Raw genomic sequence first — 54134 nt, 5'->3', positions numbered from 1 at the left:
TGGTCTGGTGCGACGCGGGATTGGAAATTGAAGGACGAGGTCTGGCTGAATCCGAAACGAAATCAGGCAGAGGAACTAATGCTAGCAGCATGACTTGACGCGACATCTTTGTTGACAACTACCGATTTTTGATTTTTGATTTTTGATGAAATTCATGAATGATGTCATGAACATGAGAACCGCAATGCCTGAATTCCGTAGAGTCAACAGTACTAATCCCATTTGATCATCCGATACTCACGTTGAAGGCAACGGCGTGTTACTGGCGTCTGAACAATAGTGCTGGTTTGTTGAAAATCAAAGAACCTTCTTCTTGTCATCAACTTGCCACAAACAGCACCTAAGCTCACTGAACTCTCGCGCTTTGATAAACATTTGATAAACGTTAGACATGCGTCTGATAAAGCACAGTTCCTTCCAACGAGACGTGTTTAGATGGCTAGTGGTTGGTCATTGCGAGCAATAAGTTGGCGATCATCGTTACAACTGGGTTAAAAAAACAACCGCATCGCTACATGATCGGAATTTGATCGGCACTTGATTTTGCTGGCCAATCTTTCGATTTTTCATCGACATTCCAATAGGAGTCGTATGCATCAAGGCCTCGCAATGGTGGTCAGAAATGACGGCAATCAAGTTGCACCTGGATGGCGTGACGTCTTTGCCGTGGTCTTGGTACTGACGGTTATTACTTTACTCGGTTCGGGTGCACACCAGATGCTCATGCCGTTTACGCAAGCACATCAGCCTGAGATATCTTTGTCTGTATCGGCTTTGCCGAACTATGCATTGCGTACGATCATGCGCATGCTAGCGGCGATGTTGGCTTCTTTGGTGTTCACATTTGTCTATGCGACCTTGGCCGCCAAGAGTCGACGTGCGGCATTGGTGTTGATTCCCTTATTGGACGTGTTGCAGTCAGTGCCGGTGCTCGGCTACTTGTCTTTCACGACGGTGTTTTTCATCGCGCTTTTTCCAGGCAATGTCCTTGGGCCAGAACTGGCGGCTATCTTTGCCATTTTCACAAGTCAGGCATGGAACATGGCGTTTAGCTTCTACGAGTCGTTACGCATGATTCCAAATGACTTAGATGAGGCGTGTCGCAGTTTTCGTTTTTCTGGATGGCAACGATTTTGGCGCTTAGAAGTACCGTTTGCCATGCCAGGGTTGATCTGGAACATGATGATGTCGATGTCGGGCGGCTGGTTCTTTGTCGTTGCGTCAGAAGCAATTACGGTGGGCACATTAAAAATCACCTTACCTGGCATTGGTTCATATGTCGCCACGGCGATTGAACGCCGCGATCTGAGTGCGATTGCCTGGGCGATTCTCGCCATGACGATCACCATTCTTTTATACGATCAACTGCTGTTTCGCCCCTTAGTTGCATGGGCTGAAAAATTCCGTTTTGAACAAACGACGGCACAAGTCAGTGCGAAAAGCTGGCTCGTTTCATTGATCAGCGGCACACGCTATTTGCAGCCGGCAAGTAGCCGCATCACCCGTCATTTACAAAATGTTGGTCGAGCGCGTTTATCTTGGCTGGATAAAATTCCACGGGTAACGCAAGCCGCTGCACAACGTCAATTACTTGATCGCCTGTGGTTGACCTTGGTACTACTAGCGTTGGCTTATGGAATAGGGTTACTGGCACATTTTTTTAAAAATGAGGTGACATTCAACGATCTGCTTACCGTCTTCCAAGCCGGCTTACTGACGCTATTGAGAGTCGTCGTACTGATCACGATTGCTACGTTCATCTGGGTTCCGATCGGCGTGGCAGTCGGTCTGAGGCCGCGATGGGCACAAATTGTGCAGCCTTTTGCGCAATTTTTAGCGGCATTCCCTGCGAATCTGATGTTCCCGGTGGCGGTGTTTCTGATTGTACGGTATGACGCCAATCCACGCATCTGGCTAACGCCCTTAATGATTTTGGGTACACAGTGGTACATCCTCTTTAATGTGATTGCCGGCGTCACGGCTTTTCCCAGCGACTTATTGGAATCGGCGCGTAGTTTCAGGATCAAAAGCTGGCGTTGGTGGCGCGACGTCATGCTTCCGGGGATTTTGCCTTATTACGTTACTGGCGCCATCACTGCGTCTGGGGGCGCATGGAATGCCAGCATCGTGTCAGAAGTAGTGAATTGGGGATCGACCAAATTAAATGGCGCAGGCTTGGGTGCCTATATCTCAAGCATGACAGAAGCTGGCAATTATCCACAAATTGCATTGGGCATCAGCGTCATGTCTTTGTTCGTGATTGCGATGAATCGCTTGCTGTGGCGCCCACTCTATACGTTTGCTGAACGTAGGACACGGCTTGATTAGCGGATATAAATGCTGACATGAACGAGGAATAAATCGACTATGAGCGAAACAATTAATGAGGCGATTATTGCCTTACAACATGTTGGCAAAACCTTTTCAAAACCGGAGGGTGGCAATTTACCAGTGCTCGAAAATATCGACGTGATTGCTCGTTCAGGCGAAATTCTTGGTTTGTTGGGACGCTCTGGTTCTGGCAAATCAACCTTGCTTCGAATTGCGGCAGGGCTTATACCTCCAACAACGGGCGAGGTACGCTACAACGGCAAAGCACTAACGGAACCAGCAGAGGGGATTGCTGTCGTTTTTCAAACCTTTGCCTTATTCCCTTGGCTGACGGTGTTGGAAAATGTTGAAGCAGGTTTGGATGCTTTAGACTTGCCTTCAGACGTCAAGCGCAAACGTGCTCTGGCGGCGATTGATGTCATCGGATTGGATGGCTTTGAGTCTGCCTATCCGAGAGAATTATCAGGTGGCATGCGCCAGCGGGTTGGGTTTGCCCGCGCTCTGGTGGTACAACCAACGATCCTATTGATGGACGAACCCTTCTCAGCACTGGACGTCCTGACATCAGAAATTTTGCGCAGTGATTTACTTGATCTTTGGCAGGGTCATCAACTGCCGATGAAATCCATTTTAATGGTCACTCACAATATTGAAGAAGCCGTACTTATGTGTGATCGCATTTTGATTCTGGCGTCTAATCCAGGCCGCATCGCCGCAGAAATTCAAGTGCCGTTAGAGCAACCTCGGAATCGCCTTGCGCCTGACTTTCATGCCATCGTCGACCAGGTGTATTCGATACTCACTTCACGCGCTATCGAATCAATTGATGCACAGCACCAGTTGCACGGTGGGCTCTCACAAATGCTGCCCAGTGCATCGAGTAATCGCCTTTGTGGATTGATTGAAACATTGCAATCGCCCGCCTTTAATGGCGAAGCTGAATTAGCCAAGCTTGCCAGACCATTTGTGCTTGGAGTGGATGTTTTAATGCCGGTGGCGGAAGCGCTGCATCTGCTTGGATTTGCAGAACTGAAAGCAGGAACGATACGTTTAAGTGCATCGGGTAAAATTTTTGCCCAAGCTGGCATGGACGCCCGGAAACAATTATTTCGCGAACATTTATTGCAATTCCTGCCGCTGGCAGCCCATATACGCCGCGTATTGGATGATAGAGAAGAACATCAGGCACCGAGGCTCCGCTTTATGTCTGAGCTGGAAGATCACCTCAACACAGCGGAAGCCAATCGTACCTTACGTACAGTCACGGACTGGGGACGCTACGCAGAATTATTTGAATACGATGCAAAAACACTGCGATTTTCTATCAATGCAATTCGATCTTAGACAAAAAAATTGCCCCGCGTTTTAATCAAAAACGCGGGGCAGGCCAATTTACTTCATAATTAGAACTTGGCTGAGAGGCTCACGCCAATGTTTCTCGGTGAAATACGATAAACTTCATTCGCCGTTCCCTGAACCTGTGGACGCTGAATCACGCTCTGATTGTTGGCGAGATTTTTAACATACAAAGTCACTTCCCACACATCACGTGTCAAGCCAACACTCGCATCATAAGTCGCATAAGACGGACGTTGGTAATCTGGATTGGTTGAATCAAGCGCACCATAGCTGGCACCTGTCCAATGTCCAGCTGCTCTCGCAAAACCATAAATGTCATCATTAACAAAGAAGTTGTACTGGGCAGTCAGTGCCATATTGTACTTAGGTACGCCTGGCACTCTGGCACCCTTAACCGCACCAATCACACCTGCATTTGCACCTGCACTATCGGACAAGGTTGCATCGGTATAACCGACAGCTAAATCCAATACCAGGCTCTTCGTAGGTTTGAATTTAATTTCAAATTCGGCTCCGGAGCTGGTCGCGTTACCAACGTTGGTGTTATATGCATAACCGCAAGCTGGAATGTTGATGGCTTGCTGCAGATTTTTCCAATTAATGTAGAACAAGTCTGCATTTACCGACAAAGTGTTATTCAAGAAGCGCGATTTATTACCGACTTCGTAACTCCACAAACTATCAGGGCCATAAGAAGTTGGATTGGCTGAACTCAAATTACAGTAGCCGAGTGGCAGCAGGAAATTCGAACCACCAACCCGGAAACCTTCGGTGGCCGACGCATACAAGGTATTGTTCTTATCAACTTCCCAGGTCAACGACAGTTTTGGCGTCAACTTATTCCCGCTCGACGACTGCGTAGAGTGCGCGACGCCATCATTGGTCGTATCATTCGCGAAATAATACAAACCATTACGCGTGAAGGTTTGACTTGCTTTCAAATAACGCGCGCCAACGGTGGCGTGGAATGCAGGACTAAAATAGTAATTGCCTTCACCAAAGACCGCTTGCTGGGTGTCATGATAGTAACGACCAGCATAGTAAGAATTGTCGTTTGGAAAACCAGCACTCACTGGATTAGCAAGCACATTTGGATCAGTGATACTGACGCCAGCCGTTTTAAATGCCGCATTAATCCCGAAAATTGGTTCGTTGTCGATCACACTCGTATGTTGATTCGATGCGTACGCCCCGACCAACCAAGTGTAAGGTGAGACATTTGGATCATACGGTTTAGATAGCAAACGCACCTCTTGAGAGAATTGCGTCACACCATTGTTCAAATAAACCGCGGATGGCAGATTTCCAACAACATTTGCCAATGAATTAGTAGCGCTGAAGGGTGTACCCGCAATTGCCGGAATTGTCGACGCAACCTGCGAACCCAAGTACGAGCTATTCACCGTTGTGCCATCTTGAGTACGATCGAAGTTACGCTTAAAGTAACTTGTCACTGACGTCAAATCACCAAAGCCGGTGTCGTAGTTCAAAGTTAATGACGGCACCGTCAACACATCTTTGCCTGGCTCACCGACAGTCTTACTCGTCGTATTTTTAGGCAGCGCTGCACCAGCGAGCGTCTGCGTATAAGCGACATCAATGTCACCAGTTTTCACCCGTTGATAGAACAATGATGGCGTTACTGTCAGGTCTTTAGTGACATTCCATTTGAGCGCCAATCTGACGACCGCATCATCTTCATTATTGATACCATTGGCGATCACTGCTGTCGTATTAGGATCTGCAAGCTTTATAAAGCCACTATTGTGTGCCGTTTGAATACCAATACGTAATGCCAACTCATCCTGCTTTAACACTTTGTTAAACACGACATTACCGAGGTAATTGGTACCACCGCCTGCGGTCGAGGAGACCTCAGTGTAAATATCGGTCGAGTTGACTTTCGTATTGGGTTGATTCGAAATAAATTTGATCGTACCACCCATGGAGCTCGCACCGTACAAAGTACCTTGTGGTCCGCGCAATACTTCGATGTGATCCAGATCGAAGAATTTTGGTTCTGCACTACCCATACTGTACAAATTACCTGCTGTCATCGATACATCATCGAGATAAACGCCGACGGTAGCTGAACCCGCCGCCGAACTGATACCGCGCATTTCTACGTTGGATAAGCCTGGACCGTTACCGGCGTTACCGCCACCGCCGCCACCTGAGAACGAAATATTCGGGATAGAACGGGTCGCATCTGCAAAATCAGTGATGTGCTGTGCCACCAGATCATCGCCACCAATGACGGAAACGCTCAATGGCACTTTGCTGGCATCTTCTTTACGCTTAGTCGCCGTAATATTAATTGACTGAATTTGATCAGTGAGCGCGCCTGCCTTTGCAACTGGCGTTGCTGGTGCACTTGTATCGCCAGCTTGCTGTGCCCACGCCGGATTAGCCAAGATCAGCGAACTAGCTGCAATCGCGCACACCACCGTACCAGTATTTTGCTTTGCGCCCTGGTAATTTGAATACAGTGACGCAAGCGATAGATTTAATTTTGTTTTTCTGAGATTCATGTTCATCCTTTGTGTATGTCTCACTTCTTATTTGCACCTGATACAGATCCGTCTCGTATCAGCTCTCCTCACTGAAGGTCAGGCAAATTCAGATTCCCAACAATAAACAGTGTAAGCGCGCCTATACCAAATTAAATTTTGAATAGTTTGGAATTTCTAGCAATATACCCGCGCTTTTCAACTTTATTTTAAGCAAGTTTAATGCCCGTATCGTTTGCACCAATAAAGCGCATCATGCTGACTCACCCTCGTGGAAGCATCCCAAAAGGTGATGAACATATAATCGCTGGAAGCAAAAACAAAGTAAATCGTTAATAGTGATCCGATATATTGAGCAACGAGGGTGTACGGTCAGTAAAAACCAACAATTCATCAGTGTCATTGCGACGCCACCGACAGAGCTTGGGTTTAAAGCAGTATTTTTATGACAAACAAATGACAATTGTTAATAATTAAAAATTGCCCTCCTATGCCGTTGTACAAAGTCAACATGACAAAGTAACATCTTCTTAAAAGAGGTAATCATTGCAAATTAACCATTAAATTTCTTGTGACGCTTTTTTACGGCTTATTCTTTGGGCAGATGTCGTTTCACAGAAATCTCTCGATCTTTTTCACGTGCAAAAGATAATATGAAAATTTCATGAAATTTGAGCGAGATGTGGTGACAAACGGCACAGAATAAGCGATGCTTGCGCTTTTTCCCGAAAGAGCTGCATGGAATTCTTTTATATCCTCATTCTTGCTATGGTTCAGGGCATTGCTGAACTCTTGCCTGTTTCCAGTTCAGCACACGTAATCGTGGCTGAGAAATTAATGGGACTGGATCCAACCTCGCCACAAATGACCATGATTCTGGTCATGCTGCACACAGGCACCATGTTTGCGGTCATCGCTTACTTCTGGAAATCCTGGCGTGAAACCTACTTCGCTTCAGCGCAACAATTTCGTGCCAATGGTGCGAACCTGATCATCGCGACGATCGCGACAGGTGTTGTTGGCTTTGGTTTGCAATTGATCATCAAACATTTTTTTGCTGAAAACGCCGACAAATTTGAAATCGAGCACTTGTTTGGTAACGCGAAATTGATGGCAGCCGCACTGGCGTCTGCCGGTGTACTAATCATTCTTTCTTCACGCATGAAAGAAAAAGGTAACGAAGACGTCAATACCCGCAGTGCCCTGTGGATCGGTGCGGTACAAGGTTTGTGCCTGCCATTCCGTGGTTTCTCGCGTTCTGGCGCAACAATTTCTACCGGTTTGGCATTGGGTGTCAATCGTCGTCGCGCGGAACAGTTCAGCTTCGCGCTGGCGGTTGTGTTGACACCGGCGGTAATCGTTAAAGAAGCGTATCGTCTGTTTAAAGTAGAGAGCGCATCTGCGGTGAGTGATAGTGCTGTGTTATTACACGCCTTGTTTCCAGGCTTGCTGGGCATGGTCTTGAGTTTCCTGACCGGTCTGATCGCATTGCGCTGGTTGTCACGCTGGTTAGAGCAAGGTCGCTGGCACTTCTTTGGTGCCTATTGCCTGTTTGCCTCTCTGGTCGTTTTGTGGGTAGGCTAAACCAAACAATCGTCATTCTATAAGTATCAAAGCACGCACCTGGGAAACACAGAGACAAAGGGGAAAAATCCTGAGATATAGGTCAATGACAGCGGCAGCGTCAGGTCATGATTACTGATTCAGGGCTCAGGGTTCAGGATTCAGGATTCCGGATTTCTGATTTCTGATTTCCACCCTCAGCTTCGTTCGCCCAATCCTTGTCTCTATGACTCTGGACTGAGAGGTGTGTGCTTTAAGTTGGACTCTTTCCCACAAACAACCGGGAAAAGCTGGCAATGCTGGCTACCGCAGCAAATACGGCTCCCATCCCCAACGCATAATGCGTCGCTTTATCAGCAAAAAAGCTAAAGCAAAATGCCACTAAAGCCGCGCCCGAGGTTTGTCCCATCAGCCTTGAAGTTGCTACTACCCCACTGGCGCTACCAGCACGCGTCAACGGTGCTGCCCCCATAATTGCCTTTAAATTCGGCGCCTGAAAAAATCCAAATCCCATGCCGCACAGCGCCATGCGCCAGCAAATATCGAAGGCGGAAGGATGCAAGGAAATACCGAGCAACGACGTCATACCCACCGACAAAATCGCCAAACCAATACCGCCTAAAACACCCGGTGAATAATGATCACTCAAACGCCCCGCAACCGGCGCCATGATGGCAACTAACACGGCCCATGGCGTGATCAGAAACCCAGTTTCAACAGGCGAACGCCCCAGAACAGTTTCAAAATAAAATGGTAAAGAAACAAAGGCCAAACTTTGCGTAGCAAATGTACAAATCGAGGTAATCACCGAGAGGAAGAAGATGGGACGACGGAACAAATCTACCGGCAACATCGGCGCTTGATGCCCTGCCTGCCGACGTAACAATAAAGCAAAAAAGAAAATCGTCACTGCTAGTTCGACGAACAAGATTTTTTTGTCTGCCAGATGAGCTGCATCGCCTAGCAATAAAATCAGCATACTGAAGGCACCAACATTGTAAAGCGCGGTAAGTCCATCGATTTTATGCGTCGCCCGATAGGTCATCGGTAATACTCTTTGACCTAAAAAGAAAGCAAAAACGCCGAATGGAACGTTAATCGCAAACAACCACGGCCAGGTCCAAGCCGATAAAATTAAGGAAGCTGTGGTCGGCCCGACAGCAAACGCGACCGCCACAACCAACGAATTTAATCCAAATCCACGCCCTTGCAATCTGGCGGGAAATATCGCTCTTAACATTGCAGTATTGACGCCCATAATGGCACTTGCACCGACGCCTTGAAATAAGCGCGCTATCACAAGTGACGACAACGACCATGAACAGGCGCAGCCTAACGAGGCCAACGTAAACAGGACCAATCCAGCGATAGAAATGCGTCGATATCCAATGACTTCGCCAAGCGCCGCGAATGGCAATAAAGTCGCCACCATTGCCAATTGATACACGTTAATAATCCAAACCGAGTCAGCTGGGGACGTATGTAATTGCTCCGCAATAGCGGGCAACGCCGTATTCGCAATCGCCGTATCCAGAGAAGCCATGCCAACGCCGATAGACAACGAAAGCATCGCCAGATTACGCTCTCTGGTCGGCAAGCCATCGTGGCCAACCACACTTAATTGATTCTCGTTACCAGCTTGTTGGGTCATGGCTGTATCAGAATCGATATTCGGCAACGATATTTTTCGTCAAGCCATGTTTACTGCCGCCTGGCAGGATATCGCCGAGACGACGCATATTTGCTGCGGGAATAAACATCTCTGCCATTTGATCGGTGCATCGGAATTTCATGGCAGGGCTCAGAATTTCACGTGCTCTGATTTTTAAATGCAAAAAGACTTTGCTGCTCTCGCGATTCAATATGATGTGAATATCGCTCTTAAAACTGGCTAATGGTATTTTTAACCACCAACCTTCATCGCCACCATAACGACCACAAGCGGACCAAAAGGTATTATTGTCGTGCAAGATGATCGAGCCCAAGCGGCCATTGACTCTTTGCATTGCTTCAATTTTGGTCATTGTTTTTCTTTGCTATCTATTTCTTTATCAAGTCCGAATTATAGTCGTGATTCGTAAAACACCGAATTTACGTTCAAAACAATGAAATAATAAATAGCACTTTTAATAACAAACACTTTTGGTTTTACGTATCTACCCTTGTACTATTTCGTCCATCAGTTATGATTCGAACGTCATTTTTTTGCGTATTTTTAAAGGAAAAATCTTGAAACCACGTTTATTTAGCAAAACCTTGCTGGGTGTGATTGCAGTGCTTGCAGTCAGCACAGCCTCTACGTCCGCCTTTTCACAAAGTGCTGAGTACCGTCTGGGATACGATCAGGGATATCGTGACGCTATGGCAGCCCAGCAACAGGAAGGTCACCGTGATGCCGGGCGTATGACGATTATGGCGGCACGTTATGGTACGCATGAAGAGGCTTGTGATGCCAGTGAAGCCATTCGTCGCATTGCAGGATGGCGTCGACATGTAGAATTTCAGGCTAATAATAATCTTTGTGGCGACCCGGCGATGGGCAGACAAAAACATCTATTCGTTGAATACCGTTGCTCAAACGGTCCAGTACAGCGTGTTGAAGCACGTGAAAATGATGTCCTTTCGCTTTATTGTCAATAAACATACAAAGCACAGCGCCGGTTACCCCGCGCTACAAAAACATCGCGACGCACCTATAGCCAGGTGGGCGGGCGCAACCCGCCCGAGTTGTCATTTTTGACATGCAAACGACACCGTAGATCGTTTAATGCGCCAGATGCTGTAAAAATGCATTAGTAAAACCCAATACCCCGGCTTTGCCATAAGTGTTACAAGTTGGCGATGCAGCACCTGGCGCACAATCAGTATCGCGGTCAATCGACCAATAGTGTATCCCTGCCAATTTGTACTGCCGCGCAAATGCACTAATTGTCGCCACATCTTTCAGATCAAAGGTTTCATCCTCGGTATCGTTACCACCAATCATCGGCGTCAATTCAATTTGAGCAAAGGGAACGTTCCAAAAGCTATGCAGATTAAGCGCTGCTTGTATGGCGGAGCGCCCCATATCACATTTACCATCAGCGCCAACGACACAAGCTTCTGATGATGTAACACCGTAGTCCATCACCATGAGATTGATATAGTAATGAGTCAATCCAGCACGATGGATGGCGTTCATGACGGTCACACCAATAGTACCTAAAGCTGATTTATCGACGATAGCGAGCGTCGGTAATGTAAATGAAAACCGCAAATTCGGATAAGCAATTTGCGCAGCATGAATACGCAGCATCAATTGATCAATTTGTTCGACTGATTGATCAGCTTCGATATCAAAATCAAAGCCAAGTAAATGCGTAGTCTGATAGCGTTCGATAAATTGTCTAAAACCGACATCACTGGCACACGTAAAGTTACCTGCCTGGCCACCAGTAGAAATAATGTACTTTTTTCCAGCACTCACTAATGGCCCGATATTGGCATCCGCAAAATCCTGACCCGACAGGCCTTCCCACGTCTCCTTACCACATTCTCCTGTCGCAAACGCGAGTGTGACGGTGTTCAACCTAGGTGGAATCACTGCGAGAAATGAAGTTGGTTTTCCCGTTACTGACGTCGTTAGCTGCTGGTGATTCCAAGCCATCTCATTTTTAACGTATTTATAAGGGCTCAGCACAAAGGCTGCCGACTCTGATGTTGGGTTGGTCGTTTGCTGTGCTGTCGCGCCGACTGAAAAACAGCCCGCGAACATACCAGTTACTAAAATACAAGCCAGGCTCTTCACTTTCCGTAATGTCATAGTGCGCATCTCCGTTTTATCTCAAACACTGATCTCATGATCAATTTTTATCAAACTCTATGAGAGGGGAAGTGCGCAAGAACGTCAATTGAAATAATTGGAGAGCCTGCATTTTTTCGATTTTTTCTTTTTCAATTCAGATTTTCTGCGCGAAATAATGTCTTACTCGCCCATCAACACAGATCAGAATAAATAATCTTAATTAAAAATACAAAACCTGAAATCATTAAAATGATGGCGACATCCATCGAACTGGCGGATTCCGGCACAATACCAGTCGAAAAAAACAGGTATCAAATTTCTTTGAATACCTGCCTTCTTAGTTGCTACGAATTAAAACCAAATTTAATGCGAACTCATTTTAACCATCATAACTAACGTCGGGGCGCATAGATTCTGGCAATATCGGCGGCGAAGTGGTTCGCGAGATTATTCCGCTTTAATTTCAAGGTCGGGGTAATCAAGGTATTTTCTATTGTCCAAGGTTCAAGCGAGAGTATGGCTGCTTTAGGTTGTGCGTAGAACGGCAGGCTCGTCGTCAATTCCCGTACGCGTTTCACCACTGCGTCAACAGCAGCAGGCGCTTGTAAGCTTTTAGGATCGGCCGGATCAAGGTCTAACGTTGAACTTAATTCTTGCCAATAACGTTGGCTTAGTACGACGGCACAACCAATGAAAGGTGAGTTTTCTCCAAATGCATACGCTTGTTCAAATGACGCATCCGTCAAAATAGCCAACTCAAGGTCTACGGGCGCAATTTTTTCGCCCGTAGAGGTCACAATAATTTCTTTGACACGTCCCAAAATGCGCACGCGCCCATCGATGACCGAGGCCTGATCACCAGTACGTAACCAGCCATCAATGAAGGCATTTGCGGTATCTTCATCACGCTTCCAATAACCGCGCATCACATTTGGTCCACGTACTTGCAACTCTTTATTCTCACCAATACGCACTTCAACGCCGTCCATGGTTTTGCCAACGGAGTTCGGATCGTTATCATCGGGAGAATTAAATGCGACAACAGGCGCGGTTTCCGTCATACCGTAACCCTGGACGATAGGGATACCTAATCCGAGAAAACAGCGCGAAATGACCGTAGATAAGGCGGCACCACCACTAACGGCAACACGAATTCTGCCGCCAAATTGCTGTTTCAATTTGGCAGCAACGAGTGGATCCAGCACGCGCCAGGCAAGTTCATCAGCAAGCACCGCCAACGCGCTATCAGATAAGGCTTTTTGTGCCCGCAAAAAACGACGCCAGCCTACATTGATTGCCATATTAAACAAGCTGGCCGCAAATTTTGAGGCCGCCAACTTGGTTTGAATCACGCTATAAACACGCTCGTAAATCCGCGGAACAGAAATCAAGATAGTTGGCTTAACGATGGTTAAGTCTTCCGGCAATTGTTTAGTGGACCGTGAAAATGCCACGCAAGCACCAGCGGCAACAGGAAGGTAATAACCAGCAGTACGTTCAAACGTATGCGATAAGGGCAAGAAAGACAAAAACACATCGCTGGTAACTGGCGCCACTCTTACGACGACAGCTTTCACATTCGACATCACATTCAGATGGGTCAACATCACGCCTTTTGGCTTACCTGTCGTACCCGATGTATAGACCAGCGCTGCGAGATCACCTTGCGTAGGACTCTGCGCTGGGAGCGTGGTGTTGACGCCCTGTGCCAACCACTCTTGTAATGTGGCCAACGGCACCGGACTAACGAAACTCGGGTCTTGCACCGTTTTGTCCAATACCACGACCTGACGCAGGGCTGGCATGGCAATGCCGGTTTCTGAGATATCTTTCCATTGCTGATCCGTTGCCGCAATCAACATCGTCGCATCACTGTCACCAACAATATAGCCAATACTGGCTGGGTTATCCAGCGCATGCATAGGTACTGGCACGCAGGCGAGTTGCATAGCCGCCTGATCAATACAGACCGCATGCAAACCATTTGGCAACAAAATCGCGATACGAGCACCACGCTCTGGTTGCAAAGTGGCTAAAGCCTGTGCAAATTGCTGCACTTTTTGTTGGGTCTGTTGCCAGGAATAGCTTATCCACTGTTGAGTCGCGTCATCAAACTGACGATATGCTTCTAAATCAGGGGTTTGAGCAACCCGCCAACGAAATAGGTCAGCCAATGTTTGCAACGACATTAATTCGTTTGCCTGCGCGGATAAGTTTGAAGTCGGCATGTGCTTAAGAGAGAGTAAGTGGTAAATCGTGGGCACGCAATTATGAGGTGCGGCAACGATAAGGGCTAAAACAATACGGGCTAAAACGATACGGGCTATAAAGATTATGGGCTACAAGGGATGTTACATGTTGCTAATAAATAGGCAAGACCACACTACAAAGGCGTTTCCACTGTTCCCACACTCCAATGAAGGACAGTAACTGCGCAACAGACTGTCAATGCAATAGTTAATCTGTCCAGATGAGCCGGATGACGCCCCCTGTCGAAGAGTGCGTAGCAGTCGGATTATATGATGCATATGGCGGTTAGCAATGATCGGCATCATTGACAAGCGCAACTAGAATATGGCTTTTTCAAACAGAAAAACGCCGCAAATTGCGGCGTTAAGGAAATTTCACGACCCAAAATGAAGAAGCGAAAAAGCGAGCAGGCACAATGAGTTACCATCCTCTGCTGTCGATTAGCCTCACTACAGAGTCATTAAGAGTCGAACAGAGTTAGTCAGTGCGAAGCAACAGCAGATCAGGAAGCTTGTATTGCCTGCTCCAGATCCGCCAGCAAATCATCAATATGTTCGATGCCTACCGATAGACGCACTGTATCTTCAGTCACACCCGCTTTGAGCAACTCTTCTGGATTCAATTGCCGATGCGTCGTCGTTGCCAGGTGGCAAGCGAGGGACTTGGCATCACCAATATTCACCAAGCGCGTAAATAACTTCAACGCATCCTGGAAGCGAGCGCCAGACTCACGACCACCGGCCAGACCAAAAGTTAATATGCCAGATGGCGTGCCGCCCAAATATTTTTGCGCCAACGCATGATCTTTGTGGTCTGGTAAGCCAGCATAATTTACCCATTTTACTTTTGGATGATGGCTCAGATATTGCGCAATCTTGATCGTATTATCGGTAATTCTATCCAGACGCAACGCCAATGTTTCTATACCCTGCAAAATAAGGAAAGCATTGAATGGTGACAACGCCGCCCCCGTATTACGCAAAGGCACCACGCGGGCACGCCCGATATAGGCTGCAGGGCCTAATGCTTCAGTGTACACAACACCATGGTATGACACATCCGGTTCATTTAAGCGCTTAAATCGTTCCTTATGCTCTGCCCAAGGGAACTTGCCAGAATCGACAATAATCCCACCAATTGAGTTGCCATGACCACCAAGATATTTGGTCAATGAATGAATAACAATATCAGCACCAAATTCAATCGGACGCAGCAGATACGGAGATGGCACCGTGTTATCGACAATCAATGGGACACCATGTTGATGCGCAATCTTAGCGATGGCTTCGATATCAGTAATATTCCCCAGTGGATTACCTATGGATTCCACATAGATCGCCTTTGTTTTTTCATCGATTAATTTGGCAAATGAATCTGGATCACGGTAGTCGGCAAAACGTGTTGTGATGCCAAATTGTGGAAAAGTATGCGCAAACAAATTATAGGTGCCACCATACAAGGTCGAAGCAGAAACGATATTGTCGCCGGCCTCTGCAATCGTCTGAATCGCATAGGTAATTGCTGCTTGTCCAGATGCCAGCGCTAACGCAGCAATCCCCCCTTCCAACTCAGCGACACGTTTTTCAAGAACATCGTTCGTCGGATTCGTGATGCGTGAGTAGATATTTCCCTGCACTTTCAAATCGAACAGATCTGCTCCATGCTGCGTACTATCAAACGCATAGGCGACCGTTTGATAAATTGGTACTGCAACCGCACGGGTAGTCGGATCTGGCGTGTAACCGCCATGCACAGCAATTGTTTCCAGCTTCATTGATGGTATCCCTTTTTTACGTGAATGAAATAAGCAGGTTTAAACAACCTGATCATAAAAAGGCATTACCAAAAAAACAAGGAAGATTTTCGACTATCTAAAATCCTTTTTTGACAAAGGACAATTAAGCCTATGCTCCGAGAAAAATCTTCGTGTACGCTTGCACAAAGAGAATGCAAACCTAAAAAATATTCTCGCTTAGTATTGCATTAGATCCTTTATGCTCCCCTTCCTTACAAAAAATTGATCAGCAATTCCCTTACCCAGAGGATCAAGCTAACGATGAGGTGTTGCTTATTGTGTTGCTCATTGTGTTGCTTATTGTGTTGCTTATTGTGTTGCTCATTGCTCGCACATAAGCACGACGTCTGGCGGAAACAGCCGTAGAACGTGATCAACTCGGCGGCCACGCCGCCACTGAGCATCAGTGGATACGCAGCTCGGGCTTATTCACCCTATCAGTTCCAAAAGAATTTGACGGTCAAGGTTCAAGTTGGAAACGATCCACCATGTGATTCGCATCCTCGCAAAAGCCGATAGTTCGTTAGCACGCGTGTTCGGATTCCATCATTGGCGAGCTGCCGGATTGCAGTTGTAGGGCAATGTACAACAACAGGGACGTCTACTAGATCTCTCGCCGCATTGAGCAGAATAAGGCATTCCCTTGACCAAATAAGCTAAGCAACGCGTTAAAAAGTTGCAAAAAACAAAATATCAATTGATACTGAGCACCAAATTTACTGCTTTGTTTCCAACAAAACAGGTATATTTTTGCAATCTTGCTCATCAATTGGTAGGATGAGTCTTTTTAGGGCGGGCTATCAAGTTCGACCGGGCATTTGATTCCCTGGAGACAATAAAATGTCTCTACAGATTCAGATTGTACGGGGCACCTTCTTTCCTTTTTTTACTTGGACCTATGCAAAACAGTCTGACGCGCAAGCCTATAGAAATAAAAATTTCCACCGTTGTTGCGGTCGCGGTTTTGTTGCACGAAGCATCCACTGCAGCTTTAACGGCAGCACTCACTGAAATGACGGCAGGCTCCCCCGATTTTTTTGATGATGAATTCGCAGTCATTGACGTCGAAGCCATCGCCAATGCGACTGTCGATTGGAACGCATTAATTCCCTTATTCAAAGCACACGGCTTGCACCCGGTCGCGGTGCGCCATGCCCGTGAAGAAGATTATGCAACGATACGTTCGCATGGTCTAAGTATTGACGTCGTCAGTAAGCCACGTCTGGAAACCGGGCAAGTCGTAGCCCCCTCTCCGGTTGTTGTGCAGGCACCAGCGCCAGCACCAGCCGAGCCTCAAATTATCGTCCGTAATAATCCAGCAATGGTGATTGACACGCCAGTGCGTGCCGGACAGCGTATCTATGCGCGTGGTGCGGATCTGATTATCACGGCGTCAGTCAATAACGGTGCCGAAGTCATCGCCGACGGCAGTATTCATATTTATGCGCCGTTGCGTGGACGAGCTCTGGCAGGTGCTACTGGCAACACGGAAGCGCGCATTTTCGCCTTAACAATGGAACCCGAATTAGTCTCAATTGCAGGCATTTACCGGACATTTGAAAACGGATTTCCGCCTTTAAAAGCAAATCACCCAGCACAAGTTAAGCTCAATGGTGACAGTATTGAAGTATCATCAGTAAAATTAGCAGGCTGACGCCCTTTATAAGCAAATGAACGCAGTTATTTCGGATAGAAAAAGGAGTTTTTTGTGGCAAGAATCATCGTTGTAACATCCGGCAAGGGCGGAGTAGGTAAAACGACTTCCAGTGCAAGCTTCGCTTCTGGCCTCGCCATGCGCGGACACAAGACAGCCGTATTGGATTTTGACGTTGGTCTGCGTAATCTGGATTTGATTATGGGCTGCGAACGCCGTGTCGTCTATGATCTGGTCAATGTCATCAGTGGTGAAGCTACCCTGAATCAAGCCTTAATCAAGGACAAACATTGCGATAATCTGTTTATCCTCCCCGCATCTCAAACGCGCGACAAAGACGCGCTGACTGAAGAAGGTGTAGAAAAGGTTCTGAACGATCTGATCAGCATGGATTTTGAATACATTGTTTGCGATTCTCCGGCTGGCATCGAGCGCGGTGCCGTCATGGCACTGACGTTTGCTGATGAAGCGATCGTCGTCACTAATCCTGAAGTCTCGTCAGTGCGCGATTCTGACCGTATCCTCGGCATTATTCAGGCGAAATCCAAGCGTGCGCAAGCAGGTGGCGAACCTGTCAAAGAACATTTATTAATTACGCGCTATTCACCGAAACGCGTTGAGGCTGGCGAAATGCTGTCTCATACTGACGTTCAGGAAATTTTGCGCATCCCGTTGATTGGCGTTATTCCTGAATCTGAAGCCGTATTGCATGCTTCGAACCAAGGTAATCCAGCAATTCATATGAAGGGCAGCGATGTTTCGGATGCTTATGAAGACGTGGTCTCACGTTTCTTAGGCGTTGAGACACCATTACGTTTCATTAACTATGAAAAACCGGGATTGCTGCAGCGCATTTTCGGAGGTAAATAAAATGGCTCTGCTTTCTTTTTTGTTTAACAGCAAACCTAAAACCGCCAATATGGCGAAAGAGCGCCTGCAAATCATTATTGCGCGCGAACGCACTGGCCGTGAAGGTTATGACTTTTTGCCCGCATTGCGCGAAGAGTTAATTGCCGTCATTTCAAAGTACACCAAAGTCAATGCAGAGGACATTAAAGTTTCCCTGGATAAACAAGGTAACTTGGAGGTGTTGGACGTTAACGTCGTTTTACCGGACTTGGAAGTCAGAAACTAACTGAAACATGTCGCTAATTCACATGCAATGTGTGACATTGGCGGCTTATTTACCGTTATTGCCGCATCCTTTTATCGTTTTTTGTTGCGTTTTTGCTGCAAAATTGCCTCACTTTTGAAAATGAAATAACGATTCTTTGAAAAACAATTTTGCGTGTTTTTTTACGTTAATTGTCAATGGAATGCTAGTCATAAAGTAACATTTCTCGTGATAGTAAAACGCGATAAAAAAACAAGCGACGCGTGCGTTTGTCACTTACAAATTTTCATAATCTTTAATTTTTTCAATTGCTTTCGATATAATGATAAGCATCAATTTCGAATTGCCGAACATTAACGGTAGCTACCTATGAGAATCGCAGTACTAGACGACGATAACAACCTGCTCGAATTGGTCTGTACCATTCTGAATGCAGCCGGTCACACATGCCATCCGTTTCTTAGCGGCAAGGAAATGTTGCATCAATTACGCCGCGAGAGTTACGACATGCTCATTCTCGATTGGCAGGTGCCGGATCTGAATGGCACGGAGATCTTGCACTGGGTCAGAGAAAAACTATCTCCGACACTGCCAGTATTATTCATGACCAGCCGTTCTGGTGAAGACGACATCGTTGCTGGCCTGGCAGCGGGTGCAGACGATTACATGATCAAACCAATACGCCGCAGCGAATTGGTGGCTCGCGTCCAAGCTTTATTGCGTCGTGCCTACCCAGCGCAAACAGCATCTGAACATCTGCAATTTGGGGCCTATAAATTTGAAACACGCGCTGGCCGCGTCAGTATTAATGACCAGCCCATCGAGATGACCCAAAAAGAGTTTGATCTGGCATTACTACTTTTCCGCAACCTTGGGCGCCCACTGTCACGTGCGTATATTTTGGAGGCGGTATGGTCGCGTGATGTGGATATCCCGTCGCGCACCATGGACACGCATATTTCACGCGTCCGTAGTAAGCTAGAGCTACGACCAGAGAATGGTTACCGATTAGCGCCTGTTTATAGCTACGGTTACCGACTAGAACAAGTTACGCCAGAATAAAAAACTCCGGGTCAGTCATCTGACCCGGATTGCATTTTCAGAATAGGATTTACGCGCATGAGCACTTTACCAATGACACTCTTGCGACAATGTCAAACCAGTTTATTGGTCGTATTTTGTCTCATAGCATCCCCATTTAGTTTTGCAGAGAAAGTAAGTGGTGAGCCGGGTACTGTGCTCGCAACACCACCTGATATGACGTATTTCGCGCTACAAGGTGACACCTTGTCGGGTATTTCCAAGCGATTCACTGACAAAGCCCTGAATTGGCCAATACTCAGCAAACGCAATCACATCGCTGACGACAGAGCAATCCCGGTCGGTACCGCCATCTTGATACCGTTAGAGCTTTTGCCTGAAGAAGATAGTGAAGCACGCGTACTGGCGCTTGCCGGCAATCCGACCTATAAACCAGTCAACGGTGATGAGTTACCGTTGGCAATCGGTACGGTTGTCAAAGAAGGAGCGCAAATTTTCACTGGAAAAAACGGCTTTATTACATTAGCTTTTCCTGATAATTCACGCGTGTCAATTCCGTCAAACAGCCAAATCAGCCTGAGCAAATTACGTAAAACTAAATATACAGGTAGCCCTCGCACGGAAATTTCTCTGATTGAAGGCAAAGTTGAATCCCATGTTTCCAGTCTGGTATCCAACAAGGGGCGTTTTGAAGTCCGTTCACCATTAGCAGTAGCTGGTGTGCGAGGCACCCACTTCAGGGTAGGTGTTACCGATGCGGGAACGGCGAACGAAGTACTCGAGGGTGGTGTCGCGGTCAATAATCCGGTACTCAAGAAATCTGACAATATTGTGTTGCCAGCAGGCAAAGGCAACATTGTGACGAGCACTGCAGTTGGTAAAGCCGTTAACCTATTGCCAGCGCCGCAGCTCAAGCAGGAATACTGGCTACAGGTACGTCCAACTATCCAATTTTTGATCGACAAAACTGATATTGCGCGGGGCTACCATGTGCAAATTGCGAAAGATTCACAAGCTTTAGATGTCTTGGCTGAAAAGTATTTCAAAGAAAATCGCTTTAAATTCGATGGATTGGCTGATGGCAGCTATTTTGTTCGCATTGCAGCAATCGACCAATATGGTTTAGAAGGTATTCCTCTGACCCAGGCATTTACGCTCAAAGCGCGTCCTGAACCACCATTTACGTTACAACCAAAAAATAAAATTCGTAGTGACAAAACCGATTTTGTCTGGACGGAAGCAAGTAACGCCTTGTCGTATCATTTGCAAGTGGCGACCGATACCGACTTTAACAATATCGTACTCGACCAGAGTAATCTCAAGGATGTCCAGTTCAGTACGAATAAATTAAATAATGGTCAGTATTTTTGGCGTATCGCAACAGTAGTCACACAACCGGATGGCAAACTCGATCAAGGCCCGTTTAGTGACACACAAGCTTTTACCCAGTTACCGCCGCAGGCAGCAGCGGCCTTTGCTGACTCTGAGGGAAAAGAAATTTCATTTAGTTGGGCTGCAGAACCCGGACAACAATTTTTGATTCAAATTGCCAAGGACAGCGAGTTTAAAAACATGTATCTGTCACGTGAATCAACGGCGGCAGAATTGAAAATTCCAAGACCGGACGCCGGCCAATATTTTATCCGCGTGCGAGCCACCGACCCTGATGGCTATGTAGGGGCATTCTCGTCGACCCAAAAAATCACCATCAAAGCGCGCTGGTTGGACAGCGCGGGGGATGCAATTAAGAGTATTGCTGGCACTGTCGGCACAGGTTTTTGATCGTTAAATAATGAAGACAACGCCGATTCCGGTTAAACGCATTGCTTTGCGCGAGTGGTTAATACTGAGCTGTTTATTGCTGATTCTGACCTCAGCACTAAGTATTACCAACGTCCTTGGCCGGGTCGATTTGGTGTTCTACGATCACTTTATGCAGCTCAGCACGCACGAAGTCAGAGATGACGTTCTGATTGTTGCTATTGATGATTTTAGTCTTAATGAATTAGGTAAATGGCCATGGCCACGACAACGCCATGCTGATTTACTGAAAAAAATTAGTGCGGCCAAGCCACTCGCCATTGGTATGGACATACTGTTCGCGGAACCGGAATCCACCAACAGTGAAGAAACACCGAGCGGTGATCAGGCATTGGCCGATGCCATCAAAGAAAACCATCGCGTCGTCTTGCCCTTAGTGTCAGAAAGTGCTGGCAAAGGTCTGGATGCAACACTGCCAATTGCGACGTTAGCGAACGTCGCGCAAATCGGCCATATTCACATCGAACTGGATCAGGACGGTGTTGCGCGCAGTGTCTTCTTACGTGAGGGTACCAAAGGAGAATGGTGGCCTCATTTCGCCCTCGCCATGAAAAATCTGGCACAAAACACAAAAGCCGGTTCTGAACAATATTTACCGGGAAACAGACTCTCTGCAACGGCGCGCTCGACACCGGCACAATCAGACGCCTGGACACGAGATTATCAGATGTATATTCCGTTTTCTGGTGGCAATGGACATTTCCAAACGGTTCCCTATGCTGCCGTTTTACGTGGCGAAGTGCCTGAAAGCTTTTTTAAAAATAAATATGTGTTGGTCGGTCCGACAGCTGTTGGGATGGCAGACTCATTCCCAACACCAGTTTCCAGCAACGATGGTCTGGTTTCCGGCGTCGAAATTAATGCAAATATTCTCGCCAGCTTACTTGATGAACGAAGTATTCGATTTGTACCTGGCTGGCTGATACTGCTATGTAACCTGATCATTCTCGGCACTGCGCTGGCCGCTTATTTGTTGCTGTCGCCACGGAAAGCGCTCGCCTCTACTGGGGTGCTATTTGTGCTCGCTATGACTGGAAGCTTTTTATTAATGCGTTACACGGGCTGGTGGCTCCCTTCATCTCCCGTACTTTGTGCTTTGATTATTGCTTACCCAATCTGGAGCTGGCGCCGGCTTGAAGCTGCCATCCAATATCTGGGCGAAGAATTCAGCTTATTAGAAAAAGAACCGCATCTTTTGCCTGAATTTATTGATGATGAACAGCCGCGTCAGGCAGCCTTAACCGACACCTTAGAGAGCAGTATTAATGCAATGCGCCTGGCAGCTAACCGCGTGCGCGATTTGCGGCAATTTGTGAGCGACAGCTTAGCCAGTCTGCCAGATGCAACATTGGTCACCACCACCGACGGCAACGTTTTATTATCAAATCAAGTGGCACGAGCTTACTTCGCTGGACTTGGTATTCCCAAAGTAAATGACGCACTGTTACCGTATCTATTTGCACAAATGTCACCGCCACAAGCCAGCGAACAAACGCAAAATAATAGTTTTAGCTGGTGGGATATACTCGATCTGAAACACACTAGTAACATGAAGCAGGGTATCGAGGTGCGCGACCCTCGGCAACAAGATGTGCTGATTAAAAGTGCGCCATGCTATAACGCAGATAAAGTATTGGTCGGATGGATCGTGAGCATCATCAATATCACCGCGATTCGCGCCGCCGAGCGCAGTCGCGACGAAACATTGCACTTCATTTCCCACGACATGCGAGCGCCTCAGGCCTCCATATTAGCGTTACTTGAAATGCAAAAAGAACCAGCAACGGCATTGTCTAACGACGAATTCATGGCGCGCATTGAAAAAGCATCACGCATAACCCTGGGCTTGGCAGACAACTTCGTCCAGCTCGCCAGAGCCGAATCACAAGACTATCGTTTTGAAGAAGTTGATTTCCAAAACGTGCTGATCGATGCGACAGAGGAAATGTGGTCGTTGGCAAAAAGTAAAAATATTCGTATCAAAACGGCTATCCCAGATGATGAATATCCAGCACGTATCGACCGTTCATTAGTCACACGTGTATTAACCAATCTGCTCTCGAATGCGATTAAATATAGCCCACGTGATACCACCATTACGTGTACGCTAGCATTAGAGCAACATTTAGCCGATGCAGAAATCGTTTGCAATATCAGCGATGAGGGATATGGCATCCCGCGCGCCGAGCAAAATAAGTTGTTTCAGCGCTTCCAGCGATTTAAAACCACAGATCAACCTAAAAATGACGGTGTTGGTCTTGGCATGGTATTTGTAAAAGCGGTTTTGGATCGGCATCACGCCAAAATTGACTTTACCAGTGCACCGAATGAAGGTTCTACCTTTAATCTGCGCTTTCCCGCTACACTAATTTGAGCTATATCAAGTGGCACGCCGCAAAAAATAATGCCTGCAACGCGCTATAATGAGAGCTTACGTCAACCTAGACCATTGCATGCAACTTACTGCTGTCGGACTCAACCACACGACTGCGCCGCTATCTTTGCGCGAAAAAGTCGCTTTCTCGCCTGAGCAAATTGCTCATGCGGTGGCGGCTGCGCGTACCTGGTTTGGGAACAATAGTGCAACAATGTCATCCAGTGCCACCACTGAAGCTGCCATTTTGTCCACCTGCAATCGTACCGAGCTATATGCTGCGTGTCCCGCAGCGAATCCGGTCGACGCCACCGCGCATTTTTTAGCCGATTATCACCACTTATCCTACGCTGATTTACGTCCCCACCTGTATACATTGCCGCAAGACAATGCGGTGAGACATGCTTTCAGGGTCGCTTCTGGTCTGGATTCGATGGTGTTGGGTGAGCCGCAAATTCTCGGTCAGATGAAAGATGCGGTTCGACAAGCCGACGCTGCAGGGGGTCTAGGTACGTATCTGCATCAAATGTTTCAGCGTACCTTTGCAGTTGCCAAAGAAGTTCGCAGTACTACCGAGATTGGCGCGCACAGCGTTTCAATGGCCGCCGCAGCGGTGCGTTTGTCACAACGTATTTTTGACAAAATTGCTGACCAGCATATTCTGTTTATCGGCGCTGGTGAAATGATAGAACTTTGCGCAACGCACTTTGCGGCGCAAAACCCTAAGTCGATCACCATAGCCAACCGTACCTTAGAGCGTGGCGAGGCTCTTGCTCATCGCTTTAATGGCAAAGCCATCCGTCTTGCTGATTTGCCGCAGGAATTGGCGCAATTTGACATTATTGTTTCTTGCACCGCATCGTCGTTACCGATCATTGGTTTAGGTCTGGTCGAACGCGTCGTCAAAGCGCGTAAGCACCGCCCCGTGTTTATGGTTGATCTGGCCGTGCCTCGTGATATTGAACCAGAAGTTGCCAAACTTGATGATGTATTTTTATACACAGTTGATGATCTCGGCACGGTCGTACAATCTGGCTTAGAAAATCGCCAGGCAGCCGTAGCACAAGCCGAAGCGATTATTGAGACCCGCGTGCAATCGTTTATGCACTGGATTGATGGCCGCGCTATCGTTCCCGTGATTCAGGATTTACATGAAAGCAGTGAACAACTGCGCCTCATGGAACTCGATCGTGCTCGTAAAATGTTGGCACGTGGCGACGATATTGATGTTGTTCTCGAAGCATTATCCAAAGGCATCACGGCAAAATTCTTACACGGCCCCCAACAGGCTCTGCATCAAGCCAGTGGCGACGAACGCGCTCGCTTGGCCACTTTACTTCCACATTTATTCCGCACAAAACGTTAGCGACGCTCGTCCTGATGACCTTTACGCTATAGTTACGCGCAAGAATTTGCGTACCGTTTTTGGGCCTATGCCCTTCTTTTACATTCTTTAAAATCACGTATGAAACCATCAATGCTTTCCAAGCTAGATCAACTAGCTGAACGCCTGGACGAAGTCAGCCATTTGCTCATGCAAGAGGGTGCCACCAACGACATGGACTCGTATCGCAAGCTCAACCGCGAACATGCTGAATTGGATCCTTTGGTCGCACTCTACAAAAACTACCAACAAACACAGGCCGACATCGACGAAGCACAGGAGATGTTGAACGATCCTGAAATGAAAGCATTTGCACAGGATGAAATCGAATCTGCAAAAGCGAATATGCTGACTTTGGAAGCTGACTTGCAAAAAATGTTGCTACCGAAAGATCCGAATGACGAACGCAACATCTTGCTTGAAATCCGCGCCGGAACTGGCGGCGATGAAGCCGCATTGTTTGCAGGTGATTTACTCCGTATGTACACCCGCTTTGCAGAACGGAATCGCTGGCAGGTTGAGATGATGTCTGAATCAGAATCTGAACTCGGCGGATATAAAGAAGTGATTGTCCGTATCGCTGGCTTGGGTGCTTATTCCAAACTCAAATTTGAATCAGGTGGACACCGCGTACAACGCGTTCCTGCCACTGAGACTCAAGGCCGCATTCATACTTCAGCTTGTACAGTAGCAGTGATGCCCGAAGCGGATGAGCTGGCAGACGTCGTCATTAATAACGCTGATTTGCGCATCGACACTTTCCGGGCCAGCGGTGCAGGTGGTCAGCATATTAACAAAACCGATTCCGCCGTGCGTCTGACGCATATTCCGACCGGAATCGTCGTCGAATGTCAGGATGGGCGCAGCCAACATCAAAATAAAGCACAAGCTATGCGGGTTTTAGCAACACGCATCATGGACGGCCAGTTGCGAGAAAAACAAGCGAAAGAAGCCGCAACTCGCAAGAGTCTGATCGGCTCAGGCGATCGCAGTGAGCGCATCCGCACTTACAACTACCCGCAAGGCAGGATGACAGATCACCGCATTAATCTGACCTTGTACAAGCTCGATTTTATTATGGATGGTGATTTGACCGAACTCAGCAACGCACTCATCGCTGAACACCAGGCCGAGTTATTGGCGGAACTTGGTGACGATTAAGTCATCCAAACGTTATTCGTATTTAAGTCTTTTTAATGCAAATGCTTTTACGCATCTGTGATTAAAACCGTGTAAGCTGGCAACCGCTCATATTTTCCGGATGAAATTCATGCATTCTTCGAAACCTGTTTTACTTGCCGTCGCAGCATTTTGCATCGGCTTAATCGGTGCTGCTCTCTATTTGCAGCTCGTGGAACATATGTTGCCTTGTCCGTTATGTGTATTGCAACGCTATGCATTTATTGCGATTGCACTGTTTTGCCTGATCGGCGCCGCGATGCCACGGGGAACTCGACGTATTAGTATCGGCTTTGCGACGGCTTCTGCCGTCGCCGGTATCGGTGTCGCTGCGAAGCATTTATATGTGCTGGCGAATCCTGGTTTTTCCTGCGGTATCGATCCGCTCGAAACAGGTCTAAATAAGATATTTCTGGCGACCTGGTGGCCCACTTTATTCCGGGCAGACGGCCTCTGTGAAACGCCTTACCCACCGACTTTGGGTTTATCTATCCCGGCTTGGTCGATGATAGGATTTCTATTAGTCGGATTCACGTTGGTATTCTTGTTCTTTACCCGTGAAAAAACCGGCATGTTTGGGAAGCACCGTTAATGCACGCATGGCAACAAGATCATCTGTCTATTGCTGATTACGAACGCGTTTCTCCCTTAGAAAAATTAGAGACGCGCATCTTAATCATGGCGGCAACTGGACTAACCAGAATTCAACTCATTACCCAGTCAGATTATCAACCCCAGTCAGAACAACGGCTCTTCCTGCAAACACTGATTCAACGCCGTCTCGATGGAGAACCCATCGCTTATCTCACCGGTGAGCGCGAATTTTTTGGTCTGCCATTTTTTACCTCGCCCGCCGTTTTAATCCCCCGCGCTGACACTGAACTTCTGGTTGAGCTTGCCCTTAGCTATGCGCCGCAAAATTCGCGCCTGCTGGACATGGGTACAGGTTCAGGTGCAATTGCCGTGGCGATTGCTCATACCCGCGCAGATCTGCTTGTCACCGCGCTGGACATCAGTCATGACGCCTTGGCTATTGCGAAAAAAAATGTGGCGCGCCACACACCAGATCGTGTCCGCGTGCTGCACAGCGACTGGTATAGCGAGGTCAATGGACAGGTTTTTCACACGATTGTCAGCAACCCTCCCTACATTGTTAAAAATGACCCGCATCTATCGCAAGGCGACTTACGCTTTGAACCCATCAATGCACTGACCGATCATGGCGATGGCTTAAGTGCCTACCGTACAATCGTTGGAAATGCCCCACAACATCTTGCAAACGAAGGATGGCTGCTCATGGAGCATGGCTATCACCAGGCTGAGGATGTACGCCAATTGCTTTCTGCTCGTGGTTTTGGGCAAGTACAAAGCTGGCGTGATCTGGCGGGAATTGAGCGGGTATCGGGTGGGCAATTTATTGCAGGAGTTGAATGATGCAGATTTCTACAGATAAATCTCAGCTGGATATTGCATTGATCCATCAATTTCTTTCCGTACAATCGGCTTGGGCAAAGGGAATTTCTCTGGAAACGGTGCAAAGGTCGATCACCAATTCACTTTGTTTCGGTGGGTTTTTTGAAAATCGACAAATTGCATTTGCCCGGGTGGTTACCGATAAAGCGACTTTTGCCTATCTAATGGATGTGTTTGTGCTACCAGCATATCGAGGCCGAGGACACGCAAAAACACTGATGCGTGCGATACAAGAACATCCAGATTTACAAGATATACGCCGTTTCATCCTCGTAAGCAGCACAGCACGGGGACTGTATGAACAGTTTGGATTCAAATCACCAGCCAAGCCAGAAACATTTTTGGAAATTAATCGCCCAGATATTTATCAACGCCCATAATAAATACAGGTCATTTAAAAATATAAAAGACGACTGCAAATATCGATGCAATCGTCTCTAGTCGCCAATAAAAGCTGTTCAATGATAGGCCTGCAGGCTTAGCGCGCACCGAGTGGAATCGATGAACCGGCAGATTTCTTTGCATCCTTGGCTGCTTTTTTCTCTTTAGGTGAAAGTAACGCCTGTTTTTTTGTTTCTTTATTCGTCTTGGTCACTTTACTCATGATATTGCTCCTGGTTGACGCCTGCGAATGCGGGTGTTGCCTCAGTATAGGTGATTAAACCATAGAGCAGGCACATTTAAATTGATGATGCGTCACTCTCGAGTGAAGCATCTCATTTGAACTGCATCGCACCGGTAATCAGCCTCAGGCGCCCCATCTCCTAGTCCGTGTCCACGAGGGGCGATCGCACAATTAAAAAAGACGAAAATCAAAAGTCTGAGGGGCACCTGCCCTAGACGTAGTGTTGATGTTAATGTTGATCTAGCCCGCTTTAGACAAAGCAATTTGCGCTTCACGGAAAACGGATCAGAAAGTGTCGTTGTCTGAGCGCAGCGAGTTTCGACACTTTCCCGTTTTACGTGCCGCGCAAATTGTGCCGACACGCAGTGACGGCACCCGCAGGGCAAAGTCTCAGCGTCGCCTTTCTTTTGCTTACTTTACTTTGGCGTAGCAAAGAAAAGTAAGTGGCCGCCGGGCCACACCCGGCCTGGTCGACCAAAGCAAAACACTACCAATCAACAACAAACGAAGACTTGAGCGGTAGCCCAACGCTAAGCACTAAAGGTGGACGCAGAAGTAGACGTCGATGTTGATGTTGACGTTGATGTTGATGTTGAAGTAGACGTTGATACAGACCTTACCCGCTTTAGACAAAGCAATTTGCGCTTCACGGAAAACGGATCAGAAAGTGTCGTTGTCTGAGCGCAGCGAGTTTCGACACTTTCCCGTTTTACGTGACGCACAAATAGTGCCGACACGCAGTGACGGCACCCGCAGGGCAACGTCTCAGCGTCGCCTTTCTTTTGCTTACTTTACTTTGGCGTAGCAAAGAAAAGTAAGTGGCCGCCGGGCCACACCCGGCCTGGTCGCCCGAAGCAAAACACTAACAATCAACAACAAACGAAGACTTGTGGGATAACCTCCACCCTAAGCGCTAAAGGTGGACGTAGACGTTGACATTAAAGTGGACGCTGGGCCACACACGACTTGGTAGTCCGTAGTACAACACTAAATATCAACAAGAAACGAACGCTTGGAAGATTGCGCTAACAAAGGGCAATCGAATTAATTAAAAAGACACCGAATCTCTATCTACTTCACCTGCTGCTTATTCAACTTGCGCGCCAACGTCCGTCTATGCATACCCAACCGCCTCGCCGCCTCAGAAATATTGAAATCAACCTCCACCAATACTTCGTGAATCCGCTCCCATTCCAGCGTTTTAATTGACGTCGAACGATTCGTCAGCTCTGGTTCTGACACCCCTGCCACATGCCCAAAGGCGGCTTCGATATCATCCGTATTCGAGGGTTTCGCGAGATACTGACATGCACCTAATTTCACCGCTTCAACGGCGGTGGCAATACTAGCGAAGCCGGTCAAAACCACAATCAACATCTCAGGATCGTGCTTGTTAAGCATTTGCACACATGCCAACCCCGACGCATTGCCATTCAACTTCAGATCAACGACGGCATAACGCGGAGAGTGCTTACTAAGTAACTCTGCCGCATCCTCCAGATTCGCGGCATGGATCACCGAATAACCGCGTCGTTCAAACGAACGCGCTAAAGTACGAGCGAAAGCAGTATCGTCTTCGACTATCAACAGCAGACGATTGTCCGACATTTTGATTCATCCTTTAAAGCATGATTGCCGATAACGGCAACACTATTTTTACTGCTGCACCACCTTGTTCAAGGTTACGTGCAGTCACGGAGCCGCCTAATTTGCGCGCCACATTCACCACAAAGAAAATCCCAAGACCACTGCCGGGGCGACCTTTAGTTGATTGATAAGGCTGTCCTAATTTTTCTAAGATATCAGGTAAAAAACCTGGCCCGCGGTCACTAACAACGATATTCAGCAAATTATCGGTGCTGGATACGGTCAGGCTTAACCAATTTGGTGAAGCTTCAAGCGCATTATCTAACACATTGCACATCATCTGTTTAAGCGCTGAATCAAACACAACCGGCACATCTTCTTTAATCAGATTTTCAAATAAAAAAGTTTGGATAGGACGCGTTGCTTTAAAGTCGTCCGCAAGATGTTTCAAAAAAGTATTGAGCGTGGTTTTAACTGAGGACTCGCCGCGTGCTTCACCAGCAGACAATAAAATACTGCTAACGATACTTTTACAGCGCTGCAACTGCCGTTGCATCTCATTTATTTCTTCGAGAAGTTCCGGATTTTTGCTGAATTCTGGCATACGACGCCAATCACCCACAATGACCGATAAGGTTGCCAGTGGCGTTCCTAACTCATGCGCTGCACCGGATGCCAGCAAGCCCATTTTGACTATGTGTTCTTCTTCACTTGCATGTTGTCGTAAATCGGCTAACTGCGCATCGCGACTGCTTAAATTATCGTTAATCCGCGTCAGAAAGAAGACCAACAAAGCGGCATTAACCAGAAAGCAAATGATCATACCGTCTTGATACAAGCCTGGCATGCTATCGATGTGATCTGGCGGTAAAACTAAGGGATAATAAAATAGGGAGAGGCCAAACAAACAACACCCCGTGATGGCCACTATCAACCAGGTCGACCATGCCTCCAACAACACTGCGCTTAAAATCACCTGAAGCAAATAAAGAAATGCAAATGGGTTACTCGTACCACCCGACAAATAAAGTTGCGCCGTCAAAATACTGACATCGATGAGCAGCGCGAAAAACAATTCTTTATTCGACACTTTGACTTCTTCATGCCAGCGTAAATGACTGGCAATGTTAAAGGCGATCAGCCCTGCGATGACATACGATATCTGTAATAGCGGCAACTTGATTTCAAACACCCAAGTGGCAAGCGCAATGGTCGACACTTGGCCTAACATCGCAATCCATCGCAGATGGATCAGTTGCAGCATATTTTTATGCCCGGCCGAACTTTCATAATCAGAAGCCGCATACAAGACACGCTTCTGTTGTGTTTGAATTTCGTGTTCGTTTGTCTGGCGTGCCGGATTGACCGTCATTCCTGTGTCTCCAAAGGGTCCTGCTACATCTAACTCTGATTAACGCTGATTAACGCTAATTAACGCTAATTAGCGTTGACTAAGGACGAATATGGCTGAACAAGGCTGAATAAGGCTTAATAAGGCTGATTCAGGTTGCCAGTTCGATTCGGCAACTGCTATGTTAACAGACTATTTAAACTTGGGCTCCGCAAGCTCTCGACGGAGGCGTCGGTCATCTTTCCGGATGTAGAAAAAGCCACCAGCCACCATCAGCGCCAGCGCATACCATGTCAGGGCGTAAACTAAATGACTATTATGGAAAGAAATTACTGTTAATCCAGCGACCGGATATTCTGTATCGTCATTGATGGCAAGCGATTGGTGGCGTTCAAGATCAACAAAATAGGGTGCTGCATGACTTAACTTGTGCGCAGCCGAAAGTGCGGCGATATCGCGAGAAAACCAGCGCTGTGCTGCTGGCTCGTTGTGACGTAAGAAACCGCCATTAGGCTCACTCATCCGCAATAAACCTGCGATGGACAAAACTCTCGATCCAGTTCCCGCACCATTATTTTTTTCAGACTGAAACTGTGCGGCCAGGGAGCTTGGGATATATCCGCGATTTATCCAGACAATTTGGTCATCTTGTGTGACCAAGGGTGTCAACACCCAAAATCCGCTGCCTAAGACAGTTGAAGCCAAGACCAGGCTCGTATCTTGATAACGGTATGTCCCTCTAAGTCTCACATGACGATATTCATCGTCGGCTGCGTTCACTTTCCCCCACTGACTAACTAAAGGCAGATCGACGGCGGGTGCATGTACCCGTTGCTCCACGCGGGCAATCAGGTCAAGTTTCCATTGGAGACGTATTAATTGCCAGGACCCCAAAGCAAAGAAGGCCACAAAAAATAACCCCGCACAAATAGCAAGGATATACCTTACAAATTTGGAGCGGGGCTGCGAAACATTGACTACCGATGTATCGACATCGGTAGTCGCATGATTCAAACGATCAATCATGACATGCTAGGCATTTTTTTCATTTCTTTTTCGACGGGAGTGACTTGAATCGATTCAGGTACCGTTTCATGATCCATACCTGGCATCATGTTGTGATTCAAGTGATACATGACCCATAACGAGCCGCTCATCATGATTACAACAATCATCGTCGTGAACAGTAATGCCAACATAGTCCAGCCGCCCTCGGACTTTGAATTCATGTGTAAGAAATACACCATATGCACAACGATCTGCACTGCGGCCAACCCCAACAATACAAATCCTGTCGTGCTAGATTTATCAAATACCTTTGCCATCACTAACCAAAATGGAATGACCGTCAGTATTACAGCAAGAATAAAACCAGTAGCATAAGTTTTCAGGCTACCGTGATCTGCATGGTCGTGGCCATGGTGATCGTGATGATCGTGATGGTCATGGTGGCCGTGATGACCATTCTGCGCTTGATCGTGGTGTGCACTCATGGCAAAACTCCCATCAAATAAACAAAGGTAAAGACGCCGATCCAGACAACGTCAAGAAAGTGCCAAAACATGGACAAACACATTAAACGGCGACGATTTTCTGGTGTTAATCCGTGACGCTTCAATTGAAATAACAAGGTCACCAGCCAGATAATACCGAAGCTGACGTGCAAACCGTGCGTTCCTACCAGCGCAAAGAAAGACGTCAGGAAACCGCTGCGTTGTGGACCAGAACCTTCCATGATCAGATGCACAAACTCGTACAACTCAAAATAAATAAAGCAAGCACCTAGCAACCCAGTGACCGCAAGCCAGATCATCGTGTTCCGCAGACGATCTTTTTGTGACTCCAACATCGCAAAACCGTATGTAATCGACGACAACAACAGCAATGAGGTATTGAGACCAACAAGCGGCAAATCAAAAATTTCAGCACCAGTTGGTCCACCTGCGTAATTGCGGCCTAATACTGCATATGCAGCAAATAAACACGCAAAAATCAGACAGTCACTCATCAGGTATAACCAGAAACCCAACATCGTGCCGTTTTCCGGATGGTGTTCCAGAACAAAGTAACGGGAGCCAGAGGCCACGCCCGTAGCGTTATGAGTAGAAGTAGATGTATTAGACATGGCTAGCTAACAAACGTGTGCGTTCTGCTTCAGTACGGGCGACTTCGTCGGCCGGAATGTAGTAATCGCGGTTGTAATTAAAAGTATGAATAATGATGGCCGCCATCATCACGATGAACGCGACACCAGCAGGCAACCACATCTGCCAGATCAGTGCAAAACCGAGCGCAGCACTCAGACCAGCGATAATTACGCCAGCACCCGTGTTCTTAGGCATATGAATCGCCACAAAGCCATCCGTTGGACGTTGATATTTGTTGCTCTTCATGTCGGCCCAAGTGTCAACATCGTACACTTTGGGTGTGAAAGCAAAGTTGTATGCTGGCGGAGGTGACGATGTCGACCATTCCAGAGTACGCCCCCCCCATGGATCGCCAGTAAAATCACGTAACGAATCACGACGCATAAAGCTCACACCCAACTGAATCACGAAGCAAGCAATACCAATTGCAATCAGCACCGCACCGAACGCTGCGATTTGGAACCAAATTTGCAGAGATTGATCTTCAAAGTGACTCAAGCGGCGAGTTACCCCCATCAGACCGAGAACATACAACGGCATGAACGCAAAGTAGAAACCAATTGTCCAGAACCAGAATGAGCATTTACCCCAGAATGAGTCCAGTTTGTAGCCAAATGCTTTCGGGAACCAGTAGTTAATACCCGCAAATGTACCAAACACCACACCACCAATAATGACGTTATGGAAGTGAGCAATCAGGAACAAACTGTTGTGCAATACGAAGTCAGCAGGAGGAACCGCCAGCAAAACACCAGTCATACCACCGATAACGAACGTCACCATAAAGCCCATCGTCCACAGCATCGGTACTTCGAAGCGGATACGACCACGGTACATCGTGAACAACCAGTTAAAAATCTTCGCGCCGGTCGGGATCGAAATAATCATCGTCGTGATCCCGAAGAACGAGTTAACACTCGCACCGGAACCCATCGTGAAGAAGTGATGCAGCCATACCAGGTAAGACAGGATGGTAATAACGACGGTCGCGTACACCATCGAGGTGTAACCAAACAGACGCTTGCTGCTGAAAGTAGAAACGATTTCAGAGAACACACCAAAAATCGGCAAGACCAGGATGTAGACCTCTGGATGACCCCAGATCCAGATCAAGTTCACGTACATCATGGAATTACCACCCATGTCGTTTGTGAAGAAGTTTGTGCCAAAAACGCGGTCCAGCGACAACATTGCCAATACAGCGGTCAACACCGGGAACGCAGCAACGATCAACACGTTAGTACACAAGGCAGTCCATGTGAATACTGGCATCTTCATCATTGTCATGCCTGGAGCACGCATCTTGATGATGGTAACGATCAGGTTCACACCTGATAGCAAGGTGCCGACACCGGCAATCTGGAGTGACCAGATATAGTAATCAACCCCCACATCCGGGCTGCCCAGAATACCTGACAGCGGTGGGTAAGCCAGCCAACCGGTACGCGCAAATTCACCAACGAACAAGGAAGCCATGACCAGAACAGCACCGAACGTTGTCATCCAGAAGCTGAAGTTATTCAAGAATGGAAAGGCAACGTCACGGGCACCAATCTGCATCGGTACAACGTAGTTCATCAAGCCAGTTACAAACGGCATCGCCACGAAGAAAATCATGATCACACCGTGGGCAGTGAACACCTGGTCGTAGTGATGCGGTGGCAAGAAGCCATGTGAATCACCAAACGACATCGCTTGTTGCGCACGCATCATCAACGCATCCGCAAAACCACGCAATAACATCACAATGCCGAGGATCATGTACATGATACCGATCCGTTTATGATCAATACTGGTGAACCAATTACGCCACAACACACCCCACACACGGAAGTAGGTCAGTGCGCCTAATAAAGTGATGCCACCGAGTGCAACCATTGCAAAGGTTGCCAGCAAGATAGGCTCATGGAAGGGAATCGCATCCCAGCTAAGACGGCCGAATATCAGCTTCGTCATATCAATTTGATCTACCATTATTTTTTCCCACTAGTAATTGACGGCGTGGTACACACTTCAGCATCAAGAGCGCGTCCGTTACGCTGATTCTGCGCGAGTAAAGCAAATCTCTTCGCTTCATTATTTTTTGCAGTTTTGACATTCACATCGCTGGCCATCAGTTGATCCATACAAACCTGGTCATCTGAGACACAACGATTCAAAATAGCGTGGAACAAATCCGCATCAACAGTGCCGAAATGACGCACCGGATCTTTGATACTTGGCTGTTCCAGTTGCAAGTAATCTGCACGTTTCAATCCGCTGGCATCTGCCTTCGACGTCGCAACCCATTGATCAAAATCCTGCTGAGACATACCGTGGAACTTGAATTTCATATCCGAAAAGCCGGCACCACTGTAATTAGCCGAAAAACCTTCATACACACCGGCCTTATTAATCACGGCGTGTAATGCTGTTTGCATACCTGGCATCGCATAAATCTGCCCTGCCAATGCCGGAATATAGAACGAATTCATGACCGACGAGGCAGTGATCTTAAAGCTAACAGGTACATCAACCGGTACTGCAAGCTCGTTCACGGTCGCAAACCCTTGTTCTGGATAAATAAACAACCATTTCCAGTCCAGCGCCACCACTTCTACGACCAACGGTTTGACGTTGGCAGGAATCGCACGATTTTCATCCAATCGCGACAACTTTCGATATGGATCAAGAGTGTGCGTAGAAATCCAGGTTATTGTTCCCAAAGCGATGATAATTAACAACGGTGCACCCCAGATCACCAACTCCAACATCGTCGAGTGATCCCAGTCTGGTTCGTACGCTGCTTCAGTATTGCTATGACGATAACGCCATGCAAAAAAGAGCGTAAGTACGATCACCGGAACGATGATCAGTAGCATCAATATTGTCGAGACAACAATCAGTTTGCTCTGCTGGGCGGCAATATCACCGAATGGATTTAACACGATCGTGTCACATCCAGCCAACAGCGCAACGCATAACAACATAAGTCCGCGCCGCAAAAGTAGGGAAATCATAATGAAAAATCCAATTTAGAACAAGATTCATGGTAATGTACATGGACTGACTAGCATTAGCGATTGGACGTTTTGTCCTACCTTAGCAAAGTTATATCTGCAAGGGTTTACGGCGTCCATCGATCAGAACATAACTACGAGAGACGACTATGCCAAGTATCAGCCATAACGGCGAACATAACGCCGAATTCCCTTTACGTTCCAACACTGGTTCAACCAAAAACACGAAGTCTGATCATTCAACTATCGCTCCTGGCGAGATTGCCATCGGCGTTGTCATTGGACGCGCGTCAGAGTATTTTGACTTTTTCGTCTATGCCATCGCCTCAGTGCTGATATTCCCGACCGTGTTTTTCCCGTTCGTACCGCGCCTTGAAGGGACGTTGTACGCATTCACTATATTTTCTTTCGCGTTTCTTGCAAGGCCTTTTGGTACGGTTATTTTTATGACCATCCAGCATCACCTTGGACGAGAGGCAAAATTGACCATGGCGCTGGTCTTGTTAGGCTTTTCTACTGCCGGCATTGCTTTTTTGCCGACATACAATCATTTAGGTGCCACCGCAATTCTACTGCTTTCAGTTTTACGGGTCGGACAAGGTATCGCTTTAGGTGGGGCATGGGACGGTTTGCCTTCGTTACTGGCTTTAAACGCGCCGCAAAACAAGCGTGGCTGGTATGCGATGTTAGGGCAGCTTGGCGCACCGTTTGGGTTCATGATTGCAGGCAGCATCTTTGCCTACCTGATCTCAAACACGACGCCGGAAGATTTTCTGGAGTGGGGTTGGCGCTTTCCGTTCTATGTTGCTTTTGCAATTAACGTCGTGGCACTGTTTGCGCGCTTACGCCTGGTATCGACCAACGAATATGCCCGTTTGCTTGACGAACGCGAATTAGAACCCACCAAAGTCACTGAACTTGTGACATCCCAAGGACGAAATGTACTTATTGGCGCTCTGGCAGCCTTGGCAAGTTACGCTTTATTCCATTTAGTAACGGTATTTCCGTTGTCATGGATTACTTTGTATTCTCCGCGCTCCTTGAGCAACTTCCTGTACATTCAAGTAGGTGGCGCAGCGTTGATGGCCTTAGCCGTTGTCGCTTCCGGGGTGATTGCAGATCGCTTTGGTCGACGCAATACCTTAGGCACACTTGCTTTAATGATTGCTGTCTTGAGCGGATTTGTACCGACACTGCTTGACGGTGGCGAAACAGGACAAAATCTATTCATCCTCCTGGGCTTCATTTTGCTTGGACTCTCCTATGGCCAAGCCGCTGGCGCAGTGACAGCGAATTTTGCGACCAAGTACCGCTACACTGGGGCTGCTTTGACCTCAGATCTGGCATGGTTGGTGGGGGCGGGTTTTGCGCCGTTGGTGGCATTAGGTTTGTCATCACATTTCGGATTAGAGTACGTTAGCTTGTACTTACTGTCGGGTGCAGCCTGCTCATTAGCTGCTCTCAGCTTGAACCGGGCATTAGAAATTCGTGATTGAGGTTTAAAAATCTACATCCGTAACTTCAGACTCATCCTAAAAAGTCACGTTAATACGGAAATTACATAGGCTGAACCGATCAGTGAAAAAAGAGGGTGTATTGCGCATTGTGATTGTGCGCAACACACCCTCTTTGTTTATAAAAATTATCACTTGTTTTTTCTTCATCAATTCCCCATATCAGATCCACTTCTCCAAAGACGTGTCGTCTAAAAGGGTTAATTGTATGTCGCTATATCGCGTATTAGAGGTGAGTTGGATAGCCCTTAAACGGAAATTCCACGTCGGTTTTAAATTGGCGGCGCCGGCGCAAAAAGACCATTATTTTAGTCCTGAAGACTTGCTCAATGCGTTTCTCACACCGCTTTCCATCACTCGGCTCAACGCACAACTTCAGCTACAACCAGGAATACTTGATATGACGAATGGAATTCAACTATTGACGAACTTTAATTTTGGGCAAGAGATAGAGGCAAATGCAAATCACGTTTTTAATCAACTAAATCGGTATATGACGTCAGATGTACCTGAACAGTTTCAAATACACTGGCATTAGTTTCAATATTGGTTGCTGTCTTCGTTGCTGTCTTAGTTACTAAATTTCACGCCGGATTCTGTAGCAGTCTGGAAGTGGTGTCATACCAATTGACTCATAAAAGCCAACGGATTCAGGAACGGAACTTAAGATCAAACTGACAGCTGGCCCTAATCTTGACTTGACCGTTGCAATCAAATTTGCACCAATTCTTCTGCCTTGACAGTCTTTACTAATTGCGAGATCCGATAGATAACAACAAAACGAAAAATCAGTAACTGCTCTCGCAATCCCAACTAAATCCCCATCAGATCGCGCCGTTACTACCAGGTTTGAATTTCTCAACATTGACTCCAACCTCTGGAGATCATCAATTGGCCGGTACTTAGCAAGGCCTGAAGAAATTAATAATGAGCGGAACTCGTCAACACCACAATGCTCTTCAACTTGATAAGTCAATTTTTCCATGGGATAGGGCTCTGATTACGAACGGTGTTGATTCTAAAAATAGAGATTTTTACGCTGCAAGCCATCAAGCTGCTCGCAGCCACGCCATTGGAATATCTGCTTCAAATCCCGAACCAACACTTTTTATTCTATTCACCATACGTCCTTCAATCACAAATCCCAACGTCTTATAAAATTCGATTGCACGTTGATTGGTTTCGCGGGCAATCAATTCTATTCGAAGTATGGTCGGATGATTTTTTTCGACCTCGTCAAGAAGACTTTTAAATAGAACCCTGCCAACGCCCTGGTTTTGAAAATGAGGATGAACGGCAATGGTGAGGTCAGACAGTACATGCAGAAAAACTTCAGGCGCAGGTCGATAGCAATGAATTTCACCTGCAATAACACCGTCCACGCGCACTATCAGGGATACGCCTCGTTCGCGACTGGAGAAATAATTATGCTGAACATATGCCTCGCTGATTTCATCTTGTTTGCGAGCCAATCCACCTTCTATTGCTGCAACGGCTTTGTAGAGCGAAAGAATTTCAGGAACGTCTTGATCTTGAGGAGAGAACACTTGGATCGCTGGCATATGATTAATTACTCACTTTATTTAAACGAATTCGACCACCAATATGATTGACGTTCAGAGCTATCGTAGCAATAGGCCTGATACAACAGTGAATTTGCAATTCATATTACCCGCGACATGTGCATTGAAGCAATAGCGGTACTAGTTACCTCGTAAGGTGGTAACGATCATTTTCAGTATATTCGCAACTGACCAATTTTTGCTACATACCGCATTTGACCTGCGATTGCTTGCTCTTCAGCTATCCTTAAACTCGTGTCCAAATCATCTGAATTAGATGTTTCCAAATTAAACATTTTTAAATACTTAATTTGATCAACTTAATCAACTTAATCAATTTGATTAAGTTGATTGTGCAGGGTTCGCTGCCTTACATATCTAAAAGCGATCGTAATTGCGCTACATGGCGTCGATACGCGCCTCGCCCGTTAGCAGTCGTTCTGATGCGGGTTTGCGGCTTTTTCCCGACAAACTGCTTTTCCATTTCTACGTAGCCCGCACGTGCAAGTGTATCGAGATGTGCGCCTAAGTTGCCATCACTTGCCTCTGTTAATGCCTTCAACCGGACAAATTCTATCCATTCATCTTCTGGCAATAAATGGAGTGCGGTCATGACACGTAATCTCGTACTTTGGTGAATGATTTCGTCTAAATCTTCCATTTTTTTCTCTCGATGATTTCGACGTTCACGCTGCACAGCGCATCAAGGTGCCACCTAACATGAGGCCTCCGCCGCCCAAAATTGCCATTGCGAGGTTAAACCAAGGAAACAACACCCAATAAGAAAGCACACTCAATACAAACACGGATGCGCCAAGCAAAAACCATCGTTTCCCCTCCCACACGCCAACTAACATATAAATCGTCATGAAAAGACAATTCCAAAAAAGACCAATTGCTTCTGGAGCCTTGATCAAATTAGAAACAAGCACGCCAAATATCACAACAACCGACAGCGCCAGATAAAATTTACCCTCGCCTTCTCGCTTTGAAGAAGATTGCAATTTACCGATGAGAATTGATCCAAGTACCCCACAACTATCGCCAACAAGCCAAATCCAGCCGCTCAATTCAGGGCGTAAATAATTGCCAAGGTAGCAAATGAACCAAATAAAACCCCAAAGCTGAATATAGACACCGGCACGCCAGTAACCAGTAAATTCTCTGCTTCTGTCTTGAGTTTGTTTAATCTCGCTCATCATTACTTGTGCTTGTTCAGGGGTAATCATAATATCTCCAATAAAGTACTCTGTGATGTAGAGTACTTTATTTTAATAAAATCCTCTTGTCAATTATTTTTTTCATTAGCAAATTTGCTTAAGGAAGAAATCCGTCAGGTGGGGGTGCAAGCCGCCCATCCTACGTAACCCTAATTACAACGCGGTTGCACCTATATTGTTGAAGAAAAGGACGAATTTCTTACGCTTTGATCAGAACGTAATACGTCAAAAGGGCGATTTACTCATTCAGCAGCCGATCTCTTTCATATAAAGTGAAGCCTGGCATTTTTAACCAAACTGACACTGGCGAGCTATGAGACTCAATTCAAAATTCCATCGCTTTTTAATCTTCATTTGTATTTCAATGTTATTAGTTTTCCAGTCGGCAAAGGCAGAGAAAATTCTATTTGTCGGCAATAGTTTCACCTTCGGCTATGGGTCTGAGGTACAGTTTTATCGAGCTGACACGGTCAATGATTTAAACCACAACGGGTTTGGCGGTGTACCTGCCTTATTTAAATCATTTACAACCAAAATGGGACTAACGTATGACGTCGCACTGGAAACAGAACCTGGAATTGGTATCGACTGGCATTTAAAACATAAGCCAGAGGTGCTTCAGCAACAGGCATGGGATACGGTGGTTCTACAGAGCTATAGCACCTTAGATATCAAGCACCCAGGCGATCCGACCTTATTGGTCGACTCGGTAAAGGAAATGACGCAATTGCTACGTCAAAAAAATCCTCATGTCCAAATCGATCTGGTGGCAACTTGGCCCAGAGCCGACCTGATTTATCAAGCGAACGGTGCCTGGTATGGGCGCTCGTTAGAGACAATGACGCAAGATATTCAAACTGGTTACGAAAAGGCACTAAAAGAAGGATCAAATCTGCACGCCGTTGCGCCAGTCGGATTAGCGTGGCTTAAGGCTATTCATGATGGAATTGCAGTGGCAAATCCTTATCAAGCAAAGTCTGCGGAGCAAATAGATCTTTGGACCTTTGATCACTACCACGCCAGCAATTATGGCTATTATCTTGAGGCCTTGGTTATTTTTGGCACTATCACTGGCATCGATCCACAAGCTTTGGGTGAGGCCGAATGTTCAGGCGACGAACTCGGGATGTCACGCAGTCAGGTAAAAGCCTTACAAAAAGTGGCCTCGGAGCAATTATTAAAAGAGGGCAAGCTCCAGCAGTATGTGATTGCCACATCGCATAGTCGCCTGGCGACGCGCTGCGACGCGCCTGCTAAACCAAAATAAATAAACACAATGGCATTTGATATCAATTCGATATTAATTCGACATTAATTCGACATTAATTCGATATAAATATATCAAATACCAATTATTATAACTTTAATATTTTTTCTTCCTAACGCCAGTCAGCGCCGCTGTCAAGACTGGCGCATTCGTACAAATTGCGTATCATCTGCGCCTTGATTGCTTTTTATTGTCTGGACTTATGCTGCCTTCGATTGAACAAAGACTCGCCGTAGAACTCGCTGCCAAGCCAGTTCAGGTTGCCGCTGCTGTTGCCTTGCTGGATGAGGGTGCGACCGTACCATTTATTGCCCGTTACCGTAAAGAAGTGACGGGTGGTCTGGATGATATCCAATTACGTCTGCTCGAAGAACGTTTGCGTTACCTGAGAGAACTGGAAGACCGCCGTGCTGCGATTATCGAGTCGATTGAAGAACAGGGCAAAATGACGCCAGTGTTGCTGGATGCGATTACCCACGCCGAAGACAAAACGCGTCTCGAAGATTTATACCTGCCATACAAACCTAAGCGCCGCACTAAGGCGCAAATCGCTGTAGAAGCTGGTTTGTTGCCACTCGCCGATGCGTTGCTGGGCAATCCATTATTGAATCCGGAAGCCGAAGCAACTGCGTATTTAAAGCCAGCCTTCACGACGGACAACGGCGACAATCCCGGCGTACCAGACACCAAAGCCGCGCTTGACGGTGCACGCCAGATTTTGATGGAACGCTTTGCCGAAGATGCAACGCTATTGCAAGCGCTGCGTGAGTATCTGAATGACCATGGCGTGGTCGAATCCAAAGTGGTACCAGGCAAAGAAGAAGCTGGTGAAAAATTTGCCGATTATTTTGACTACTCAGAAACCCTGGGCACGATCCCATCACACCGCGCGCTGGCCTTGTTCCGCGGCCGTCGCGAAGAAATGCTGACAGTCACTTTGCGTCTTGACAGCGAAGAAGAAAAACCAACCTGGGCTTCGCCATTAAATCCCTGCGAAAGTCGTATTGCCGCGCACTTTGGCGTCAGCCAAAAAGATCGCCCTGCCGACAAATGGTTGGTCGACACAGTACGCTGGGCATGGCGCGTAAAAGTGTTCATGCATCTCGATACCGAATTGATGGGCAAATTGCGTGAACAGTCTGAGATCGAAGCGATCAACGTCTTTGCGCGCAATCTGAAAGACTTGTTGTTGGCAGCACCGGCGGGCCCACGCGCAACTATGGGTCTCGATCCTGGTCTGCGTACTGGCGTCAAAGTCGCGATTGTCGATGCCACCGGCAAAGTGATGGAACACGCCACGATTTATCCACATCAACCACGCAATGACTGGGATGGCTCTTTGCATGTCTTGGCGCAGCTCGCCGCCAAACATAATGTCTCGTTGATTTCGATCGGCAACGGCACGGCATCACGCGAAACCGACAAACTGGCGCAAGACCTGATCAAACTCAAACCAGAGTTGAAACTAACTAAGATCGTCGTTTCTGAAGCAGGTGCGTCGGTGTATTCTGCTTCTGAATTTGCTTCTAAAGAATTACCTGACCTCGACGTCTCGATCCGCGGTGCAGTATCGATTGCACGTCGCTTGCAAGATCCGTTGGCAGAACTCGTCAAGATCGACCCCAAATCCATCGGTGTCGGCCAATATCAACATGACGTGAGTCAAAGCCAATTGGCGCGTTCTTTGGATGCCGTGGTTGAGGATTGCGTGAATGCAGTGGGTGTGGACGTGAACACCGCCTCAGCGCCTTTATTGGCAAGGGTTTCCGGCCTGTCTTCCAGCGTCGCGCAAAGTATCGTTAATTTCCGTGATGCCAAGGGAATGTTCAGTTCACGTGCCGATTTGCGTTCTGTTCCACGCCTTGGTGACAAGACCTTTGAACAAGCAGCGGGCTTTCTACGCGTCATGAACGGCACGAATCCTCTTGACGCGTCTGCGGTCCACCCTGAATCGTATCCGCTCGTAGAAAAAATTCTGGCTGACATCAAGAAAGATGTCAAAGGTGTCATTGGCGACAGCGGTTTGTTAAAGTCTTTAAATCCGGCAAAATATGCGGATGAAAAATTCGGCGTACCAACGATTACCGACATCATCAAAGAGCTGGAAAAGCCAGGTCGCGATCCACGTCCTGAATTTACGACAGCAACTTTTAAAGAAGGTGTTGAAGAAATCAAAGATTTGCGTCCGGACATGATTTTAGAAGGTGTCGTGACGAACGTTGCCGCCTTCGGTGCCTTCGTTGATATCGGCGTTCATCAGGACGGTCTGGTGCATATCTCTGCTCTGTCGAATACTTTCGTAAAAGACCCTCACACCGTCGTCAAAGCGGGTCAGGTCGTCAAAGTAAAAGTACTCGAAGTGGATGTCAAACGTCAACGGATCGCCCTGACGATGCGCCTGACTGATTCTGCACCGCAACCCGGCAGTAAGCCAGAACAACGTGGTGATCGTAATGATGCTAAACGTCTCAATCAACATCGTTCACAAGCGCCAGCAGCTGCTCCAGCTGGAAATGCAATGGCGGCAGCATTTGCCAAGCTGCGAGGCTGAATACAGCCTTACTACCGCTGATAAAAACCGGAGCCTGGGCTCCGGTTTTTTTATGTATCAATACAATGTTCAAAGTTGTTCATGACTGTCCCAATTTGCAACAGTTTGATGTACCCCTGTTCACGCCTGTGACAGTGTTCACCAATTGGCGCAGACCTATCTGAGCGCCTACCCTCACAAGCGCAATGTTTGTCCCGTATAACGCAGTGCAACATCATGATGGCATGGCGATTGCTATTTACCCACTTGTGCAATAGCACCTGAACCAACCACAATTATTCTTACGGAGACAAAACCATGAATATGGCCGACATCAGCAAACTGGGCATCAGCAATCCATTCAAAAGCCGTTACGACAACTTTATTGGTGGCAAATTCGTGCCGCCAGTCAATGGCGCTTACTTCGCCAATATCAGTCCGATTATTGGTAAGCCATTTTGTGAAATAGCACGTTCAACCGCAGAAGACGTTGAGCTGGCATTGGATGCGGCGCATGCTGCGAAAGCCGCGTGGGGAACGACCTCTGCTGCAGATCGCGCAATTATTCTCAATAAAATTGCAGACCGCATGGAAGCGAATCTGAGTTTGTTGGCGACCGCAGAAACGATCGATAACGGCAAACCGATCCGCGAAACGATGGCTGCCGATATTCCATTGGCGATTGACCATTTCCGCTATTTTGCGGGATGTATACGCGCTCAGGAAGGCGCGGTATCGCAGATTGATGAAACAACTTTTGCCTATCATATTCAGGAACCATTAGGCGTCGTTGGTCAGATTATCCCGTGGAATTTCCCTATTCTGATGGCAGTCTGGAAACTCGCTCCAGCCCTCGCCGCTGGCAATTGTGTGGTACTCAAACCGGCGGAACAAACACCGGCATCGATCATGGTGCTGATCGAACTGATTCATGACCTTCTGCCAGCAGGCGTTATCAACGTCGTCAATGGTTTTGGTTTAGAAGCAGGAAAACCATTAGCGTCCAGCAAACGCATCGCCAAAATTGCCTTTACCGGCGAAACCGGAACTGGTCGTTTAATCATGCAATACGCTGCACAAAATCTGATCCCTGTCACGCTAGAATTAGGTGGTAAGTCGCCCAATATTTTCTTTGAAGATGTGATGGATAAAGACGATGCTTTCTTTGACAAATGTCTGGAAGGTTTTGCGATGTTCGCGCTCAACCAAGGTGAAGTCTGCACCTGCCCTTCTCGCGTCTTGATTCAGGAATCCATCTACGAGCGCTTCATTGAACGTGCCATCAAGCGCGTCGCTGCGATCAAGCAAGGCAGTCCACTCGACGCCAACACGATGATCGGTGCACAAGCCTCACAAGAACAACTGGAAAAAATATTATCCTATCTGGATATCGGCAAACAAGAGGGTGCCGAAGTGCTGATTGGTGGTACGCGCAAAGCGATGGACGGCGACCTGGAAAGTGGCTTCTACGTGCAGCCAACAATTTTCAAAGGTCACAATAAAATGCGCATCTTCCAAGAAGAAATCTTTGGCCCGGTCGTCTCTGTGACAACTTTCAAAGACGAAGCAGAAGCTTTAGCCATTGCCAACGATACCTTGTACGGTCTTGGCGCCGGCGTCTGGACTCGCGATGGTTCTCGTGCGTTCCGCGTAGGTCGTGGCATCCAAGCAGGACGTGTATGGACTAACTGCTATCACTTGTATCCGGCACATGCTGCGTTCGGTGGATATAAACAGTCTGGTATCGGCCGTGAAAATCATAAAATGATGCTCGATCACTATCAACAAACTAAAAATCTGTTGGTCAGTTATAGCCCCAATGCGCTTGGATTCTTCTAATCCGATAGTGAGCCAGACGTCAGTGATAGTTCGCTGCAGTCTGGCATTTTTTCTTTGATATCAAAGGAACTGGTGCGTCGCTGAACCCTCCGCCTTCGCGGAGGACGGCGATGATTGGGTTTGGCGCGGCGTTCTGATCAATTTTTCTGATCAATTTTTGTTCGAAGAACCCGCCACATCACTCTGGCATCGGCCGTTATCTGGTAACGCTCCAGTGCCTGTATGCCTCCTTGAAATCGATGAATCGCGCCACAATTGCGCATCGTGATTGTAAGTTGACGGATCGTATTTTAAATTTTTTATGATGGAATGCACCATGACACAACCTGTATTGCATCCTGAATTACCACGTGTCCTCGGAACGCCAGAGGCCATTGCGTTTCTGCAAAAATTGCAGACGCAACATGGCGCGCTATTATTTTTCCAGTCCGGGGGTTGCTGCGATGGCAGTGCCCCGCTGTGTTACGCGCAAAGTGATTTTCAAATCAGTGACCACGATATCCTTTTAGGCGACATTAACGGTGCGCCGTTTTATATGAGCCCTGAACAATTTGAATACTGGAAGCACACACAACTGATCATTGATTTAGTTGATGGCATGGGTGGTATGTTTTCTTTAGATAACGGATCTGGTAAACGATTTTTGACGCGCTCACGTCTATTCACCGATAGCGAATATAGGCAATTACAAACTACAGAGCTTGGTTAATTAATTCAGCTTTTTACGATAAATCGTATTACGCGACACGCCTAGCGCACGTGCTGCGGCAGAGACATTTCCATCGTGCGCAGCCAATGCTTGCTGAATCACATCGTGTTCAATTTCATCCATGGTCGATGTGGCACTAGCCGCACGTGTCGGCGAGCTTGGTTTAGCAGAAGTTGATTCAGCAATATCTTCCAGAAAATCATCTGGCAAATGTTCAGCGCGAATTTCGCGCTCATCGCCCGCCATCAGTATTGCTGTCCGCAGCAAATTACTCAGTTGACGGAAATTGCCTGGCCAATGATGTGCCCGGAACAATTCTAATACCTCGGGATGGATAGCATAGGCAAAGCCATTGCTTTCAGCCTGTAAGATTTTATCCACGACAATATCGAGATTACTGCGTTCGCGCAGCGCCGGCAGGCGAACCACCAAGCCGTTCAAACGATAATAGAGGTCATCCCTGAATTCACCGCGTGAAATCATATCGCGCAAGTTACGGTTAGTGGCGCAAATCACATCCACATTGACGGGTATCGATTTGCTGCTCCCCAAAGGCGTGACCATGCGCTCCTGCAATACGCGTAATAAGCGCGCTTGCAGACTGAAAGGCATGTCACCAATTTCATCTAAGAACAAGGTACCGCCGTTGGCTTGTAAAATTTTTCCGACGTTGCCTTTTTTACGCGCACCCGTAAAAGCACCCTCCTCGTAACCAAATAACTCCGATTCGATTAAGGTCTCAGGAATCGACGCACAATTGAGTGCCACAAACGGTGCCGCATGACGTGGAGAATCATTGTGTATGGCTTGCGCAAGTAACTCTTTACCAGTTCCCGTTTCGCCCGTAATTAAAATTGAAATGCCGCGCCCCATTACTTTGCGCAGTTTTTCAATACTACGTTCGACTTGTAAGTCACCGGTGTTTAGGTAATTCAAGCTCGATAAGCGTTGATGAGATTTTTGCTCGGGTTGAGGCAATGTGATTCTGACATTCTGCAATGCATGCTGAAAGGCTACAGGCGTAGGGCGGATATCACTACATTTCACATAGACCTTTACGCCATTATGCAAACACAACTGCAATAAGCCTGGTGCAGCGGTCCTGTGATGATCAATACAAGCAGAAATTGGCATCCCAAATAAGGAGCTGAAGGTGTGTGCTTGCAATGCGGCCGCCGACAAGCCAATTTGAAACAAACCGCTACGGCTCGCAGAGATAAACCGTCCGTCAGGTGTAAAGCAGGCAATACCCTCCATCAAGGTACCTAAAAATTCCGGACGGCTATGAAAATGCAATTTTATCGCGCCGCGAAACGCCTCGTTAAACAACTGATTTTCTATCATTTGCGCCGACATCCGCACCAAGGCCAACGTATGGCGTTGAAAATGATGTTGATCGCCGGTCACATCAAGAACGCCGATCATTTTCCCTCTGGCATCAAAAATAGGCGCTGCCGAGCACGTTAAAAAACGATTCGCGTTCATGTAATGCTGGTCAGCATGCACTACCGTTGGACTAGCACTGGCAATGGCAGTGCCAATCGCATTGGTGCCTTTGCTTTGTTCTGACCAGGCGACACCGGGGCTAAGTGCTACCTGATCTGCTTTTGCCAAAAAATCCGCATCACCCAAGGTATGCAAAATTTGCCCTTGGGTATCCGTCAGCACAATCATGTGATGTGTATTGATGATCTGTTCGTAGAGATTTTCCATAACCGGCACTGCATGGCTATGGAGTAAGCGATTTTGCTCTAACAAAACAGAAAATTCTTGCTTGTTGGCCGGCTGATATTCAGGTCTGGCATCACGTAAAACCCCGTAGGATGCTGATCGTTCGTGTGCCTGTAAAATCTGTATCCGTTCATCGTTCACGGGTGACATGGGTGACATGCCGACGGCCAGCTGTTGCGCCGATGCATTCTGCGCAGAATCATGTACCTGATGTTGCATTGATGTCTCCGAGGCAATTCTGCCCCTATCTTGGAGCATGTTTTTGGTGAATCCGGATCGCGTTACACAGTCAATTAATGTACCACTGTTTTGGCCTCTATTTGTACTTCATCGGGCGCTTATTACAATGATAATATTAATGCAATTTTAGGTCCCATTCATGTTGATCTTGCTTGCGCATTTCAAGGGTAAGCACATCGATGTAGGCTTTCCACTATAATGGTGGGATTCGTTTTATAAGGAAGAGTGCCATGAGCGACGTTCAAAGCTGGATCAAAGAAACTGTTACCCAAAACCCTGTTGTGCTGTTCATGAAAGGAACTGCCCAATTCCCACAATGTGGCTTTTCTGGACGTGCCGTGCAAGTCTTGAAAGCATGCGGCGTTCAAAGCCTGGTCACGATCAACGTTCTGGAAGATCCGGAAGTTCGCCAGGGGATTAAAGATTTTTCCAACTGGCCAACGATTCCTCAGCTGTACGTCAAAGGTGAATTCATCGGTGGTTCTGACATCATGAACGAAATGTTTGAAAGTGGCGAATTGCTCACGTTGCTGAAAGACTAATAATACACATGACACAGCAGCCTCACACCTCACCAAAACGCCTGATCATCGCCATTACTGGCGCGACAGGATCCGTTTATGGCGTGCGATTGCTGGAAGTGTTACGTGATTTACCTGACATTGAGACCCACCTCATGGTTTCTGAGGCGGGGGTTCTGAATTTGCATCAGGAAATGGATTTTAAGCGCAAAGATGTTGAGGCCTTGGCTGACGTGGTACACAACGTGAGAGATGTCGGCGCCAGTATCGCCAGTGGCTCTTTTTTATCGGACGGGATGATCATCGCACCTTGCTCGATGAAAACACTGGCCTCGGTGGCGCACGGCATGTCAGACAACCTGATCACCCGTGCGGCGGACGTGGTTTTAAAAGAACGAAGGCGCTTAGTTCTGATGGTACGCGAAACGCCATTCAATCTGGCGCATTTACGCAACATGACGTCAGTGACTGAAATGGGTGGCATCATTTTCCCACCCTTACCGGGCTTTTATCAGCGCCCACAATCCATCTCAGAAATGGTCGACCATACAGTTGGCCGTGTACTCGATATGTTTGCCGTTCCGCATCAACTGACGCCACGCTGGCAAGGGATGAAGTGAGTGATTGACTGAGATCAACATAGGCTCAATCATATTTTTTTGTTCATGTTGTTGGTATAGTCTGTGTATTGGTAGAAATATTTCCCCTGATACACGTCACATCGACACCATCATGAGCCTAATTCACCTGATCTACTTCAGCACTCTCAGTGGCAACGATGAATCAGTACTTAAAGATATTCATCAAATTGCAATTGCAAATAATGTCAAAAACGATGTTACAGGGATGCTCCTCTGTTCACATCGACGATTTTTGCAGGTACTTGAAGGCGAATCCGAAGCGGTTCACCTAACCTATAAGTATATTTGCCGAGATTCACGCCACAATGATATTCATTTATTGTTAACCGATACCATCGAAAATCGGTCTTTTACTGGATGGAGCATGGGGTTTCACCACGTCAACGACGTTGAGATTCAACAATCTTCTGCTTTAGAATCGTTCTTTTTATGCAATTCGAACGATATCGTCGGTCAAGACGGCGTGGCCTTAGGTTTGCTCAAAACCTTCCTTTTTGACGCATGATCGTTTTTTTCCATTTATGGGAACAGGCCACGGCTAATTTTTTCTACTTTCCTCACACAGGTGAAAAGTGCGCAGCTTTCAGCATGTGGAAGGATGTCACTCAAAGAGAATGAAAGACCCGTGATTTACGCTAAAAACATGCGGAAATCACGGCTTAATGTAGGACGTCTGCAATCCGACTTTCGCTGTAAAACACATTACAGCGCTAACTTACATTATTCAACCTATGTGCTACTGCAAGTTTGCTGGCGTTTTTAAAGATTATTTTTTAAAAATTCCCACTTATTTTTTTGCAAAGACCAAATCATCCAATCCCCACGCGGCCCGTGCGCCTGCCCGGGATATAGCTGCAAACTATAATCTTTACCAGCTTTGATCAACTCATCGATCAGCATGATGGTATTTTGTGGATGTACATTGTCATCCATCGTGCCATGCATCAATAAAATTTTGCCGTGCAAATTCTTTGCTGCTTTTTGAACGCTACTATTGTCGTAACCATCCGGATTATTTTTAGGTAACCCCATATAGCGTTCAGTATAAACGCTATCGTACAGACGCCAATCAGTGACTGGGGCACCGACAAATCCGATTTTCCATGCATCACTATGGGTCAGCGCATATGAGGTAAAATAACCGCCATAACTCCAACCATCGAGCGAGACTCTGTCCATATCAGCCCAACCCTGTTGCCGCAGCCATGCAAGTCCGTCTAACTGATCTTGCAATTCTAGTTGCCCTAGTTTCTTGTGAATTGGCCATGCGCTAGCCAATCCTTTATTACTCGCACTGCGGTTATCTAAAATCCACACGATATAACCTTGTTGTGCTAAGAAATGAAAGTACAAATCATTGCTCCAACGATCTATGACCGTTGGCGCCATCGGGCCCGCGTAAAGGTGCTGATATACCGGATATTTTTTCTGCGCATCAAAGTTGGGTGGCAAGTACAGCAAACTCTCTAACGGGAAACCATCCCGCGACATGATCTGTTGCTGCTTGACCGTCGCTAACTGCAACGCTTTCAGATTGGCAGGCATTCCAGCGTCATCAATTAATTTCAACTGGCTACCGCTATCATCAAAAAGTGCCTGACGGGGCGTTTGTTTCAAACTGCTCCAGCTATCAATAAACCGCGTGAAATTACTGTTCCAACGCACTGAATGTGTACCAGACTCTGTCGTTAAACGATGTAAGTCACTACCATCTAAATTCACTGCGTAAGCATCGTTACCAATCGGATTTCGTTCGTCAGCGGAAAACAGAATCCGCCCATGGTCCTCATCGACCCCGTAGGCACTACGCACGTCCCAATTCCCCTTGGTAATGGCGCCTTGCAAGAGATAATTTTTATCATAATGATAAAAATGGCGGTGACCGGTACGATCTGACTCCCAGATAAATCCACCGTCTTTTAAAAATATAGGAAATGGTAATCGCTCCGTCCAGGCAGGACTGCTCTCATGCACCATCACTTTGCTCTGCTGCATTGCCTGATCATAAAGGCGTAAATCCAGCCACGTTTGCACCCTGTCTTGCCACGCTAAAAGCAATTGGCCATCTGGGGTCCAACCGACTTGTACAATGAGCGTTTCTTTACCTTGATATGGATTCTCTGTCCAATTTAGCTTTCCATTCAGATCAACCACCCCTAACTTAACAATAGGGTTGGGATCGCCTGCTTTGGGATAATGGGTACGCTCTGTTTGTTGAGGCTGCGAGTGATCGCCGCTTAACGTGTAAACAGGGACTTTACTCTCGTCAAAATTGAGGAATGCCAATCTACCTGAATCAGGCGCCCACCAAAAAGCACGCAATACCCCTCGGCCATAAATTTCTTCCATATACACCCAATCCAAACGACCATTCAGATTAGTGTCAGTTCCACCGGTCGTTAAACGTTTCTCCGTTGCCGTGGCTATATTAGTGACGTAGAGGTCATTCCCTTTGAGATACGCGACTGATTTAGCATCGGGCGACAGCAGTGCTTCATCTTTGCTTTCATCTGGTGTGTGGGTCAGTTCGCGGACCTGGTTCTCTTTTAAATCGAGTAGCCAAAGATCTTTCTTAAAGGTAAACAAATAGGTGCTTAACTCAGGCTTTACTTGTGCGCCTAGTTTCTCTGCAAGACTCAGCGCCTGTGGGGACGGAATACCAGCGTTTTTCAATAAATTCAGTATCTGTGTGTCGGCTTTTAGAGCTTGTTTATCCCATGTCTTAGGATCAATCACAAACAGTTGTACTTCACCTTCGTGTATCTGCGTTTCGATCAAGCGATTTTGCGCATCCCAAGAGAGGCGCGTGAGAGGTGGCGGTGCAAATTTTTCTTTTTTAGTAGGGTGAAATAACCTCTCCAGGCTTAACTGCCCCTCTTCCGCTTCCGCTTGACCAGCTGTAATTAACAACATCTGCAACAGGCAGCAACCCCAGTACTTATTCATTCATCCCCCAAAAACTATTTTTTTATTAAAAAATCGCTGTATTTAGCGAGGTCAACATTATGACGAATTAAAGAGAAAAGCCACTCGATAAATTTAACGACGACGATTGAAACAAAACCCTCAGGTCTCCACTGGTTCAACCACTTTTTAAATTCCTATATTTATTCAAATATATTAGACATCTAAATTCCGCAGTTTAGAGGAATTGTCGACTCATTTTGCGTCACTGAGAATATGTCATTAAGTAACGTACTTTGTCGAAAATAAGCACAATTTAAATTAAATACGTCATTACAATGACTAAATGTCCTCTTTGGCAAGCAATCACAATCACTTTTTATACTGTATTAAGCATTCCAAAAACATGGGCAACGCCGAACGGTAACAACCACGAAAGAATAATCTTTGTAACAATTAATATTTTTTCGGAAAAACATAGCGCAGATTTTTATTAAACTTTGGAACTTATTCGGGTTTTCCCATCATTCAATAATGAAATATTTTTTTCAATAGAATGCAATACCACCTTCTTATTTTCATCAATTATGGATGGCAAAAACAATGACGCTACATTGATATTTTATTTAAAAAATAAAATATCGCCCCCTCTCAATTTCAAATACCACTTTGATATTTTCATGATTTCAAATACGGTTAAATGTCACTTTAGAACATCAAACTGATCGGAAAACTATCTGATTGTAGAAGTTAAATGAATTAAAAATTTGAGTTAAGCACTTATTAATCAGCTTTTTTAAATCAGCATTAAATAGCATTTAAATTTTCATATTTTTTTCAATTCTCTTTCAAGTCATTCAGCAAAAAAAGTCAACTAGTGATATCAAGATGATCGACGAGTCAAATTATTAACTTACATTTACTTACATCTATATATTCCCGAAAAAAAAGCGGCAAGTAAAATTTGTCGCTTATGAAAATCAATAAGAGGCGAATTCTAGGATGAAGTGCAATTTATGAACGGTACCGGTTAATGAGGGCAAGATGCGATAGCATTTGTGCCTTTTTGACCGGCCAGTCGAAATTGCATAATGAACTACACACATCTCACCCAA

45 protein-coding genes are annotated in these 54134 nt (G+C 46.8%); 25 read left to right on the top strand and 20 right to left on the bottom strand.

Annotated features, from left to right (window positions below):
* The first annotated feature begins 591 nt into the window (after window positions 1-591).
* Together ACO0K1_RS14085 and ACO0K1_RS14080 are read left to right on the top strand one after the other, a co-directional pair.
* Complete coding sequence (locus tag ACO0K1_RS14085) at window positions 592-2328, top strand: ABC transporter permease (RefSeq protein WP_423026775.1); 1737 nt, start codon at window positions 592-594, stop codon at window positions 2326-2328.
* Between the two features lie 39 nt (window positions 2329-2367).
* Window positions 2368-3675, top strand: coding sequence for a nitrate/sulfonate/bicarbonate ABC transporter ATP-binding protein (locus ACO0K1_RS14080; protein WP_423026773.1), 1308 nt, complete (start codon window positions 2368-2370; stop codon window positions 3673-3675).
* Window positions 3676-3734: 59 nt separating this feature from the next.
* Here the strand turns inward: ACO0K1_RS14080 and ACO0K1_RS14075 are convergent, their stop codons facing one another.
* Window positions 3735-6221 carry a TonB-dependent receptor gene (locus ACO0K1_RS14075; RefSeq protein ID WP_423026771.1) on the bottom strand — a complete coding sequence of 829 codons (2487 nt, stop codon included), beginning with the start codon at window positions 6219-6221 and terminating at the stop codon, window positions 3735-3737.
* Window positions 6222-6938: 717 nt separating this feature from the next.
* Between ACO0K1_RS14075 and ACO0K1_RS14070 the strand changes: the two genes are divergently transcribed.
* A complete protein-coding gene (locus ACO0K1_RS14070; protein ID WP_423026769.1) occupies window positions 6939-7784 on the top strand; it encodes an undecaprenyl-diphosphate phosphatase in 846 nt (281 codons plus the stop codon).
* A gap of 232 nt (window positions 7785-8016) precedes the next feature.
* Here ACO0K1_RS14070 and ACO0K1_RS14065 read toward each other — a convergent pair whose 3' ends face one another.
* Window positions 8017-9414 carry an MFS transporter gene (locus ACO0K1_RS14065; RefSeq protein WP_423026767.1) on the bottom strand — a complete coding sequence of 466 codons (1398 nt, stop codon included), beginning with the start codon at window positions 9412-9414 and terminating at the stop codon, window positions 8017-8019.
* 7 nt (window positions 9415-9421) lie between these two features.
* Window positions 9422-9787: a hypothetical protein gene (locus ACO0K1_RS14060; RefSeq protein WP_423026765.1), complete on the bottom strand. Its 366-nt coding sequence runs from the start codon at window positions 9785-9787 to the stop codon at window positions 9422-9424.
* Between the two features lie 205 nt (window positions 9788-9992).
* On the opposite strand from ACO0K1_RS14060, the gene ACO0K1_RS14055 reads away from it, so the two are divergent.
* Entirely contained in the window at window positions 9993-10403 is a 411-nt protein-coding gene (locus ACO0K1_RS14055; protein WP_423026763.1) for a hypothetical protein, read from the top strand.
* A gap of 124 nt (window positions 10404-10527) precedes the next feature.
* Here the strand turns inward: ACO0K1_RS14055 and ACO0K1_RS14050 are convergent, their stop codons facing one another.
* The 3 genes from ACO0K1_RS14050 to ACO0K1_RS14040 all read right to left on the bottom strand — a co-directional run bounded on the left by ACO0K1_RS14050 (window position 10528) and on the right by ACO0K1_RS14040 (window position 15571).
* Entirely contained in the window at window positions 10528-11565 is a 1038-nt protein-coding gene (locus ACO0K1_RS14050; RefSeq protein ID WP_423026761.1) for a glycosyl hydrolase, read from the bottom strand.
* Window positions 11566-11939: 374 nt separating this feature from the next.
* Window positions 11940-13775 carry an AMP-dependent synthetase/ligase gene (locus tag ACO0K1_RS14045; protein WP_423026759.1) on the bottom strand — a complete coding sequence of 612 codons (1836 nt, stop codon included), beginning with the start codon at window positions 13773-13775 and terminating at the stop codon, window positions 11940-11942.
* Window positions 13776-14299: 524 nt separating this feature from the next.
* Complete coding sequence (locus tag ACO0K1_RS14040; protein WP_423026757.1) at window positions 14300-15571, bottom strand: O-acetylhomoserine aminocarboxypropyltransferase/cysteine synthase family protein; 1272 nt, start codon at window positions 15569-15571, stop codon at window positions 14300-14302.
* 919 nt (window positions 15572-16490) lie between these two features.
* Between ACO0K1_RS14040 and minC the strand changes: the two genes are divergently transcribed.
* From minC to ACO0K1_RS13985, 11 genes are all read left to right on the top strand, one after another.
* Window positions 16491-17246 carry a septum site-determining protein MinC gene (minC, locus tag ACO0K1_RS14035; RefSeq protein ID WP_423026755.1) on the top strand — a complete coding sequence of 252 codons (756 nt, stop codon included), beginning with the start codon at window positions 16491-16493 and terminating at the stop codon, window positions 17244-17246.
* 54 nt (window positions 17247-17300) lie between these two features.
* Window positions 17301-18116 (top strand): septum site-determining protein MinD, encoded by an 816-nt coding sequence (minD, locus tag ACO0K1_RS14030; protein ID WP_423026753.1) that lies wholly within the window; start codon window positions 17301-17303, stop codon window positions 18114-18116.
* 1 nt (window position 18117) lies between these two features.
* Window positions 18118-18381 (top strand): cell division topological specificity factor MinE, encoded by a 264-nt coding sequence (gene minE / locus ACO0K1_RS14025; RefSeq protein ID WP_423026751.1) that lies wholly within the window; start codon window positions 18118-18120, stop codon window positions 18379-18381.
* A gap of 348 nt (window positions 18382-18729) precedes the next feature.
* A complete protein-coding gene (locus ACO0K1_RS14020) occupies window positions 18730-19422 on the top strand; it encodes a response regulator transcription factor (protein WP_423026749.1) in 693 nt (230 codons plus the stop codon).
* A gap of 57 nt (window positions 19423-19479) precedes the next feature.
* A complete protein-coding gene (locus tag ACO0K1_RS14015) occupies window positions 19480-21183 on the top strand; it encodes a FecR domain-containing protein (protein WP_423026747.1) in 1704 nt (567 codons plus the stop codon).
* Window positions 21184-21193: 10 nt separating this feature from the next.
* On the top strand, window positions 21194-23596 hold the full coding sequence (locus ACO0K1_RS14010; protein ID WP_423026745.1) for a CHASE2 domain-containing protein: 2403 nt from the start codon (window positions 21194-21196) through the stop codon (window positions 23594-23596).
* Window positions 23597-23675: 79 nt separating this feature from the next.
* Window positions 23676-24962: a glutamyl-tRNA reductase gene (gene hemA, locus ACO0K1_RS14005; protein WP_423026743.1), complete on the top strand. Its 1287-nt coding sequence runs from the start codon at window positions 23676-23678 to the stop codon at window positions 24960-24962.
* A gap of 99 nt (window positions 24963-25061) precedes the next feature.
* A complete protein-coding gene (gene prfA / locus ACO0K1_RS14000; protein ID WP_423026741.1) occupies window positions 25062-26141 on the top strand; it encodes a peptide chain release factor 1 in 1080 nt (359 codons plus the stop codon).
* Between the two features lie 109 nt (window positions 26142-26250).
* Entirely contained in the window at window positions 26251-26751 is a 501-nt protein-coding gene (locus ACO0K1_RS13995; protein ID WP_423026739.1) for a disulfide bond formation protein B, read from the top strand.
* Window positions 26751-27593, top strand: a complete 843-nt coding sequence (gene prmC / locus ACO0K1_RS13990; RefSeq protein WP_423026737.1) for a peptide chain release factor N(5)-glutamine methyltransferase — start codon at window positions 26751-26753, stop codon at window positions 27591-27593. Before ACO0K1_RS13995 ends, prmC begins: the two co-directional genes overlap by 1 nt.
* The gene (locus ACO0K1_RS13985) at window positions 27590-28012 is read left to right on the top strand and encodes a GNAT family N-acetyltransferase (protein WP_423026735.1); all 423 of its coding nucleotides are present in this window, start codon (window positions 27590-27592) and stop codon (window positions 28010-28012) included. Before prmC ends, ACO0K1_RS13985 begins: the two co-directional genes overlap by 4 nt.
* Before the next feature lie 98 nt (window positions 28013-28110).
* Here the strand turns inward: ACO0K1_RS13985 and ACO0K1_RS13980 are convergent, their stop codons facing one another.
* The gene (locus ACO0K1_RS13980) at window positions 28111-28236 is read right to left on the bottom strand and encodes a hypothetical protein (protein ID WP_423026733.1); all 126 of its coding nucleotides are present in this window, start codon (window positions 28234-28236) and stop codon (window positions 28111-28113) included.
* A 564-nt stretch (window positions 28237-28800) separates the two neighbouring features.
* Between ACO0K1_RS13980 and ACO0K1_RS13975 the strand changes: the two genes are divergently transcribed.
* Window positions 28801-28938 carry a hypothetical protein gene (locus ACO0K1_RS13975; RefSeq protein WP_423026731.1) on the top strand — a complete coding sequence of 46 codons (138 nt, stop codon included), beginning with the start codon at window positions 28801-28803 and terminating at the stop codon, window positions 28936-28938.
* Between the two features lie 390 nt (window positions 28939-29328).
* Here the strand turns inward: ACO0K1_RS13975 and ACO0K1_RS13970 are convergent, their stop codons facing one another.
* From ACO0K1_RS13970 to cyoA, 7 genes are all read right to left on the bottom strand, one after another.
* Window positions 29329-29865 (bottom strand): response regulator transcription factor, encoded by a 537-nt coding sequence (locus ACO0K1_RS13970; RefSeq protein ID WP_423026729.1) that lies wholly within the window; start codon window positions 29863-29865, stop codon window positions 29329-29331.
* Window positions 29866-29878: 13 nt separating this feature from the next.
* Entirely contained in the window at window positions 29879-31216 is a 1338-nt protein-coding gene (locus ACO0K1_RS13965) for an ATP-binding protein (protein ID WP_423026727.1), read from the bottom strand.
* A 171-nt stretch (window positions 31217-31387) separates the two neighbouring features.
* On the bottom strand, window positions 31388-32221 hold the full coding sequence (locus ACO0K1_RS13960; RefSeq protein ID WP_423026725.1) for an SURF1 family protein: 834 nt from the start codon (window positions 32219-32221) through the stop codon (window positions 31388-31390).
* Window positions 32218-32688: a cytochrome o ubiquinol oxidase subunit IV gene (cyoD, locus tag ACO0K1_RS13955; protein WP_423026723.1), complete on the bottom strand. Its 471-nt coding sequence runs from the start codon at window positions 32686-32688 to the stop codon at window positions 32218-32220. Before cyoD ends, ACO0K1_RS13960 begins: the two co-directional genes overlap by 4 nt.
* The gene (gene cyoC / locus ACO0K1_RS13950) at window positions 32685-33320 is read right to left on the bottom strand and encodes a cytochrome o ubiquinol oxidase subunit III (protein ID WP_423026721.1); all 636 of its coding nucleotides are present in this window, start codon (window positions 33318-33320) and stop codon (window positions 32685-32687) included. The genes cyoD and cyoC overlap by 4 nt, the downstream gene beginning before the upstream one ends.
* Window positions 33313-35316 carry a cytochrome o ubiquinol oxidase subunit I gene (cyoB, locus tag ACO0K1_RS13945; protein WP_423026719.1) on the bottom strand — a complete coding sequence of 668 codons (2004 nt, stop codon included), beginning with the start codon at window positions 35314-35316 and terminating at the stop codon, window positions 33313-33315. The genes cyoC and cyoB overlap by 8 nt, the downstream gene beginning before the upstream one ends.
* Window positions 35316-36341 (bottom strand): ubiquinol oxidase subunit II, encoded by a 1026-nt coding sequence (gene cyoA / locus ACO0K1_RS13940; RefSeq protein ID WP_423026717.1) that lies wholly within the window; start codon window positions 36339-36341, stop codon window positions 35316-35318. The genes cyoB and cyoA overlap by 1 nt, the downstream gene beginning before the upstream one ends.
* 149 nt (window positions 36342-36490) lie before the next feature.
* Here cyoA and ACO0K1_RS13935 point away from each other — a divergent pair, with 149 nt between their 5' ends.
* Together ACO0K1_RS13935 and ACO0K1_RS13930 are read left to right on the top strand one after the other, a co-directional pair.
* Window positions 36491-37837 carry an MFS transporter gene (locus ACO0K1_RS13935; RefSeq protein WP_423026715.1) on the top strand — a complete coding sequence of 449 codons (1347 nt, stop codon included), beginning with the start codon at window positions 36491-36493 and terminating at the stop codon, window positions 37835-37837.
* A 226-nt stretch (window positions 37838-38063) separates the two neighbouring features.
* Entirely contained in the window at window positions 38064-38393 is a 330-nt protein-coding gene (locus ACO0K1_RS13930; protein ID WP_423026713.1) for a hypothetical protein, read from the top strand.
* Between the two features lie 39 nt (window positions 38394-38432).
* On the opposite strand, the gene ACO0K1_RS13925 is transcribed toward ACO0K1_RS13930, so the two are convergent.
* From ACO0K1_RS13925 to ACO0K1_RS13910, 4 genes are all read right to left on the bottom strand, one after another.
* A complete protein-coding gene (locus ACO0K1_RS13925; protein WP_423026711.1) occupies window positions 38433-38840 on the bottom strand; it encodes a GNAT family N-acetyltransferase in 408 nt (135 codons plus the stop codon).
* Between the two features lie 64 nt (window positions 38841-38904).
* Window positions 38905-39417 carry a GNAT family N-acetyltransferase gene (locus tag ACO0K1_RS13920; RefSeq protein ID WP_423026709.1) on the bottom strand — a complete coding sequence of 171 codons (513 nt, stop codon included), beginning with the start codon at window positions 39415-39417 and terminating at the stop codon, window positions 38905-38907.
* Window positions 39418-39787: 370 nt separating this feature from the next.
* Complete coding sequence (locus ACO0K1_RS13915; RefSeq protein ID WP_423026707.1) at window positions 39788-40078, bottom strand: transcriptional regulator; 291 nt, start codon at window positions 40076-40078, stop codon at window positions 39788-39790.
* A 25-nt stretch (window positions 40079-40103) separates the two neighbouring features.
* Complete coding sequence (locus tag ACO0K1_RS13910; RefSeq protein ID WP_423026705.1) at window positions 40104-40646, bottom strand: hypothetical protein; 543 nt, start codon at window positions 40644-40646, stop codon at window positions 40104-40106.
* A gap of 304 nt (window positions 40647-40950) precedes the next feature.
* Here ACO0K1_RS13910 and ACO0K1_RS13905 point away from each other — a divergent pair, with 304 nt between their 5' ends.
* From ACO0K1_RS13905 to ACO0K1_RS13890, 4 genes are all read left to right on the top strand, one after another.
* Complete coding sequence (locus ACO0K1_RS13905; RefSeq protein ID WP_423026703.1) at window positions 40951-41904, top strand: SGNH/GDSL hydrolase family protein; 954 nt, start codon at window positions 40951-40953, stop codon at window positions 41902-41904.
* Window positions 41905-42106: 202 nt separating this feature from the next.
* Entirely contained in the window at window positions 42107-44455 is a 2349-nt protein-coding gene (locus tag ACO0K1_RS13900) for a Tex family protein (RefSeq protein ID WP_423026701.1), read from the top strand.
* 297 nt (window positions 44456-44752) lie between these two features.
* A complete protein-coding gene (gene adh / locus ACO0K1_RS13895) occupies window positions 44753-46273 on the top strand; it encodes an aldehyde dehydrogenase (protein ID WP_423026699.1) in 1521 nt (506 codons plus the stop codon).
* Between the two features lie 316 nt (window positions 46274-46589).
* A complete protein-coding gene (locus tag ACO0K1_RS13890) occupies window positions 46590-46982 on the top strand; it encodes a DUF779 domain-containing protein (RefSeq protein WP_423026697.1) in 393 nt (130 codons plus the stop codon).
* Here the strand turns inward: ACO0K1_RS13890 and ACO0K1_RS13885 are convergent, their stop codons facing one another.
* On the bottom strand, window positions 46983-48872 hold the full coding sequence (locus ACO0K1_RS13885) for a sigma-54-dependent Fis family transcriptional regulator (RefSeq protein WP_423026777.1): 1890 nt from the start codon (window positions 48870-48872) through the stop codon (window positions 46983-46985).
* Window positions 48873-49183: 311 nt separating this feature from the next.
* Between ACO0K1_RS13885 and grxD the strand changes: the two genes are divergently transcribed.
* The 3 genes from grxD to ACO0K1_RS13870 all read left to right on the top strand — a co-directional run bounded on the left by grxD (window position 49184) and on the right by ACO0K1_RS13870 (window position 50620).
* Complete coding sequence (grxD, locus tag ACO0K1_RS13880) at window positions 49184-49495, top strand: Grx4 family monothiol glutaredoxin (protein ID WP_423026695.1); 312 nt, start codon at window positions 49184-49186, stop codon at window positions 49493-49495.
* An 8-nt stretch (window positions 49496-49503) separates the two neighbouring features.
* Window positions 49504-50094, top strand: a complete 591-nt coding sequence (locus ACO0K1_RS13875; protein ID WP_423026693.1) for a UbiX family flavin prenyltransferase — start codon at window positions 49504-49506, stop codon at window positions 50092-50094.
* A gap of 112 nt (window positions 50095-50206) precedes the next feature.
* Window positions 50207-50620, top strand: coding sequence for a BLUF domain-containing protein (locus ACO0K1_RS13870; protein ID WP_423026691.1), 414 nt, complete (start codon window positions 50207-50209; stop codon window positions 50618-50620).
* 254 nt (window positions 50621-50874) lie between these two features.
* Here ACO0K1_RS13870 and ACO0K1_RS13865 read toward each other — a convergent pair whose 3' ends face one another.
* Entirely contained in the window at window positions 50875-53061 is a 2187-nt protein-coding gene (locus ACO0K1_RS13865) for a DPP IV N-terminal domain-containing protein (RefSeq protein ID WP_423026689.1), read from the bottom strand.
* Window positions 53062-54134 lie beyond the last annotated feature (1073 nt).

The sequence above is a fragment of the Undibacterium sp. SXout20W genome, from assembly GCF_049340285.1.
GTDB lineage: Bacteria > Pseudomonadota > Gammaproteobacteria > Burkholderiales > Burkholderiaceae_D > Undibacterium.
Note: the sequence above shows the minus strand (reverse complement) of the source record. Positions and strands in the feature narration are given on the sequence as shown.

Bases quoted from the DNA above. Each gene is read 5' to 3' on its own strand.
- ACO0K1_RS14085 (WP_423026775.1), top strand. From the start codon at position 592: ATGCATCAAGGCCTCGCAATGGTGGTCAGAAATGACGGCAATCAAGTT.
- ACO0K1_RS14080 (WP_423026773.1), top strand. From the start codon at position 2,368: ATGAGCGAAACAATTAATGAGGCGATTATTGCCTTACAACATGTTGGC.
- ACO0K1_RS14075 (WP_423026771.1), bottom strand. From the start codon at position 6,221: ATGAATCTCAGAAAAACAAAATTAAATCTATCGCTTGCGTCACTGTAT.
- ACO0K1_RS14070 (WP_423026769.1), top strand. From the start codon at position 6,939: ATGGAATTCTTTTATATCCTCATTCTTGCTATGGTTCAGGGCATTGCT.
- ACO0K1_RS14065 (WP_423026767.1), bottom strand. From the start codon at position 9,414: ATGACCCAACAAGCTGGTAACGAGAATCAATTAAGTGTGGTTGGCCAC.
- ACO0K1_RS14060 (WP_423026765.1), bottom strand. From the start codon at position 9,787: ATGACCAAAATTGAAGCAATGCAAAGAGTCAATGGCCGCTTGGGCTCG.
- ACO0K1_RS14050 (WP_423026761.1), bottom strand. From the start codon at position 11,565: ATGACATTACGGAAAGTGAAGAGCCTGGCTTGTATTTTAGTAACTGGT.
- ACO0K1_RS14045 (WP_423026759.1), bottom strand. From the start codon at position 13,775: ATGCCGACTTCAAACTTATCCGCGCAGGCAAACGAATTAATGTCGTTG.
- ACO0K1_RS14040 (WP_423026757.1), bottom strand. From the start codon at position 15,571: ATGAAGCTGGAAACAATTGCTGTGCATGGCGGTTACACGCCAGATCCG.
- minC (WP_423026755.1), top strand. From the start codon at position 16,491: ATGCAAAACAGTCTGACGCGCAAGCCTATAGAAATAAAAATTTCCACC.
- minE (WP_423026751.1), top strand. From the start codon at position 18,118: ATGGCTCTGCTTTCTTTTTTGTTTAACAGCAAACCTAAAACCGCCAAT.
- ACO0K1_RS14020 (WP_423026749.1), top strand. From the start codon at position 18,730: ATGAGAATCGCAGTACTAGACGACGATAACAACCTGCTCGAATTGGTC.
- ACO0K1_RS14015 (WP_423026747.1), top strand. From the start codon at position 19,480: ATGAGCACTTTACCAATGACACTCTTGCGACAATGTCAAACCAGTTTA.
- ACO0K1_RS14010 (WP_423026745.1), top strand. From the start codon at position 21,194: ATGAAGACAACGCCGATTCCGGTTAAACGCATTGCTTTGCGCGAGTGG.
- hemA (WP_423026743.1), top strand. From the start codon at position 23,676: ATGCAACTTACTGCTGTCGGACTCAACCACACGACTGCGCCGCTATCT.
- prfA (WP_423026741.1), top strand. From the start codon at position 25,062: ATGAAACCATCAATGCTTTCCAAGCTAGATCAACTAGCTGAACGCCTG.
- ACO0K1_RS13995 (WP_423026739.1), top strand. From the start codon at position 26,251: ATGCATTCTTCGAAACCTGTTTTACTTGCCGTCGCAGCATTTTGCATC.
- prmC (WP_423026737.1), top strand. From the start codon at position 26,751: ATGCACGCATGGCAACAAGATCATCTGTCTATTGCTGATTACGAACGC.
- ACO0K1_RS13985 (WP_423026735.1), top strand. From the start codon at position 27,590: ATGATGCAGATTTCTACAGATAAATCTCAGCTGGATATTGCATTGATC.
- ACO0K1_RS13980 (WP_423026733.1), bottom strand. From the start codon at position 28,236: ATGAGTAAAGTGACCAAGACGAATAAAGAAACAAAAAAACAGGCGTTA.
- ACO0K1_RS13970 (WP_423026729.1), bottom strand. From the start codon at position 29,865: ATGTCGGACAATCGTCTGCTGTTGATAGTCGAAGACGATACTGCTTTC.
- ACO0K1_RS13965 (WP_423026727.1), bottom strand. From the start codon at position 31,216: ATGACGGTCAATCCGGCACGCCAGACAAACGAACACGAAATTCAAACA.
- ACO0K1_RS13960 (WP_423026725.1), bottom strand. From the start codon at position 32,221: ATGATTGATCGTTTGAATCATGCGACTACCGATGTCGATACATCGGTA.
- cyoD (WP_423026723.1), bottom strand. From the start codon at position 32,688: ATGAGTGCACACCACGATCAAGCGCAGAATGGTCATCACGGCCACCAT.
- cyoC (WP_423026721.1), bottom strand. From the start codon at position 33,320: ATGTCTAATACATCTACTTCTACTCATAACGCTACGGGCGTGGCCTCT.
- cyoB (WP_423026719.1), bottom strand. From the start codon at position 35,316: ATGGTAGATCAAATTGATATGACGAAGCTGATATTCGGCCGTCTTAGC.
- cyoA (WP_423026717.1), bottom strand. From the start codon at position 36,341: ATGATTTCCCTACTTTTGCGGCGCGGACTTATGTTGTTATGCGTTGCG.
- ACO0K1_RS13935 (WP_423026715.1), top strand. From the start codon at position 36,491: ATGCCAAGTATCAGCCATAACGGCGAACATAACGCCGAATTCCCTTTA.
- ACO0K1_RS13930 (WP_423026713.1), top strand. From the start codon at position 38,064: ATGTCGCTATATCGCGTATTAGAGGTGAGTTGGATAGCCCTTAAACGG.
- ACO0K1_RS13925 (WP_423026711.1), bottom strand. From the start codon at position 38,840: ATGGAAAAATTGACTTATCAAGTTGAAGAGCATTGTGGTGTTGACGAG.
- ACO0K1_RS13920 (WP_423026709.1), bottom strand. From the start codon at position 39,417: ATGCCAGCGATCCAAGTGTTCTCTCCTCAAGATCAAGACGTTCCTGAA.
- ACO0K1_RS13915 (WP_423026707.1), bottom strand. From the start codon at position 40,078: ATGGAAGATTTAGACGAAATCATTCACCAAAGTACGAGATTACGTGTC.
- ACO0K1_RS13910 (WP_423026705.1), bottom strand. From the start codon at position 40,646: ATGATTACCCCTGAACAAGCACAAGTAATGATGAGCGAGATTAAACAA.
- ACO0K1_RS13905 (WP_423026703.1), top strand. From the start codon at position 40,951: ATGAGACTCAATTCAAAATTCCATCGCTTTTTAATCTTCATTTGTATT.
- ACO0K1_RS13900 (WP_423026701.1), top strand. From the start codon at position 42,107: ATGCTGCCTTCGATTGAACAAAGACTCGCCGTAGAACTCGCTGCCAAG.
- adh (WP_423026699.1), top strand. From the start codon at position 44,753: ATGAATATGGCCGACATCAGCAAACTGGGCATCAGCAATCCATTCAAA.
- ACO0K1_RS13890 (WP_423026697.1), top strand. From the start codon at position 46,590: ATGACACAACCTGTATTGCATCCTGAATTACCACGTGTCCTCGGAACG.
- ACO0K1_RS13885 (WP_423026777.1), bottom strand. From the start codon at position 48,872: ATGTCACCCATGTCACCCGTGAACGATGAACGGATACAGATTTTACAG.
- grxD (WP_423026695.1), top strand. From the start codon at position 49,184: ATGAGCGACGTTCAAAGCTGGATCAAAGAAACTGTTACCCAAAACCCT.
- ACO0K1_RS13875 (WP_423026693.1), top strand. From the start codon at position 49,504: ATGACACAGCAGCCTCACACCTCACCAAAACGCCTGATCATCGCCATT.
- ACO0K1_RS13870 (WP_423026691.1), top strand. From the start codon at position 50,207: ATGAGCCTAATTCACCTGATCTACTTCAGCACTCTCAGTGGCAACGAT.
- ACO0K1_RS13865 (WP_423026689.1), bottom strand. From the start codon at position 53,061: ATGAATAAGTACTGGGGTTGCTGCCTGTTGCAGATGTTGTTAATTACA.